We start from the raw sequence: 57671 nt of genomic DNA, 5'->3' as shown, positions 1-57671 counted from the left end.
TTACCCAAATAACGCTGTCTGCTGTAGTATCTAACGTAAAATCGGCCCTAAAAAGTGTATCGGCATAAGCCACAACTATAGGTCCGCTCATAGATTCCTTAGCACTCATAATAGCATGAGCAGTACCAAGTGGTTGTTCCTGATAGTAAATAGTACCTTTAGCACCCAGTTTTTCGGCAATGGCAACAAGGTCTTTCTCTACCTGAATGCCAAAATCCTTATGTATTATAAAAGCAATCTCTTCTATTTCCTGATTTATCACTCCTGCAATATCTTCAACCAGCCTGTGTACAATAGGTTTTCCTGCAATAGGTATTAATGGTTTTGGTACAGTAAGTGTGTGTGGGCGTAGGCGTGAACCTCTTCCCGCCATAGGAACAATTATTTTCATTCTTATTCTGTTATTTCTGTATTGTCTGGTTTATGAGTGTAGTATACTTAGTGGTATCCTCAAAACTTCCGGACAAAGTTGGTTTTATGATTTGATTTTTACTTATTATTTTACACCTGTACTACCAAAACCTCCGGCTCCACGGCTCGTTTCGGTTAGTACTTCTGCCTCCAGCCATTCGGCACGCTCATGCTTAGCTATAACCAACTGAGCCACCCTTTCTCCGTTTTCTATAGTTACCGGTTCGTTAGACAGGTTTACCAATATAACCCCAATTTCTCCGCGATAGTCAGCATCAATAGTACCCGGGCTATTAAGCACGGTAATCCCTTTTTTAGCTGCCAGTCCGCTTCGTGGCCTTACCTGTGCCTCATAACCTATAGGCAATTCCATAAACAATCCTGTTTTTATTATAGCCCTTCCCAGTGGGCTCAACACTACAGGTTCATCTATATTAGCCCTAAGGTCCATACCTGCAGAGGCTTCTGTTTCATAATTAGGTAAAGCGTGATTGGATTTATTGATAATTTTTATTGTCATTACGGTAAATATTTATATTTCAAATATATCAAAAATAGCGGGTAAAAGTGCTGTTTTTATGGTGTATTATTTCCGTTTTAGCACTCTGTTAAGGGTTTCTTTTTCGTTTTGGTAAATAAACAGGCTGTAAACAATTATAACAGCTGCACCAACGTAGTAATTTTCCCTAAAATAATAAAAGTAAACCAGGGACATGGATATGGATAACCCCAGGTAACCTCCTATTTTTTTAAGGTCGTAAGGAATAGGGTAGTACTTGTTTCCCAAAAAGTATGAAATAATCATCATGGTACCATAGGCCGAAATGGTTGCTATAGCCGATCCCATATAATCGTATTTTTCAATTAACAGGAAGTTTAGCCCTAAAGTAACCAATGCACCTACGATAGATATGTAAGCGCCCATTTTGGTTTTATCGGTAAGTTTGTACCATACCGAAAGATTGTGGTAAATACCCAAAAAGAAATTAGCCAGGATAATAAGCGGAACTACTTTCATCGCTTCCCAGTACTCCGGACTTTTTATTAGAAGCACCTTTATAACATCGGCAAAAACAACTACACCAACCAATATAAGGCTACCAAAAATTATAAAGTATTTGGTTATCATGGCATATGTTTTTGGTGCCGATTCGTTTTTAGCATAACTGAAAAAGAAAGGTTCAATTCCCAGTCTGAAAGCTGTGGCATATAGCGTCATGAAAAGCGCTATTTTATAGCAGGCAGAGTATTGCCCTACTTTGGCCTTCGCAATATCTTCGGGTAATAGGTTTTCCAATAATATCCTGTCAAACGATTCGTTAATGGCAAATGCAATACCGGCGACTAAAACCGGAAGGCTGTAACGCATCATTTTTTTCCAGAGTACCTTATCAAAACTCCAGTTTATTTTAAAATAATGCGGAGCCAATACTAAAAGCGTAAGGAAGCTTGCTATAAGATTAGAGACGAAAATATAGCCTATCTGGAAATTATCTATATATATCATTCCCCAAAAACTACTTGGCTTTGCCGCAGCCCATGCCGGTAGTAAAGATATAAACACCACATTAAGTCCAAGATTTACAACTACATTACCTACCTTAATGGCGGTATAATACAAAGGCCTGCCCTGTGCCCGTAATTTAGAAAAAGGAATAATTACCAAGGCATCCAGCACCAGTATCCATATGGTATAAGTAATATACTGCTCTTCAATACCCGACCAGTTGGCAAGGTAAGTTCTGCCTAAAAGAGCCAGAAACAAAAAACCAATAGATGACCAGAAAAGTGATATGGTTGAAGTACTCTCTACCTCCCGTGAATTATCTGTACTGTAAAACCTGAAAAAAGAGGTTTCCATACCATATGCAAGTATCACATTGAACAGTACAATCCACGAAAAAATTACGTTTACATCACCATACTCATCATCCGGAAGGTACTTGGTATACAATCCTACCAAAAGGAAACTAAGCATCCTTGGCACTACCGTTGCCAGTCCGTAAATAGCAGTTTGCTTGAAAAGATTTTTAAAAAGGCTCAAAAGCTTATTGGTTTAGTAATACAAAAATAGCTATATAATGAAGTTATGAAAGTACTATAGCTCGTCTTTCTTTAAATAACGTGTGGTTAATGTCCTTGCCTAATAACGGGGCACATTATGTTCCTGTTGTAAATAAGCTACCACCTCATTAGACTTTTTCTCTCCTGCATTAAACGTTTCAAGAAGCTGCATCCAGTCATCAATCTTCTTTCCGGTTTTTTCAATAACCTGTTCATCACTAACGTTCCAATAATCGGTTTTCACAATTTTATATCTATTTTTTTACTAAGGTAATAAAAAAGAGCCACGCAATGCGTGGCTCTTTATATAGTTGTGTGCTGTGTTCAGTATTATTAATTGTTCAAAGCTTCTGCACCACCTACAATCTCTAAGATCTCTCCTGTAATTGCAGCCTGACGTGCTTTGTTGTAAGTTAATTTTAACTGGTTTCTAAGTTCAGTAGCATTATCGGTTGCTTTATGCATTGCTGTCATACGTGCACCGTGCTCTGAAGCAAAAGAATCGCGAACTGCTTTATAAAGCTGAGTTTTTAACGAAAGCGGTATAAGGCTTAATACGATTTCTTCTTTAGAAGGTTCAAAAATATAATCAGTACTGTTGCTGTTTACTTCCTCTGTAGCCTGAGCAGGAACTAAAGGCAAAAACTGTTCTGCCATTACAATCTGAGTAGCTGCATTTTTAAAGTGGTTGTAAACTAACTCGATTTTGTCATATTCACCAGCTGCAAACTTATCCATAAGTGTTTGTGCAACCTCTGCTACGTTTTCAAACGTAAGGTCGTCAAACAACGAACTTTGGTTTGCTATAATGTTACAGCTTTTTTGTAAGGCATCATTACCTTTTTTACCAATGGTTAAAACATCAACCGTTTTACCGGCATACTGGGTAAGTAGGTTTTTTGTTTGTTTAAGCACATTAGCATTAAAGGCACCACACAAACCTCTGTTAGAAGTAACTACAACAAGAAGTACTTTGTTTACTTCACGCTGTTCTGCAAACGCACCTCCTGTATCTCCTTCCAGAGTAGCGCTAAGGTTTTGTAATAGCTCTGTAAGCTTCTCAGAATAAGGTCTCATAGCCGTAATAGCATCCTGAGCTTTTTTAAGCTTAGCAGCAGAAACCATTTTCATCGCACTAGTAATTTGCATAGTGGATGAAACCGAAGCAATCCTGTTACGTATTTCCTTTAAGTTAGCCATTGTTATTTATATAGTTTGAGTATTGAGAGTTGAGGCTTTACCAGCTCAGCTCTCAATACTTAAGTCTAAAATCTAATTAGTATTTTGCAGCAATTTCAGCAGCAGCTTTCTCTAAAACGTCTGTAAGCTCATCGGTAAATTTACCGGCTTTAAGAGCGTCAAGAGTATCTCTGTGCTTAGCGTTTAAGTACTCGATATAATCTTTCTCGAATTCTTTAACTTTAGATACCGGTACGTTTTTAAGTAGGTTTTTAGTACCTGCATAAATAATCGCAACCTGATTCTCTACAGTGAAAGGATCGTTTACTGCCTGCTTAAGGATTTCAACGTTTCTTCTACCTTTTTCAATTACATTTAAAGTAGCAGCATCAAGGTCAGAACCAAACTTAGCGAAAGCCTCAAGCTCACGGAACTGTGCCTGGTCTAACTTAAGAGTACCCGATACTTTTTTCATTGATTTGATCTGAGCGTTACCACCAACACGTGATACAGAGATACCTACGTTAATTGCAGGACGTACACCCGAGTTGAATAAATCTGACTCAAGGAATATCTGACCGTCTGTAATCGAAATTACGTTTGTTGGGATATAAGCAGAAACGTCACCTGCCTGAGTTTCGATAATAGGAAGAGCCGTTAACGAACCACCACCTTTAACGATTGGTTTTAATGACTCAGGTAAGTCATTCATATTTTTAGCGATATCATCATCTGCAATTACTTTTGCAGCACGCTCAAGTAGTCTTGAGTGAAGGTAGAAAACGTCACCAGGGTAAGCCTCACGTCCCGGTGGTCTTCTAAGTAGAAGAGACACCTCACGGTAAGCTACCGCTTGTTTAGATAAATCATCATAGATGATAAGTGCAGGACGACCTGTATCACGGAAGTACTCACCTATCGCAGCACCTGCAAATGGTGCATATACCTGCATCGGAGCAGGGTCAGAAGCATTAGCAGCAACGATAACTGTATAAGCCATTGCGCCTTTTTCTTCTAATGTTTTTGCAATACCTGCTACAGTAGAAGCTTTTTGTCCTACAGCAACATATATACAGAATACAGGCTTACCTGCATCATAAAATTCTTTTTGGTTAAGAATGGTGTCAATACAAACTGTAGTTTTACCAGTTTGACGGTCACCAATTACAAGCTCACGCTGTCCACGACCTACAGGGATCATGGCATCAACAGCTTTAATACCTGTTTGTAGCGGCTCTGTTACCGGCTGACGGAAGATAACTCCGGGAGCTTTACGCTCAAGAGGCATCTCATAAAGATCACCACCAATAGGACCTTTACCATCAATTGGGTTACCTAGTGTATCAACTACACGACCTACCATTTGCTCACCTACTTTAAGTGAAGCGATACGCTGTAGTCTTTTTACAGTTGATCCCTCTTTAATTCCGGTAGAAGGGCCAAGCAATACTACGCCCACATTGTCTTCTTCAAGGTTTAATACAATACCCTCTAACCCGTTATCAAACTGTACTAACTCACCATATTGAGCGTTAGACAATCCGTATACACGGGCAATACCATCACCTACCTGAAGAACAGTTCCTACTTCTTCTAATGTAGCACCCGATTCAAAACCGGACAATTGTTTCTTTAATATTGCTGAAATTTCAGCAGGTTTAATTTCTGCCATCTTACTTTATAATTTAGACACTTTTGTGTGATAAATACTTAATTACTTAATTCTCTTTTTAGGGTTAGCAGCCTGTTTGCTACAGATGCATTGAACTGCTTATCACCTACCCTTAGGATAAACCCTCCTATTATAGATGGGTCAACCACATTTTTAATGGTGATTTTTTTATCTGAAAACTCTTTTATTTTCGCCAGTACCTTAGCTTCAAGCTCGGCAGTTATAGGGAAAGCTGTAGTTACAGTTGCCTGCTCTACACCAATTGCTTCGTCATACTGTTTTGCATACTGTACAGCAACACTACCAAGAATTTCAAATCTTTTATTTTCTAATAAAAGACGGAATAAACCTTTAGTGATGTTTTGTGCAGAAGCAAACACTTCGTTTAAAGCACTCTCCTTAACCTCTGCCTTAATGGTAGGGCTATCAATAAAGCTGTTAAGCTCGCTATTTTCTTTAATTGTAGATGCTATAAGAGCCATATCCCCGTTTACCTGCTCGGCTACGTTAGAAGCCTGAGCCATTTCAAGGATTGCCTTTGCATATCTTACTGCAGCTCTTGAACCTGTCATAAGATTAGTTTAATTTTACGTCATCTAACATTTTCTCAACTAAAGTAGTCTGAGCAGCGTCGTTAGATAATTCTTGTTTAAGTATCTTCTCTGCAATTTCAAGCGATAGGCCAGAAACCTGAGCTTTAAGTTCTGCCATAGCAGCGTTTTTCTCGCTGTTAATAGTAGCCTTAGCCTGCTCAATCATTTTCTCACCCTGAACCTGAGCTTCAGTTTTAGCATCAGCGATCATTTTTTCTTTGATCTCTCTTGCCTCTTTCATCATAGCATCTCTTTCAGCTCTTGCTTCCTGAAGAATTCTTTCGTTATCTGCCTGTAAGTTTTGCATTTCTTTACGTGCAGCTTCAGCAGCAGCTAAAGCGTTAGAAATACCTTCTTCTCTTGCAGTGATAGAATCCATAATAGGTTTCCAGGCAAATTTAACAAGTAGTACAATTAATACTAATAAAATGATTGCCTGCCAAAAGAACAAACCAAATGAAAAATCGTTTACTAATTTATCCATCTTTATATGTTATATATAAATTACTTAAAGTCAAATTTTAATTTAAAACAACACCTGTAGCCAACCGCTACAGGTATTGTTAAGCTTATCTTTATTATTTTCCAAGGATTAAAGCAGCGAATGCTAAACCTTCTAATAAAGCTGCGATAATAATCATCGCAGTTTGGATTTTTCCAGCAGCCTCAGGCTGACGAGCGATAGCGTCCATTGCAGATCCACCGATTTTACCTAAACCAAGGCCTGCACCTATTACTACTAAACCTGCTCCTACTAAAGTTGGTATTGTACCCATGACTATATAATATAAAAATTAAACTTCTAAATAATTAAATGATAATCGGCTCTTCTTCTGTATGAGGATCATGATCCTCAGCATGATGATGCTCCTGTACCGCCATACCAATAAATAATGACGAAAGCATTGTAAAGATAAACGCCTGTAAGAACGCTACCAGTATCTCAATTACAGAGATAAATAATGTAAGACCTATAGAGATTGGCATATCTGCCGCAAGGTTTTGACCCACAAACATCATCGCTATAAGACTCATAATTACAACGTGACCTGCTGTAATGTTTGCAAATAAACGAATTAATAACGCAAATGGCTTTGTAAGTGTACCTAATATCTCAATTGGCATTAATATAATTTTCATAGCTACAGGAACGTCCGGCATCCAGAAAATGTGTTTCCAGTAATCTTTGTTTGCACTAAACTGAGTAATGAAATAAGTGAACAATGCTAAACATACCGTTACAGAGATGTTACCCGTTACGTTAATACCTATAGGAGTCATACCTAAAAGGTTAAGAATCCAGATAAAGAAAAATACAGTAAGCAAGAAGCCCATATATTTTCTGTATTTCTTTTCTCCGATATTAGGGATAGCAATTTCTTCTCTTACGAAAATGATAAGCGGCTCAAGTATTCTTCCGAATCCTGTTGGTATAGGTCCTTTTTTGTAAGACTTAGCCATACTAACAAACATGAAGAACATTAATCCGGCTACAACCAGCATTGATAAAACATTCTTAGTGATTGAAAAATCAAGAGGCTTTACATTTGTTGGGTGATGATGCTCATCAAAATTTAAAGTACCCTGAGCATCTGTTTTGTATATTTTACCGTGGTGTAATGCATAGTAGTTACCATCTACCTCTGCAATCTCTTCACCGTGGTGGAATTTTGAAGATGAGAAAATTTTCAGTCCGTTATCGAAAAGGATAACAGGAAGCGGAAAACCATAGTGTTTACCTTCTGCTTTGTCAGAGAAGAAAACAAAATCATGAGCATCCTGTAAGTGATGATCAATAAATGCAGCTACTTCGTCTTTTTTTGATGCTGGCTCATGCGATTCTGTCGCATGATGTTCAACTGCATGAGCAGCCTCCTGATTATGAGCCTGTAAGGAATCCTGTACAGAATTAGCCATGGCCATGAACGGAACTACAGCAAATAGGGTCGCTAACGCGATTTTAAGTGATTTTACGGAAAACACCATCTTATTAAAAATCTTAATTTTACGGTCCTTAAATTTTGTGCAAAGGTACATTTTTAATTAATATTCCAATGTTATTGGGCAAAAAAATTTACCGTAATTTCAGATTATAGGGTTTATTATTATTTTTTGTTTAATAAACGTGCTGTATAATAGGCCTCTATTGACAAAAACAAAATGAAAATCACAAAAAAATTGATTTTTTCAGGACTATTTCCTTCTACCCCATTAATGACCGGTGAACCAAAGGCATAAGCTATGGCGGCCTTTGCTGCGGTTAAAAAAAGGAACACGTACCCTAACTGTTCTTTACTTTTATGGGAAACAAATACCAGCACGGCAAGTATAGCTATAGAGCAGCCATAAAAAAACAGGTAGGTTACCGGCATTGGGTATACATAATTTGAAACAGATACCCCTACACCCGGAATTAAGTAGAATAGTGAGTTTAAAACAAGTAGTATAACGGCAAACACCGTTAATAAAAGAAAGGCTGAAATGTAGTCTTTTTTCATTATTTATTTAACTGGTTAACCTGCCTTATAACATTATATAAGGCAATTGCAACACCTATTAGTGTAAACAGCATAGTGTTTGGGTTTGAGGTATTGCCATATTTTTCGTCCAGCCAGTTACCAAACCAGCCAAACAAAAAAATAATTATCCCCATTTGTATGGGGATATTAATAAGTGCGATCCATTTGGTTCGGTTATTTCTATCCGGCCTGTTGCTGCTCATTTTTTTTAGACAATGGCTTTACCGAATTTTTCATGGTACAGGTTGCAGTAAACTCTGCTCCCGGTTCTACCGAAAGTTTATTTACATTTACCTCTCCGGTAATTTGTGCCTTTGATTTTACGTTAAGTAGTTCGGCAACTTCAATTTTACCTTCAAAACGACCTTCAATGTCGGCATTAGTACATTTAATGTCTCCTGTTACACTTCCGGATGGGCCAATTACAATTTTGCCCTGGCTTGTAAAGTTTCCTATTAATTCGCCGTCCAAGCGAAAGTCGGTTTTCGAAATGATATCCCCCTTAATTATTGTGCCCTCTACAATCCTATTCGTTTTACCTAAATCTGTGGTTGGTTTTTGAGATTTGTCAAACATGCTTATTCAATTGCTAAAAATTGTGTGAAATTCTTTTTGATTTGTATTACCTTATAATCTTCGCTCGATATTATGTATGGTGTTTGGGTAATTTTATATTCTTTGTAATCTTTTAGTATACTCACGGCATCTACTGCAGCCTCTTTACTGTTAAGCCCGTGCATAACAATAAAATCTTCGTTCATGGTATATACATCTCTTGAAAGGGTTAAGCTCCTGTTGTAGCTTTCCTCTATAAACTTTTTCAGTTTATCGTTTAATTCTTTTGCTTTAGCATCATCTGGATTACTATCAAATTTGAATATTATTTTCCAGCTTACCGCAGGGCGTCCAAAATCGATTTTCTCCAATGTAGGAACGTTTGTTTTAAGCATTGCCTCTGCCGATTTACCCTCTTCACTGTTAGGGTAGTTTAATGCCACGTAGTTTAATGCATTTTTGTATTCTTCAAGACCTTTAAGCCTGGCAACTATATTTGCCTTAAGAAGCTCAAATTTTGAAGCAATCTCTTCCCCGGTATAAGTATCTATAGCTTCTTCAACTAACGGATATACTTCACGCAGTTTACCGTCTTCATATTGTTTGAACAGATTTGCATAAACCGCTTCCGGACTCTGATTGTTATTTTGTTCTGCACCGGGGTTCCTGATAATCTCAGCATAACGACTGTCAGGATACTCATTAAGTATTTGGTTTTTGTATAGCTCTGCCCTCTCTGGGTTAATAATCTGGTATATTTTATACAGGTTATATTTAGACGGCAATATCAGCCTCTCTTCCGGACTGTTGGTTAACAGTTTCTCCAGCTTATCGGCAGCTCTTTGGTATTCCTTAAACTTCTCCTTATATATAGTACCTAACTGGTAGTATGCAAAATTTCTTTCTTTCGCCAGGCTATCCAGTACAACCTGTGAGGTTGGTAACTGCCCTATATAAAACTCAGGACTGTATCTTGGATTAAATTCATCTTCATTTGAAGCTACAGCGGTACTGTCATTAATGGTTTCCCCTTCATCATTTCGTGAGCTACGCTGCTCAGAAGACCATCTCCAGTTATCAGCAAGTTTTCTGCCTCCCCATTTTCTCTGAAATTCAAGTTTTCCATAAGAAACGATTGAATTGTTATAGAAATAAAATGTTCCTCCTCCATACTGCTGTTGTGTATTGCCGGAAGTAGTATTGTTACCTGTTGATTTTCCAGATACTCTTTGAACCATACTATAATCCTGTTGTCCTGCAAGTTTATTAGTGTTAGTTCCCATATTATTAACAGTGCCGCCTTTTAGGTTTCCACTATTAGTTAACATCGACTGAGGATTTTGGCCTCGGTTCATATTCTCGGCTATCTGTGCTTCTCTTTCAAGTCTTTCTTTTTCTTTTTCGTCGGCATCCTTAAGCTTTACAATATATTCTTCAAAATAAGCTACTCTTTGATCGTTTGTCATAGCTGCCAGACTAAGAATACTGTCATTTGTTTGTGCTATACCCTCATACTTAATAACATCGTCCAGGTTATCTCGTTTCTTTTTTATAGCCCTGTACTCTCGTGTTCTCTGATTAAGGAAAACTAAAGTACTATCATAATATTTACCTGCTGTAGGATATTTTGCATTCTCAAAATTAATCTCGGCTATATTCCTGTGGTTAGATGCTGCTAAATATTTATCCTTTGGATTTTGTCGTAATGATTTATTGTAATATTCAACCGCTTTATCATCAAGATCCTGTTTATCATAAAATAATCCTACCTGATGATTAATTACATCCAGATAGGGCCTGTTTTCCCTGTCTTTTAAAAGCTTCCTGTACTTTTCCATAAAAACAAGTGTGTCTCCGTTTTTATAATCAAACTGAGCCGCCTGCCTTGCATGTGCCTGTATGGTATACATTCTTGGTGATTTTCTTTTCATATCTATCACCGTTTGGAATTCTGCATAAGCACTGTCAGGATATTCCAGACTTTCGTATAACTGACCTAATATAAAATGGTATCGGGCTTCTTCTTCTCTTTGCTTTGTAAATTCGGCTGCATTTTTAAGTACAACAACAGCACTGTCTTTAGACCCTATTGCTATATATGCCTGAGCTAGCATAGCATTTGCATCAGCAAAAATTTGCGGTTCTATCTTTTCTTTTTCCTCTAAAAGCTTTTTAAGGTTTTTTATAGCAATGGCTTCATTCTCTAACCTAAGGTTGGTTTTTTCTCTCCACACCTTGGCTTCAAATATTTTATCGCTTGACGGATACTTATACAGTATATAGTTAAAAGCCTCAAGTGCCGGTATAAATCTGTTTTCATAATACCTTGCCTTCCCTAATAAAAGGTGAGCTTCGTCCATTTGCGGATTCCTTTCGGTACCGCCTATATACATAGAGTGTTTTTGGATAGCTTTTGTAGCTTTTTCTTCAGCCCTGTCAAAGTTTGGGTTCTTTTGTTTTTCTTCTTTATCGGCAGCTTTACCTCTACCCGCCGCTGGTTTTTGTTCCTCCTCCTGCTGTGCAACAGGCTGCATTCTTTCTACAGGTAAAAGCTCCCAAAAATTATCGCTATAGGTGGTTTTTAATTCCTCCACTCCATTAACAAGAGCAATGTTACCGTTATACAGCACATTATATTCTGTAGTTACAGCATGATAATTACGGTTAACAAAGCTGTCTTTTTTGGTAGAGCAGGCTATCAAAAAAGCAAAGGTTCCTGTTAGGAGTATATATTTATAAGTACTGGTTTTCAAGGCAAAACATGTTTTTATCCTTAACTTTTAAATTGATGTTTTAGTATTAAGGAGTCGTAAAAATACGTTTCTTTTTTTATTTTATGCAAAAAAAATCCCCCGAAGCTTCGGGGGATTTGTAATAAAGTTAAACCGCAAAAAAAGCTTCAAGCTCCTGGAGCGTTTCCTGTGATGTTTTAATATCTTTTACTATTTCGCCTTTATGTAGGGCTACTATACGATTACTAACTTCGGTAGTATGTGCCAAATCGTGACTGGAAACAAGCACTGTGGTATTACCATCTTCTGCCAGTTCCTTAATAATACGCTTTAGCCTTATTTGTGTTGTAGGGTCAAGGTTTGCAAAAGGTTCGTCTAGTATAACAACCTCAGGGTTTCCTATAAGGGCTGCAATGATACCTACTTTCTTTTGGTTTCCTTTTGACAAATCCCTTAAGTACTTTTTTCTTTTAAGTATCTCTCCGTTAAAAAAGTCTTCATGCTTTTCTAAAAGAGCATCAACGTCGGCTTTATTCCAGCCACGAAGCTCTCCTATAAAATAAAAGTACTCTTCGGGCGTAAGGTAGCCTATCAAAAAACTATCATCTATAAAGGCCGATGTAAAAGGTTTCCAGCCTTCACTCTCGTCTACCCTTATATTGTTTGATGTAATATTCCCTTCTGTGGGTCTTATTAAATCCAGTAATAAACTAAAAAATGTGGTTTTACCTGCACCGTTGTTTCCTACCAGTCCGAAACTTTCTCCTTTTGGAATTTCAAGCTCTGGTATATTAAGTACTGTTGTATTGTTATATGTTTTTTGAAGATTACTTACTTTGATCATGATATATAATTTTTTGATTGGATGATTAGTTTACTTGTTTGTATGCCGCAAGCGTATCATACTTTTCAGATTTATACAGCCTGGCTATTTGGTTAAAAACAAAATTCCTGAATAAAAGACCTATTACTCCTGTCCCTGCAATTAGGAGATAGGCAATGGTATCATTAAAAATATAATGACCTACAGCATACAACACTATTGGAATAATAAGTTTAGACAATCCTAAAAGCATCATTTTAGGGTTAAAGGATTTTTGACCTCCCATTGCCTGCCTGGCTTTGGTTAAATCGACCGGTGTTTTTACAAAAGCTCCGCTTAAAAGTACCATATAAGCATTGATACCTATATTATATACCGCACAGGCAAGAATCATAAGGTATACATCAATACCGAAATAAAGGTAAAAAGAAGCCAATACTGTAGTTATAACCGTGGCAATTACCATAAGCCACCATTTTGAGGCGATATATTCCCTGTATGGTATGTTTTGGCTCATCATAAGCGGATAGTAAGAACTGTCCCAGCTTGGTACAAACTGCCCAAAAGTGAACATAAAACCACTTGTAAGCATTATGGCAGCAAACATTTTCCACGTTGGTGTATTATATACTTCAATACTATTACTAAAAAACAATAGTCCGTAAAACAAAAATAATACACTCGATATTACCGTCATTTTTGCCCTTTTATTCCTAAGTATAAGTTTTAAATCATTTTTAAGGTAGGTACTCATGGAACCAAACTGATCCAGCCAAGCATAATTCTCAGTACGTGCTTCCTCTTCTTTGGTTTTCAAACCGGCATCCAAAAACATGTATTCGTAAAAGAACTTAAATGTTGCTCTCCATACAATAACAAGCAGGGCAACAGGTAGCAACGCCATAAAATAAGTACTGTATAATGAGGTAAAGAAAACTTCTGTATATGTTGTGATATCAAAATAGCCATAATACTGTAAGCCTCCAAAGGTTGCCAGTAAAACAATGAAAATGGCAAAAAGCCAATTCTTACCCTCCAGTAATATGTTTAAAAAGTTATTACTGTATAATAATGCCATAATACCTACATGCCACAGTATAACATTTACAGGATTATATCCTTTAACTAATAAAACAATGGAGAAGGGTATAAAAAAGAAAGCATGTAATATATTAAAAATAGTAGCCATGCTTTTTCCTATAGTAAAATTCACTATGGTTTTCTTTTTAATATTGAGGGTTAATAATGGTTTTATATTACTAACCGGAATATTTTGAAAAACAATCCTAATCCCTAAATCTACTACTATATAATAAATAAGGTATTTGTTTACCCAAAGCATTGGGTCACTAGTACCTGCTTTTTTTAGTATAAAAAAGGCTCCTGTTCCCAGTAAAAGGAGAAAGAAAGCCATCATTATGGCATATAGTAAAACGATTATCTTAACAACAAGATTAGTACTAAAAGCTGCCGATCTGGTAAATGCCTTCCATTCGAGCTTTATAAATTTTTTAAACATCGTATTTTGGTTTGGTTTACCTGATTAGTAGTATAAATTGTAAAAACGTTACAATTTACTATTGCTTTAACAGCTTATACTCAGGATATGTTTGCTCTAAATGCACTTCTGCCCTGTTTATTATTACATATAAAATTATGTATTGATATATAGCAAACAGCACCACTCCTGCTGCCAGGATCCATTGCCCTACTGCCGAATATTCTTTATCATACACATACTCTATTACCTGATAGGGTATGAATATAAATACGGGTACACTCCCACAACGGAATATTATTTCTTCAAGCATCCAGCGATAGCCTGTTTGTCTTACTTTTTTCCTGTACCTATAGTTAAGCACAAAAAAACGAAACAAACTGAAAATTAATATCGAAAATAATAGTACCGGAGCTATAACCGCATGAATATGCTGTATTGACTTTGCTACAAGCACGGTTAATATTATAGTAAGCAGTATTTTAGGCAATTTGAAGTATTCCTTAAAATAACCCCAAAGTAATTTTCGGTATTTTTTGGTCAATGCCAACTGCCTTCTTTCCACAACATCCATAAAACCGAAAACACCAAACTTTTTAAATTCCTGTTTCAGAACATCATCAAATGAAAGATCCGGTTGTTGTTGCCATTTCTCTTCAATAGCATTAGCCAGATGATCTACCAGTTCGGTTTGCAGGTCGTAGTATTCTACAAAATGCTTACGGGTAAAGGCATAAAGCTGTTTTACTTCTTCATCGGTTATTTTTCTTTCCTTATTCATTAAATCTTAGCTTGTACATTTTTTTAAGCTTTAGGTATGAGCTTATTATCATAACTACAAAACTGATGATTACAGCATAATATAAAAACAGGTAAATATCATCTGTAAAAATGGTTTGAGGCTTTACCGCCAAAAACAATATATATACTGTTAATGCTGCTGCATAATGAAACCTGTTTACGCCAGACCATTCGGGTTTTTTATTTATTACAACCATATGGACATAACTACTGAATATTACACCACACAGCAGAAAATATAAAATGGTAAAACCTGTAAATACAGCATCATTATAACCCCTTTGGTTTAACAGTAAGGCTACTGTAAACAAAATCGTAGCAACAATATAGAACTGAGGCTTAACTAAGCCCTTAACCAGCATTTTGAACGCCCTAATTGTTGCTGCTTTTGAAAATTTCTTAGCAGAACTTAATAGTTCTGCTTTATTTTTAACCATATATGCCTGAAATTCATCATAAAAAACACCTTCTTTTTCTTCAAGTGCCGTTGCTATATGATCGGTCATTTCATAACGTATGTCCAAATACTTTATCCCTGAATTCTCAAGATATTGGTCTATAAATTTTAATTGATTGTCTGTTACTTGCATGTTTAAAATTGTAAGTCGGGATTTATTTTGGGTTAACCAGTGTTTGCAGGTCGTAGTATTCTACAAAATGTTTACGGGTAAAAGCATAAAGCCGTTTTACCTCTTCATCAGATATTCTTTTTATCTTATCATCCTTCATATCTCAGTTTGTATTTTTTCATCAGTTGCCTTGACGTAACTATTGTCATAACAATAATAGAAACTATAACACATTGATATAAAATAAAATAAAAATTATCTCCTGTCTCTTTAGGAGCTTTAAAAGTATTTGTCCCAAAAATCATTACCCCGTTTAATATAAAACTCACCACCTCCATCAATTTATGTGTACCCGACCAAAGTTTCTCCTTTTTTGTCCGTTTATGATAAATATTAAATCCTGATATTACCAGTAGTAAAACAAAATATGTTAGATAAAAAACGTAAACTAATTTTTCAAAATTCATATGATTAAGCCCTAAAAATGATAATCCGAACAAACTCCCTGTAATAAGTAAACCTTTAACACTTAACAAATTACCAAACAGTAGTTTAATGGCTTTGTTTCTGGCAATTTTTGAAAATTTATTGTTAGACTCTAAAAGCTCTTTTTTATGTAAAACCATATAGGCCTTAAACTCATCATAAAAATCTCCTTCCTTTTCTTCAAGAACTGTTGCTACATGGTCAGTCATTTCATAACGTATGTCCAAATATTTGACCCCTGAATTCTCAAGATATTGGTCAATAAATTTTATTTGATTGTCTGTTACCTGCATGTTTAAAATTGTAAATCGGGATTAATTTTTGGGTTAACCAGTGTTTGCATATTCTTGATAAATTCTTCCAGTTCCGCCAGTCGGTTTACCGTTTCTTTTTGTCCGTCTTCTGTTAGTTTGTAGTATTTGCGCAGTCTGTTACCCACTTTCTCTACCTCTACATCCAGCAAGCCTTCGCCCTCCAGTTTGTGTAGTGCCGGGTATAGGGCACCTTCGGTAATATTAAGTTCGCCTTTGGTTATACTCTTTACCTTTTGGGTAATCTCATAACCATACATGCGTCCGTTTTCTTCCAGCAGTTTCATAATAATGGTGGTAAGGCTGCCTTTATATAATTGGGAGTTTTTCATTTTAAGAATTTTGTACTGCAAACATACATAAAATTCTTATGCATAATAATTTTATGTATGTTTTATTTGTTTAATGTTGTTTTATACCGTTAAAGGATTGCTTATTTTTGCATTGAAAAACACAAAATATGTCAACATTTCACTCACTTACAATAAAGGATATAAGGAGAGAAACGCCTAATGCGGTTTCTATTGCCTTTGAGATTCCGGAAAATCTGAAAAACGAATATAAATTTATTGCCGGTCAGTATATTAACATTAAAAGTGTATACAACGGTGAAGAATACCGCAAAGCTTACTCTATATGCTCAAGCCCTAACAGTAACGAGCTAAGGGTTGCCATAAAAGCAGTTAAAAACGGAGGCTTTTCTGTATTTGCTAATGAGCAACTTGCTGTTGGCGATACTGTTGAAGTAGGTGTCCCTGAAGGTAAATTTACTTTTGAACCTAAAACCGACCGCCAGAGAAACTATGCGGCCTTTGCGGCAGGTAGCGGTATTACACCGGTACTTTCCATCATACATTCGGTATTGGAAAATGAGCCTGAAAGTACGTTTGTACTGGTATATGGTAACAAAACACCGGAAGACACTATTTTTCACCAATACCTGCACGACCTGCAACAAAAATATGTAGGCCGTTTGTTTATCCAAATGGTATACAGCCAGGCAAGGGCAGAAGATTCTCTTTTTGGACGAATAGAGCGCTCTACCGTAAACTTTGTACTTAAAAACAAACACAAGGAAAAAGAATTCTCTAAGTTTTACCTGTGCGGACCGGAAGAAATGATTAAAACGGTAAGCGAGATACTTAAAGAAAATAATGTTCCAGAAAAGAGCATCAAATTTGAGCTTTTCACCACTCCGGTTGAAGATAACAAAATTGACGAAAATCTTGAAGGGCAAACCAAAGTTACTGTATTGGTAGATGATGAGGAAACTACTTTTGTGATGTCTCAAAAAATGACCATTCTTGATGCAGCATTAAAAGAAGGACTGGATGCTCCTTACTCCTGCCAGGGTGGTATTTGCAGTAGCTGTATGGCTCGAATTACAGGTGGTACAGCAGAGATGAGAAAAAATGCCATACTTACAGACGGCGAAATAGCCGAAGGCCTTATACTTACCTGCCAGGCACACCCAACTTCTGCCGAGATTCATGTAGATTATGATGACGTTTAATAACGCTCATAAAACCATAAAAAAAGGATGCTTAGGCATCCTTTTTTAGTATATCGTTAATTCTGTTTACAACTGTTTGCGGCTTTATGGTACGCATGGCGTCCTCATAGCCTTCTACTTTTTTATTACCATAAATAGATGTTGGCAGTAACGGATATTTATCTCTGCCGGAAACCAACAGGTTTTCCTGCGGTTGATGGTAAGGAGCAAAGCCTGCATAAGGGTGTGTAGCTCCCCATAGTGTTACGGTTGCCACTCCCTGCATGGCTGCCATGTGGGCATTACCACTATCCATACTCAGCATAACATCAAGGTTACTAATAAGTTGTAGTTCCTGCTGTAATTTTAATTTCCCTGCAACTACTATTGTGTTGCTAATATTATTAGCAAAATAATTTAGTACTTCTATCTCTTTTGCTCCTCCGCCAAAAAGGAACAGTTTATACGATTTATTGTCAGCTAAACCGTTTATCACTTCCTGCATTAAATCCTGTGGATATACCTTACCTTCATGCTGGGCAAAAGGCGCTATACCTATCCACTGTCCTGATTTTTCTCCCGTTACTGTTAGTACATCGGGTGTCAGTTCGTGTTTCTCAGGGAAAACAGGCACACTAATATCTATAGGGAAGCCCAGTTGGGCAAACGTTTGTGCATGTCTTTCCACAATTGGGGTAAGCTGTTTAAATATTTTGTTTTCGGCACGGGTTAGGGCTTTTTTCTCTTTCCTAACCTTATCAGTAGTAGCCGTTTTTATTCCGCTAAAAGCAAACAGTCTGGTTACTGTTTTAGAGCGCAGTACGTTGTGTAAATCGGCAACGGCATCAATATTTAGCTTTTTAAGCTCACGGTATAGCTTTAGCAGTCCGCCAAAACCTTTATGCCTGCCTTTTACATCGGCTTCATAAAAACCTACATTGGGAATACCGTCAAAAAAGGGTTTGAAAAAGCCTCTGGACAATACCGTGAATTTAACCTCTGGGTATTGTAAAGCTAAGGCTCTCAGCACCGGTACTGTCATAGCGACATCACCCATTGCAGAGAGCCTTATTACAAGTATATGTTTTATACCCGCCATATTATGCAGGTTTTACTTTTTGTTTTGGTATAAAACAGGGTTTAATTCTTCGTCGTTGTACATTTTCATTTGTTTGTACACTTTCATGAATTTATCTCCGCTTTCAATATCGGCTAAAAGCTCATCAATAGCAGTAGAAAGATCTGTTCTTTGTTCTAAAAGAACATTCAGTTTCTCCTGGCATTTTGCAATGTGCTCCGGCGAAGCGTCTGTACGGTTCACCTCTTCCTGCATGTGGTATATTTTAAGGGCAAGGATAGAAAGCCTGTCTATAGCCCATGCCGGACTCTCAGAGTTTGTTTTAGCGTTATCATTTACTGTAACATCCTGATATTTATTTAAAAAGTAGCTGTCAATATATTCTACCATATCAGTTCTGTCCTGGTTAGAGGCATCAATCCTTCTCTTTAATGCAAGTGCCGCTACAGGGTCAATTTGCGGATCACGGATAATATCCTCAAGGTGCCATTGTACAGTGTCAATCCAGTTTTTGGCATATAGTAAATGCTCTATCTGATCCTTGCTGTAAGGATTATTAACAGGCTGATCTACATTATCAAATTTGTGATAATCGTTTATACTTTGCTCAAAAATGGGAAATGCTATTTTAGAAAACATAGGGTTAAATTTTATTTTACAAATATAGTTTTAATACTTTTATCCTGCTAATACTAATTTACAGCACTATGCATATTCACTACCTTTCACAAAACAACAGTGTATTAAACCATTTTTTAGCACAAATACGCGATGTAAACGTTCAAAAAGATACTATGCGTTTTAGGAAGAATATAGAGCGTATAGGAGAAATTATGGCTTATGAAATAAGCAAAACACTTGAATATACCCCTGTTAGTATTACCACACCTCTTGGAAAAAAGGAAACCGAATTTGTAAAAAAGCCTGTAGTAGTTTGCTCCATATTAAGAGCGGGGCTTACCCTTCATAACGGACTACTTAATTTTTTTGATGATGCCGATAGCGGATTTGTGTCGGCTTATCGTTATCACCCTAATAATGACGATGAGTTTATAATACAAACTCAGTATCAGGCTGTGCCAAACCTTACAGGAAAAACATTACTGCTCGCCGACCCAATGCTGGCTACTGGGCTATCGTTAGAAGCTGTATTTAAAAACCTTATGGCAACAAATAAGTCCGAAGAAATTCATATTGCAGTAGTAATTGCAGCGCCCGAGGGCATAGCTCATTTACAACAAACCCTGCCGGATAATGTACATTTATGGGTTGCTGATAAAGATGAATACCTTAACTCCCACAAGTATATTGTTCCCGGGCTGGGAGATGCCGGAGATCTTGCTTACGGAGAGCGTTTATAACTGGGCAAAAAATAACCCTATCGATATTAAAACAATCAGTATTAGTATACTCTCCCTTATCCACTTTACCTTTTGGCTTTCTATAAAGTTAGCCCCCATTATGGCCAATGGTGCAAATGTAAATGCCAAAAAACTATTGTTTTTATTGGCCGAAAGTACATATATAGCCACACCTATTAAAAAAGAGAAAATCACTTTTTTGTAAGAGGAATGCAGGTTAATAGGTTTTGCCGAAAGCATAGCAACCTGTGCCACAACAAAAAACACCGCAATTGATGAAAACAGGGCAAGGGCTATATTCTGGTAAATATTTTCAAAATACGTAAAATCGAAGCTGGTTTGCATATCGGCATACAGGTTGTAAAACAGATCGTTACCAAACAGTAATACTGTTAAAACGTAAAGTGTAGTCGCCGAAAAAAAGGCTATAAAAGGTATTATCCAATTACGATAATCTCTTGATACGTGAAAAATTATTGAAATAAATACCAGCAGAATATAAATTATACACCAAAAATGAAAAAAACTTGCCACAAATATCCAAAAGGAAGCATCAAAGATTTTTTCCTTAGGGGTAATGAGTGACTGTAGTGATATAAGCCTCCTTAAAGCCAACAGTAAAAAGAAATTTGCCACTATGATTTTTGTGTTTACCAATATGGTAGGAAAGAGCACTAAAAACATGGTAAACAGGAACATAGAGTAAGTATTGTCCCGGCTTAATGAGTTCTTTCTGGTAATAAAATTTACAAGGAAAACCGAAAAGGCCAAAAGCAAATATAACCCCACTTTTTGTAGTATGAGTGAGAAATATTCCACCCAGTAAGTGTCTTTAAACAGGTATAAAAAATAGAATAAAGTTATTAGTATACCTATTAAAGCATAATTTATCGGCTTTGATTTATTAAAAACACTTGCCAGCATGTGAATATTTTATACTTTTGTGATTGTAAATATAATACTTGTTTAAAGATGAGAGCATTTTTTGAAGGAATAGATTATCTGTTTGTACACATACTATTTGCACCGCTTGACTTTATTAGAGCCCTGGAGCTTGAAAACTGGTGGGTAGCAAACATTATTACCTGGATTTTTATCCTTATCTGCTGCGGGGCAACCTGGTACTGGATTCAGCAACTGAAAATTTTCAAAGCGAATCACGAAGATGACCAGGATACCACAGCACACTCTTTCTTATCATAGATCGAAACCTATATCTTTTCTAAAATATATCTTATCAAAATTTAGCTTGTCTATATTTTGATAAGATTTTTTTATGGCTTCATTAAAGTCAGCACCATATGAGGTAACGGCAATTACACGTCCACCATTGGTCACCACGTTTCCGTTATCATCTTTTGTTCCCGCGTGGAAAACAAGAGAATCTTCTACCTTATCAAGTCCTGTTATAACTTTACCTTTTTCATAATCTTCAGGGTATCCGCCCGAAACCAGCATAATTGTAGCAGCACTTCTTTCATCAATTTCAAAAGCAGTTTCTGCAAGCGTACCATTATGTAGTGCTTTGAAAGCTTCAACAAGATCTGATTTTACCCTTGGCATTACCACCTCAGTTTCAGGGTCACCCATTCTTACATTATACTCAATAACATAAGGATCGTTACCTACTTTTATAAGACCAATGAAAACAAAACCTTTGTAATCAATGTTTTCATTTTTAAATCCTTGTATAGTTGGCTTAACAATACGTGTTTCAATTTTCTCAAGGAATTCGGCATCTGCAAACGGCACCGGTGAAACAGCTCCCATACCACCTGTATTAAGCCCTGTATCGCCTTCTCCAATACGTTTGTAATCTTTAGCCATTGGTAACAGCTTGTAGCTCTCTCCGTCTGTTAAAACGAAACAGCTAAGCTCTATACCGTCAAGAAACTCTTCGATAACTACCTTAGTACTCGCCTGACCGAATTTTGCATCTACAAGCATGTTTCTAAGCTCCTGTTGTGCTTCTGCAAGGTCACTTATAATAAGTACACCTTTACCAGCAGCAAGTCCGTCTGCTTTAAGTACGTATGGTGCTTTTAATGTAGTAAGGAATTCACACCCCTGCTCTACGGTTTCTTTTGTAAAACTCTCGTAAGCTGCTGTAGGAATATTGTTTTTTACAAGGAACTTTTTAGCAAACTCCTTACTTCCCTCAAGCTGTGCAGCATATTTTGACGGACCTATAACCGGAACGTTGCTAAGGTCACTGTCATTTTTAAAATAATCATATACGCCTTTTACCAGTGGGTCTTCCGGACCTACTACCACCATCCCTATGTTTTCCTGCTGTACCAGTTTTTTTACAGCTTCAAAATCAGTAGGGTTTATGTTTACATTATTTGCAATGGCCGATGTACCTGCGTTACCAGGTGCAACAAATAATTTAGAACACTGCGGGCTTTGCAGCATTTTCCAGGCCAGCGCATGCTCTCTACCTCCAGATCCCAGTAATAAAATATTCATATGTTATTGCTTAATTATTGTGGTAAATACTAATAGGCTTTTTCTTCACCCTGAAAAATGTTTACCACCGTTTGTACTATAATTTTTAAATCCAGTAAAAGCGACCAGTTCTCTATATAAAAAACATCATACTTAATTCTGTTTATCATATCTTCATCTGTGCTTATTTCCCCTCTGTACCCCTTTACCTGTGCCAGGCCTGTAATACCCGGTTTAACATAAAGCCTTGTAAGGTATTTTTTTATACTCTTACTGTACAAATTATTTTGTGACCATAAATGAGGTCTTGGCCCCACTACACTCATTTCTCCAAAAAGTACATTTAAGAACTGCGGCATCTCATCAATACTCGTTTTTCTCATAAAACGTCCTATTCGGGTAACCCTGGGGTCATTTTTTATAACCGACTCTTCTGTTGTTTTGTTCAGCTTCATTGACCTGAACTTATAACAAAAAAATTCTCTTTCATTTATTCCCGGTCTTCCCTGTTTAAAGAATATGGGACCCGGTGATTCAAGCTTAATTATTAATGCCAGTATGGGTGTTAACCATGTTAACACAAAAATTATAACAAATAACGAAAAAACAACATCAAACAACCTTTTAACGGCTTTTGCCACAGGCTCATGCAACGGGGTTTTTCTTAACGACAGTACCGGGAAAAACTCATAATAGTCTACCCTAAGGTTTTTAGTAAATATCTCCTTAGTATCGGGGATAAACTTTATAATCTTGTCATTAATATCGGCAAACTCAACCAGTCTTTTAATTTGGTAATTAGTAATTTCGTTAAGCGAACAGTAAATCTCGTCTACATTATTATCTATTGCAAAGGCTTCTACCTCGGCTATTTTTCCTTTTACTTGATCGTTTTGCTTCCTGTCTGAAAAGAAACCAAGAAACCTATATCCATATTCACCCTTTTGTTCAAAAAGCTCTTTTAGTCTTAAAGCATCTGGTGTGTATCCTATAATTACTGCCTTACGGTAATTACTGCCTGTAACTACCCTGTATCTCTTTAAGTAATAAAACAATACAAATTTAAACAGTATTATAATTATAAATGCAATAACAAGATATTTTGCTATTGCCTGACCGCTAAATATGGCTTGTTTTGAAAATGGGAAAAAGGCAATTACCACCAGTAAAAAAACTATTCCCTGCCTTACAATTTTTACAATTATATCTGTTAAGCTCGTAAATCGATAAATTTCATAAAAGCCAAATATATAAGCTATTATAAACCATGTAGCTACCTGATAGGTGCCAAAATAAAACTGGTTAATACCCAGTTCCCAAAAGAAATAAGGGAACAACAGGGTTAAGACCAATACATCAAATGCTATATTTATTGGTCTTATATATTTTGAATATCTCCTTTTTCCGGATGAAGTCATTAATTAGTATATATATCCTGAAAAATCTTTGTGTTCTTCCTTAAGCAGCTCGTCATGTGTTAACGACTTAAAGTATTCGTAGGTTATTTTCATACCTTCGGCACGACCTACTTTAGGTTCCCATCCCAAAAGTTCCTTAGCACGACTTATATCCGGCTGTCTTTGTAACGGATCGTTAATAGGTAATGGTTTGTATATAACTTTTTGTTTTGTGCCTGTAAGTTTAATTATCTCTTCGGCAAAGTCCCTTATAGTAATCTCATCTGGGTTCCCAATATTAACCGGATATACATAATCAGAATGCAATAACCTGAAAATACCTTCTACCTGATCATCTACATAACAAAACGATCTTGTTTGCATACCATCGCCAAAAACAGTTAGGTCTTCACCTCTTAGTGCCTGACCGATAAATGCCGGAATTACCCTTCCGTCATTTAATCTCATCCTTGGGCCATAGGTATTAAATATCCTTACAATTCTGGTTTCAACACCGTGAAAAGTATGATAAGCCATAGTTATAGATTCCTGAAAACGTTTTGCTTCATCATACACCCCTCTTGGCCCTATGGTGTTTACATTACCATAGTAATCTTCATTTTGCGGATGTACTAAAGGATCACCATATATCTCTGATGTTGAAGCAATAAGTATTCTTGCTTTTTTAACCCTTGCCAGTCCTAAAAGATTATGTGTTCCTAACGATCCTACTTTAAGCGTTTGGATAGGAATTTTTAAATAATCTATAGGGCTTGCCGGTGATGCAAAATGCAAAATATAATCCAGCTTATCGGGTATATTTACAAACTTTGTAATATCATGATGATAAAACTCAAAGTTAGGAAGTTTGAAAAGATGCTCTATGTTTTTAAGATGCCCGGTAATAAGATTATCCATACCAATTACATAATAGCCTTCCTTAACAAACCTGTCACATAGATGAGACCCTAAAAAACCGGCTGCTCCTGTAATAAGTATTCTTTTCATTTTTAACTTCTTTCTTTTTCTATAACACTGGAATACAACTCTTTATTAAACAGACAATACAAAACGGTAAAGAAAATAACGCCTCTTTGCCTCCATAAAAAAGATTCGGTCAAAAATAAGGCTATCATTAGAAATGCGAAAGCAATATGAACAAAATCTTTATTGCTTAAACCATTTTTTAAGTTAATTCCTAACATTACCATTAAAACCAAAAAACCTATTAAGCCCAAATCGGCAAAAATCTCAATATACTGATTATGAAAGTTAAGGGTATTATATCCCCTATGGGTTTCGTCGCCCTTATATACATTATGCTCATCTCCTTTTTCCTTAATCCTGTTAAGAGAAGCATTAAGCCCATAACCGGTAAGCAAAACAGGATCTTCACTCATCATTTCGGTAAAAATTCTTATTTGGTAAACCCTAAAAGAAGTTCCGTTAAAATAATCATTTTGACTAAAGGTTTCGTTATTCCATGCCTGAGCTATAGTAACGGCTCTTGTACCCATATCCTTAACTGCCTGCTCTGTATTTGGTTTAAGCTCAACCTCAACCCTTTCTTTTATTTTACCAAAGTACCCTGCTATTACTATAGCTACCGCAAATACTGTTGTAAATGTCCATTTCGCTTTTTTAGAAGCCGGAGACCAAAACAAAAAGTATAAAATAGTAAGTAAAATATCTGTAAGGAGTATGTTTTTAGAAGACAATAAAAAAATGAAAACAAAAAGAAATAACAGGGCTAAATAGTCAAACTTTCTTTTTCGCTTTTTGGCTACAAAATAAAACAGGGCAACCGACATGAAAACCGATACATAAATAGCGTTCACATCTTTTGTTACTAAATCATGATAAAAGAAAACATTACTGTCTCCTGTTTCAAAGTATTTTATAAACGCCCTTGCTATATAAAAAAGGGCATATATAAACATTCCCCAACTGTAAAATTTAAGCGTATCTCGTTGTTGCTTTGGCCAAAGTCTTATAATACAAAAAACAACGGGAATAATAAGCAACGGAATCTCTTTGGAAAGTGCCTTTAATGTACTTTTAAAATCTATAGTCCAAAGAAGTGAAGCCGCCATAAGCAAAAACAGGGCTACAGGCATAAATAGGGCTATGCTAAAACTAAAGTCCTGCTTTTTTGCGGTAAACAAAGCATAAAGGGTAAAAAGTATAAGTGTTATACTACCAAATGCATAGTTTAACGGAATAGTTAGCAATACAGCTACTGCTAAAAAAACCAGCGTTTTAGGATTTGTTACAGGCCTCTTACTTTTTGGTAAGGCATTTTTCGAAGAAGTGAAGATAGTCCCCATTAATTTTTTCCCAATTAAAGTCGTCTATTATTGCTTTATAGTTATTTTCGATGGCCTGCAAATTATCACTTTTTTTTAACGTATTGATAATATTTGCGACTTCTTGCAGATTTGAAAAATAAAAAGCATTGTTTTTAAGTACTCCTTTATTAAAATCGTTATTGTTTGCTATTATAAAGGCCTTAGATGCCATGGCTTCTAAAAGTGACGGATTAGTACCGCCAACAGAGTGCCCGTGAAAGTACAAATTGGAATAATACCTTAAGTTATCCAGGTGGTTTATATTGTATATACCTCCCATAAAACGAATATGGCTGTGAGCTCCAAACTTGTTTTTTAAATAGGCTCCATATTTTGTTTCATGCTTACCAATAACCAGTATAGGGGTTTTATTTCCGCTTTGCACTACCCCTTCAAGTACCATGTCAATATTGTTTTCGGGTTCAAAACGAGCCATCACCATATTGTAATTGCCTTTCTCTACATCATACTCTTTAATAACCCCTTCATCAGGGTTCTCAAAAGGATATGCGCCATAGGCAATATATTCTGACTCTTTGTTGTATCGGTTTTTTAGTGATTTCTGTATACCCAGGGAGTCAGCTACTAAATAATCACTACTTATGGCTGCCAGTCTTTCGGCAAACTTAAGGAACTGCCTTACAGGTGCCGAATATTTAGAACGCTTCCACTCCAGGCCATCCATATTACTTATTATTATGGATTTTTTAGGCAACAGGAAAAACCATATGGAACTACTGGTATACCCCAGTTGAAGTATAATATCAAAATTCCTTTTTCGGGAATCCATTATACAGTTATAGTCATATATAAACTGACCAAAGGTACCCATTTTGTACTCTGGATCATGTTTATGGATAATGTGTGCTCCCTTAAACATTTTTTCCTGATACGGATGATTATGTGAATTATACACATATACTTCGTGACCCTTATCTGCCAGATAGGCCGAAAAGTATTCTGCAAATTGTTCAAAACCACCGTAATAATTGGGAACCCCTCTTGTACCTAATATGGCTATTTTCATTGTGTGTTTTTAGGTGTGCAAATATAGGTGTTTTTAAAAACTTATCTTAAAAAGCAATAATAACACAACTAGCCCTGTAGTATACGGGATATATTTGCAATATATTTTTCGGGAGAAAATTCAGACAGAGCTCTTTCGTATCCGTTTTCTCCAAATTGGTTTCTAAGATCTTCATTATTGATAAGTTTAAGCAAAGCCTGGGCAAAATCACTTTCGTTTGATGGTTCTACAAGGAAACCTGTTTCATTATTTACCACTATCTCTGTTACTCCGCCATGATTAGATGCTACAACAGGCTTTTTTACGAGCATCGCCTCCAGAGCTACCAGCCCAAAAGATTCTGCCTCTGTAGATGGCATAACAGCAATATCGGTTACATTCCAAACCTGTTTAAGACTTTTAGTAAACGGTAAGACTGTCACTTTATTTTCTAAACCTTCGGCTTGCACTATTTCATAAACCTCGTCTTCATAAAACTCCTGCCCCGGTACGGGAGAACCAACCAAAAGTAGTTTTGCTCTCGTTTGTTGTAGGTAATTGCTAAATGTGTTTAAAAGCCATTTGTGACCTTTAAGCCTGCTTATTCTGCCTACAAGTGTAATAATAATATCTTCCTCCGAAAATCCAAAATCTGCTTTTGTTGCAGCTTCCGTTTGTGATTTTGATACAGCAGGACCATTATGTACTACAACCGTTTTTTTACCTAAAGATGGCTGCCTCTTTATAAGGTTACTTTCTGTAGCACGGGAATTACATATTACAACATCTGCTCTTTTAGCAAGCAATTTTGGGTAAGCTTCAGCAAATATCTTAGGGTGCACAATTATTTCATGTACATGCCAAACATGTTTTATTTTTCTTTTTCGCGCATATACCATTCCTAATAGCACTGCCAGAGTATTAGAATAAACAATATCAAATTTATATTGCTTATTGAGCTTATCTAAAATAGATACTCCTTTTTTTATATCCTTAAAAAACCTATTAAGGTTTTTTGGGGTAAACATGCTTCTGTACACCTTAAGCACCGGAGCCACAACTACTTTTATTTCTTGTTTTTCGAGCTCGGTTTTAAGCGGACCTTCCTGAGGCAATATCACTACAGGGAAAAATTTAGATTTATCTAGTCCGGTAACAGTAAGGTACAGCATTCTGTCTGACCCATACATTTCTGCTGCCTGATGTATTACAAGGATATTTTTCATTGTGTGCGGTTTGTTACAGCCCTGGCTATGTTTTCCCGGTGTCTTACCAAAAAACCGAAGATTACTGCCTTAGTATCTACCGTAAAGTAAAAGCCCATAAACACCCAATAAGACACTAACAGATATACTCCTGTACCTACTATTAAAAAATTAATATTGGTTATTATAAGGTTGTCAAAAGGTTTGTTTTTAAAGAGAAGGAGTATTGATATTAGTAATAATATTAATCCCGCCAATCCTGATTTTAAAAAAACGGTTGTAAACCCGTTATGTAAAAACGGAATAAAACGCATATAGCTACTTTGCAACCACATTTTTTTCTTTAAATCTGTGGTAGACCCTAATCCTTTACCAAAAGCAACTGCAGCAGGACCTTTATCTGTTACCTGCTTATATGTCATTATTGTTTCATAAGAGCGGTAGTTATCATTAAGGTCTTTCCAGTTATATTTGTTTACATGGGTTTTAAAAGCTTCCTTAGGTGAATTTTTAATTTTATAGAAAAAAGCCTCTATACCTCTTGTCCTGCTGGGGTTTGAATAATATATGGCTGTATACCCTCCTCCTAATATAAGTACAGAAAATGCAAGTATAGTAAGTGAGCGTTTGTTAGCTACAAAATATCCTTTCATTGCTACATACAAAATTGCAAACTGAATAAAGTTACTTCTAGCCAAATAAAGAATTGTGGAAAATATCAATAACGGAAGAAAAAGCTTAACCCTTTTATTTGATATTTCTAAACCAAGTTGTTTTCTAAAAATTAGTATAATTATAGTGTATACTTCAAAATCACTAAAATAACCGGTATGCATACGAAGTGTAGGCATATCCCTTATATGTAAAAATGTAAAGGCATAAGCCAGGTTAAACATATGGAAAACAGCAATAACCACTCCTGTTTTTACAATTATAATAAAAGGGTTGTCAAAATAGTCCTTACATACCTGGTAACCTATTAAAAGCCCTAATATGGGTTTAAGCATATAGGCAAAATCCCTTACAAAAGGATAGGGTTCGGGAAAATCAAAAATACTTACAGTTAGGGCAATAAGGAGTATCCCTATAAAACAGGCTAGCTGTTTTATCATAGTAAGACTGTATTTTTTTCTTAGAGTTATTAAAGCAGTTAGGCTCCATATAAAAAAAGTAGCCTCATATGTATTAAAATAAGGCACCACGATACAGGCCATAAATAATAGCTCATAAATACGCTGTTTCTTTATCTTAAGCCCCATATCTTATTCTATAGTCTTTATAATTTTTGCCGGTATTCCGCCAATTACACAATTATCAGGAAAAACACCGTTTACAACTGCTCCGGCTGCTACCACACAATGGTTACCAACTATGCATCCGTCTAAAAAGGTAACCTTTGCACCTACCCATACATTACTGCCTATTTTAATACCTTTTGAGGTAACGCCCTGTTCCCTTATCAGTTTTGTTGTATCGGTAAAATTGTGATTTTCAGAATGAAAACTTACATAAGATCCCATTATAACGTCATTGCCTATTTCGATTCCTCCGGCAGCTCCAAACTCGGTAAAACGACCCATCGCCGAATTACTTCCTATCGTTAATCCTTTCCCATATTTTGACGGGTGACTGGTACAGCTAACAAGCGAATAGGATCCAATACTGCTTCCGTTTCCTATAGAAAGCCTATTACTGGCATATCCGTCTATTTTTGTATTATGGGCAATGGTTACATTATGCCCAAAGTCTATATTGCTTTTATTAGTAATACTACAACCTGAGCCTATATACACTTTTTTACCCAGCTTTAAATAACCTCTTAAGAGCATTATAATTCTTTGGGATAATATCTTTCGGAAAAAACCATTAGGTATAGCAGGATCTACGGTGTAGTTTTTACCCGATTTATGCAAAAGTTTCTGAAATAGTTTTTTCGTCATTTCTAATGCTGATATGGTCTCAAAAGTACAATAGTTTTTCTAATACACATGTTTGAGCCTGTTTTTAATAACGCTTAAAAATAATAGACCCGTTACAAACTCGGTAACTATAAACGTTACTAAAACTCCCTGTAATTTATAAAAAGGCATTACTGCTATTATACCTGTAAGATTTACTACAACCATAATCATGGTTATACGGGTATATTGCCTGTTATAATTCCATCCTAAAATGAGCTGTTTTAATGGTGCAGATAATGCAAATGTTAATGGGATTGCAGTTCCAAGTCGAAGCAAATCTGAAATTTCATTTACTGATTCGGCTTTAAAATAAGTAACCACCGGTATCGACAAAACAAACAGCAATAACATTGCTATTGCTATAAATATAAAGTTGGCTCCGTTAAACAGCTTCCAAAAACGTATTGCCTTCTTAGCATTGGTATCCAGCAAATAACACACTCTTGGGAAAACATAGTTAAAAAACAGTAGTATATAGGTCCTGAACATTACCACTATTCTTTCTACAATGGCATACATACCTGCAGCTGCATCTCCCATAAAGAGTTTTACCAATATTACAGGGCTGTACATTTGCAGTGACAACACAGCCTGAGAACTGAAAATGGAAAAATTATCTTTTAAATACTCCTTAACTTCATTAAAAGAAGTGGCTTTAAAACTTATTTCATAATGGTTTTTAAGATATAAAAATGCTATGGTATTAGCTATTATCATCCCTAAGCCCCACCACAGGTTAGCATAAATATAATCGTTAGAGGTTTTAATAAAACAAAACACGCCTGCAACGTAAATTACTTTTGAAAGAATATTAAGTATGGTAATCCATTTAAAATTTTCGACTCCCTGAAAAACCCATGTAGGGTTTATAAACTGACCTACTAAGATAGGAAGAGCCAAAAGGTATAATTCTTTCTCCTTACTAAAATATGGTATTGTAAGATAAAGGATGCTCATAAAAGCTAAAACTACGGTAACCAATAATGCCTTAGCTATATAAGCCGTACCTACTGTTTTTTCAAGTTTTTGTTTGTTTTCCCTATTTACGGCAACCTCCTTTACTCCTGTTATGTCGCTACCGTAGTCAATAATAACAATTAACAGAAATGAAATGGCCAGTCCGGTACTGATTTTACCAAAACCATCCTCTCCGCAAACAGATATAAGGTAAGGAGCTACCAATAAAGGAGTAACAAGGTTAAAACCCTGCCCAATACCATAAACCATGAAGTTGGTTATTGATTTTTCCTTAAGTACTTTAAGTACTCCCATTTTATTCCTTTTTTTCTATCTGAACAGAATATATTACAAGATTCCTGTCTTTGCCTTCTGCAAAAGTATCATTATCAAAAATAAACCGGGCTTCTGTTTCAGCATTGTTATTTATCTCAAAAGCCAGTTTCATTTCATTATTACTTTCATCCCCATTTAAATAGTAATCTCCTATTTTTTCATTTCCTATTTTTACCTGCAAGTGTGCATGTTCACCCTTTATCGGATCTTTAGGGAGACTGTTTGCTTTTATAATAAGGTTATATTGTCCTTTTTCCAGTTTAAAACTTTCTGATGTTAGTTCTCCGTTTTCAAACATATAAAAGTTTTTATGTTTGAAATTATCCTTTTCCTTTCCCGGCATTATTACAGAAATTTTAGGAGCGCTTTTTACTATATAGTGCCTTGCCCAGGCATCATACAATTCAATATTTTCACTAACGGTAAAGTTTTCATTTAAAAATGCCTCTTCTTCCTGTGTAAGGTCATAAGGTCTTGAATTACCGTCAAGGTACCAAAATGATACTTCTTGTTCGGTACCTTCTTTCATTGCATTTACATAATCACGCAATTTCATTTCTAAAACCGGTTCCCCTGTAGGTTTAAAGAAATAACTCATGAGCCACCCCCATGAGGAAACTACTTTATCTCCCTGCGGATTGTTATTCATTATTTCGGTTGTCAGTTCCCTGTATTGTGATTTGGAAAGTTTATAATAATAGTCTTTTACTATAAAAATATCGGTTAAAGAAAGTATAACTATCATTGCTACAATAAGTACCTGTGAAATCCTGTTACGCATTTGTTCTATGGCAATAGCAAATAGTAATGCCAATGCCGGAAGCATATGTATAAAATACCTTGACAGGATCATGGGTTCGTCCATATAAGACTTGATTATGGACAACGGTATGGCAAAAAATATCCAACAAAAAAAGATGAGTGCCGAGAATATAATATTATTAGAAAGCAGGCTATGTGCCAATAGACTGTTATCCTTTTGTTTAAAAAGATTTACAAAGTAAAATATGGTCAAAAGCAGAAACAGAAACCATAATAGCTCTGTATCTCCGGTTATTGCTTTTACTATTTTCGAAAAACCATCGGGCCCCGGTAAAGTAAGCCATCCCGACTTATACTTTGATACTTTTAATATTAAACTGTATCCGGGAAGCAAAAGTAAAAATAGAGTCGTACCTGCTACAACACACTTTTTGAAAAAAGCTTTTCTTTCTTCTTTTGGCTGAGTATATAGTATAAAAAGTATAAGCAACACCTGTCCAAACAGGGTAAGGGCAGACACTATATGGGCATGAAACATAAGGGCAGCAAACACCCCATACCATATAGCATTTTTAACCGATGGCCTTTTAAGGAAAACGGCCAGCTTATAAAAAGCCAATGTACAAAACAAAACTAAAAGAATGTACGATCTTGCCTCCTGTGAATATGTTATATGGTACAAATTTACCGTTAAAAGTAATGCTGCTATAAGCCCTGTTCTTTTATTGAATAGTTCTTTCCCCAGCAAATAAATTGCATATATACTCGCTATTCCTGTAAATGCCGAAAATAACCTTGCCGTTAAAGTTGAGTATCCAAATATTGCATTAAGCCCCTTAACTATTAAAAAATACATGTGGCCTATACCTTCTCTTAAAAGAATGATATGATTCATTTCCCGAAAAGTCATGGAAGGGTCTGATTCAATCATGGTATGGATCTCATCAATCCAAATACTTTGATAGTCTACATGAAACAAACGTAAAATTGATGCTAATAACAGTATTATTAATAGCCAGTAGTTTTGTTGAATATATGCTGTAATTTTTTTCATCTTTAATGAGTGGTTTGTTTTTTTAGAAAAACAATTAATCTTCTAAAAAATCAAGATATTTTTTAGTGTTAGGCGCATCAGTATTTTTTCTCGAACTAAGCTGTAAAAGCAATACTATAAGTGTAACCGAGAACAACTGAAGTATAATACCCATTATTATCATTATAAGGCTTGATGCCCAGCCGGGTATAGCTTTTTCGGTAAAAAACTTTTGAAACAATATATAAAAGACCCCTGTAAAACACAGGGCAATACCATAAAAGCAGAACTTTAATATTCTTACCGAAATTGAATCAAAATAAACCGAAATTGAGCTAAGTCCATGTAATACCAAACTGGTAAAGTTCATTTTAGACTGTCCTGAGTATCTTTTACCCCTGTTCAATAAAACCTTATTGTAAGGCAAACGGGAATGCATAACAGCTCCCGAATAGTGATTCCATATATTGCTTAATGCCACAACTTTTTTTAGCTGATTAACAGGCATAGCACTAAAATTACCAAAGCTTATTTTTTTACCTGTAAGTGTATTAAAAATAAGCTTATAAAACCAATATCCGGTTTTAAACATCAGGGATTCTTCCCTTTTGTTTCTTTCGGCAAAAACAATAGTTTGGGTTTTAAGACTCTTTTCAAGCAGTAAGGGTATATCTTCAGGCCTGTCTTCACCATCGCTGTCTAAAACCACTACAACATCACAATCATTAACTTCATTATGCACGTATTGTAACCCTACAGCTATTGCCCTTTGATGACCAACATTAACCTTAAGATTTAGTATTTTTATGTTTTCTGACCAAAAAATATCTTCTTCCAGCAATATTACAGACCCATCATTAACAATAACCATGTAAAACATAAATTCATTATGCTTTTTTTCCAACTGCATAATCTTATCTACTAAAACTGCACAGCTGGTCCAATCATTATAAAGAGGTGTAACACAGTAAACTTTTTGCATAGGTTAGTTATAAGGTTGTAAGGAATCCTGCCAGTTATTTATCTGTATATCAAATGTATCTTTTATTTTATTTTTATCCAAAACACTATATTGCGGTCGTTTTGCCGGAGTAGGATATGCCGATGTTGGTATAGGTTTTATGTCTATACTCACTTTGTTAATTTCAAAAATCTGTTTGGCAAAGCCATACCAGCTTGTTTCGCCTTCATTACTGTAGTGGTAAATGCCATATGCCGCTTTATTACTTTCTATAATTTTCAGTACAGCATGAGCTAAATCAACAGCATTAGTAGGAGTTCCCTTTTGGTCATCAATAACTCCAAGCGAGTCTCTTTCGGCAGCCAGCCTTAACATGGTTTTCATAAAGTTATTGGCAAACTGGGAGTACAACCATGAAGTTCTTACAATGTAATGCTCTTTGAGTGCTCGTTCTATTTCCTGTTCACCCTGTCTTTTTGTAAGACCGTATACCCCCAGCGGGTTTGTACTATCCTCTTCGGTATAGGGTATTGACTTTATTCCGTCAAAAACAAAATCGGTCGATATATGTATCAATCTAACTCCTTGATTATTACAAATCTCAGCAAGGTTTTTAGCTCCGGTAACATTAACGGCATAAGCCTGTTCCTTATCGGTTTCAGCTTTATCTACAGCAGTGTAAGCTGCTGCATTAATACAATAATCAGGTTTTACTTCTTTAAACAGCTTTTCAAGCATTGCTTTATTTGTAATATCGCCTTCTTTACTATCGGCATAATAAAAAGAAAGCGAACTATGACTAGCCGCTATATGCTTAATACTTTGTCCTAACTGACCCGATGCTCCTGTTACTAATACTACCATATTGGTCTTGCATTTTTAAGGTTAGGAAGTACCTTGTCCTTGTCTGATATAATCAGGTTTTCTGTAGGCAGTTGCCAGTCTATATTCAGTTCGGGATCATTAAACAGTATTCCCCCTTCTGATTCCTTATTATAAAAATTATCGCATTTGTAGAAAAACGAAGCCGTTTCGCTCAAAACTATAAAACCATGGGCAAAACCTCTGGGAACAAAAAGCTGTTTTTTATTTTCGGCGGTTAATAATACCGCTACATGCTCACCATAGGTAACCGAACCCGGCCTAACATCTACAGCTACATCCAGCACCTCTCCTTCCAGTACCCTTACCAGTTTAGCCTGTGCATGTTCGCCTGTTTGGTAATGCAGTCCTCTTAGTACTCCCTTTGTTGAGTGCGACTGATTGTCTTGTACAAAGTGTACCTTTTGCCCGGTTTGCTCCTCAAAACGCGCTTCATTATAACTTTCCATAAAATAGCCCCTTTCGTCATAAAAAACATTAGGTTCTATTATAAAACATCCTTCAAGTTTTGTAGGTATTGCAGTCATTTATTTAATCTAGTATGCTTAATAAGTGTGTACCATAACCACTTTTTAAAAGTGGTTCGGCGAGTTTAGTTAATTGCTCTTTATTAATAAAGCCCATCTTGTAAGCAGCCTCCTCTATGGCGCCAATTTTAAGTCCCTGACGTTCCTCTATTACCTGTACAAACTGCCCTGCCTGCATAAGGGAGTTAAAAGTCCCTGTATCCAGCCATGCCGTCCCTCTGTCCAGTATACTTACCTTTAGCTTACCTCGTTTTAGGTATTCCTTATTCACATCGGTAATTTCCAGTTCGCCTCGGGTACTTGGTTTTATGTTTGCCGCTATTTCAACTACATCATTATCATAAAAATATATACCCGGTACCGCATAATGTGACTTAGGATTTTGAGGTTTTTCCTCTATAGACAGTACATTACCGTGTGCATCAAAATCTACTACGCCATAACGTTCGGGATCGTGCACATGGTAGGCATAAATAATACCTCCATCAGGATCATTATTGGCCTGAAGCAAATCAGACAGGCCTGTACCATAAAATATATTATCGCCCAGTATAAGGGCAACTTTATCATTACCTATAAATTTTTCACCTATTATAAAGGCTTCTGCCAGTCCGTTAGGATGCTCCTGTATGGCATATTCAAACTTACAGCCAAGACTCGATCCGTCGCCCAAAAGCTGCCTGAATAATGGCAAATCATGCGGAGTGGAAATAATCAGTATTTCCCTTATGCCCGACCATATAAGTGTTGATAAGGGATAGTATATCATCGGCTTATCATAAATAGGCATAAGCTGCTTACTTACCGCTAAGGTTAACGGATGCAGCCTGGTTCCCGATCCGCCGGCTAATATTATTCCTTTCATAGTTGTTTATTTTGTGAGTTTATGTAAATACCATTCTATGGTCTTTACAATACCTGTTTCAAAATTCTCATCAGCTTTCCAGCCCAGTTCGATCTCAATTTTTGTTGCATCAATAGCATAACGCATATCATGCCCCGGCCTGTCTTTTACAAAAGTTATAAGATCATTGTATTTACCCAATTCACGCGGATGCATAGTATCAAGTAAATCACATATCTTATTAGCTATATACAAATTGTTTCTTTCGTTTCTTCCACCAATATTATAGGTTTCCCCGGCTACACCTTTTTTGTAAACCAGTTCTATCCCTTTACAATGATCCAGTACATAAAGCCAGTCCCTTACATTCTCACCAGTACCATAAATAGGAATATTTTCACCGGAAATGGCTTTTCTTATAATCGTTGGTATAAGTTTTTCCTGGTGTTGTTTCGGTCCGTAATTGTTAGAACAGTTAGTCGTAACAACATTCATCCCATAGGTATGGAAATAACTTCTCACCACCATATCGCTGGATGCTTTTGATGCACTGTACGGACTATTTGGTGCATACGGAGTTTCTTCGGTAAATAAACCTTCCTTACCCAGTGTACCATATACCTCATCAGTAGAGATGTGATGGAAACGACAATCTTTATATTCTGCCTTATACTGATTTGGAGCGTCCATCCAGTGTTTCCTGGCAACATCAATCAAAACAAAGGTTCCCATAACATTGGTTTGTATAAATGCCTCTGGTCCCGATATGGAATTGTCTACGTGTGATTCGGCAGCAAAATGAATTACCCCTCTAAAATCATACTCCTTAAACAGTTGCTCTATAAGCCCCCTGTCACAAATATCCCCCTGTACAAACGTGTAATTGGGATTGTTTTCTGCCTCAGCAAGATTAGTTAAATCACCTGCATAGGTAAGTTTGTCAAGATTAACTAATAAAACATCTTTATTGGCCTGTAAAAAATATTCAACAAAATTAGCACCTATAAATCCGGCGCCACCTGTTACTAATATCGCTTTATTCATTATCTGTTATTACAATCTTTCTTTTGTTTACCTGTCTTTTATAAAACGATAAAAATCGTACTAACAGTACAAATACTGCTATAAGCAAAACAGGGTAAATTATTTTCATCTTTCCTCTTAAAAATGTTGGCTCATTAATATTAAGCACCACACTCCCGTCTTTAATTATCTTAGAGTAGTTAACAAGATCTACACGGTTTCTTGCTTGTTCATCTACCAGTTTTTGCTTTTCTTTTAAAACCTCATCAAGAGCTTTTTCCTCGTTAAATACAACAGAATTGCCCGACATTTTTTTAGCATAACTGTCCAGAATACCATCTATTTGTTTTAACAATGTATCGTTTGCAGCAATTTTTATCTCCATATTTTTAGTCCATTCTTTTTGCATGGATTCTAAAAACGGATCGTTGTTTAAAAACTTCATTATCCCATCAACTGTTTGTTGATTTGACCACTCAGAAGAAAAATAGTTTATAACATGAAACTTATAGTTTTTACCGGTAACCTCTTCTTCCATTATCTTATTAATATCACCGTTATCGGCCATAAGCTTAAGTATCTGGAATTTTGTATTTTCATCTTCTCTTACAAAATCATAAATATCAACAACAGGTTCTACTTCTACTTTTCTAATTTGTTTTTTACTGTTGATACCCAGTTTACTAAAGAAAACAGAATCATCCACTCTTGAATTAAGAAAATCTGCCTGAGAATATAAATAATCTACACTCTTAAAATTAGGGATCACAAAAATTTGATTTTTGTAATAAGGTCCTTTTTTAAGGTCTTTATAATAACCAAAACCTGCTCCTACTATAAATAATAGAACAAGAACAATAATATTACGCTTTACAAACTGTACAGCATTAAAAAAAGAATCTCCGGTTTTAGCAAAATATCCCTTCATTTTCCCGGAAACATAATTAAAATCTAATTCCTTATCGTAAGGATTATTTGTGTTTTCTGCCATAATTTATAAGACATTAAATATTTGTTCTAAAATTTTAATTGTAATTAAATAAGTAGGTTTTACTCCCGTTGTACCTAACCCTCCCGAAGCAAGTGTACTACCTGTTTCCAGCGGATTATCTGATGCATAGTAGGCATACCTTACCTTTACATCAGGGTTAATACTCCTGCGTATTTTTGAGGCCGACTGTATTGCTTTTTGATAATAAGCTCCTTCCATTTCCAGACCTATAACACCCCAGGTAGACTCGTTAAAGAACTTAAGTAAATCCCTGTTTTGTAGTGATGTACCTAAAACGGTTACCATAGCCCCGGTATACACAGGTATGCCATGCCCTTCCAGTAACTCTGGCTTTAACTCGTTTTCAAACGGATAATTATCTCCTGTACCTTCGTTTATATGTGCCGAAGGAATCATAATATCGCCCTTGTTACCCTCCAGTATACCGGCTTTACCCATTATGGAAACCGATTCTACATCGAGAAAGGTTTTTGATTTATACTCTTTAAACGGTTTTAATAACTCGTCGATAGTTTCGTAGGCCTGCTCGCCAAAAGCATAATCCATTACTATTAATACCGGCTTTACTTCACCCTGAACACCATTTTTAAACGGTGTGCCTTCAAAATTAATGGCTGCCGTATCAAATAGCTGTACGTCTATATTAGTGCCCGATGTATCAGGGATAAATATCATTCCGTTTTTAAGAGCCTCTTCTTCAATTCTTGCTCTTTGTTCTCCGTTACCGGTTTTACTTAACTCTTCATAAATAAAGTAATCAGGCTTACCTTTAAACTCTTTACTCAATACCTTTTCGGCAAAAATAGAGTTCATCACACTGTGCATATTAGCACTTATAATGTGAATAGGCCTTTCTAAAAGTCCGTTTTGTTTAAGGATGGTTTTTATGTTATTAGCCCAAATCTCACCATGAATATGATGCCCTAACCGCTCCCTTAAAATAGGACTAAAAGTTATAGTCCTTTTTGCACCGCCCATAGCCTCATCAATAGCCAGTTTACCCAACCAGTATATTATATGCAAAAACCTGTCGGGCATTTCTGCCGAACCAAAAGCATCATAAATATCCAATACTTCCGAAAATGTTCTTCCCAACACCGAAGACACGTGCGAAATGGCTTTTTCCCTTTCTTCCAGTGTAAGCTTCTTTTTTTTCTGAAGCACTATCTGTTCCAGTCTAAACCAGTCGTGGGTAATTTCGCCGTTATCGTCTATAAGTACCCTGTCTTTTATTTTATGCGATTCTATAAAAATAAAAGTAAGGTGGGTAAGTATATCATATATATCCGATCTGCCCCGGGTAATTTCCACATTCATCTGCTCGTCATCAATACGATAGCAGTTTCTTCTCCTTTTAGGCGGCACTATGGCCTTAAAATGTGATTTGGAATATCCTTCATCTGATGTAAGGCTGATAAAGCGGCATTGTTCTATACCTATAGGCAAACGCTCTATAACATATAACAGTCCGTTAAGTTCGGCCTTCTCCTCTGCTATCGATCCGTAAATTTCGGGTCTTAAAAGCAAAAGAGCTTCCCTGAGCGTATCGCCCGATACTCCCATGGGTTTATAAAAACCACGGTTTAAAAGATGGCGCATTGTAATATACAAACGCTCAATTGCCGCAGAAGATTCCTGCGCCTTGGATCGGGATGTATTCTTAATGCCCTGCATAATCTTTTAGTGTTTTAAGGCAAATGTAGGATTTTATTTTTTACTTATGTTAAAGCCTGTATATCCTGTTAATTAACAAACGGGTTTACAGCGCATCTGCAATTTTTCTGTCGTTAGAGAGTCTTGGCAGTTTATTTTGCCCTCCCAGCTTACCTATCGATTTCATGTACTCCTGAAAACCGTTTTTGCCCACTTTAGTAATTACCACTGTACGCAGTATATTACCCGATATCAAATCGTCATAATACACATTTTGTTTTCGCATGGCCTTATCAATAGCCAAAGAAAAAGCATTCATATCTGTAGGCTCTTTTTCAAATTCAATAAACCATTCATGGTAGGGTAAACCACTATCCGGATTAATTTGCGGAGCTACAGTAAATTCATTTACACGTACATCTGTACCTTCCATTGCTTCCTTAAGGGCACTTTCCACTTCCTTGCCTATAACATGTTCTCCAAAGGCCGATATATAATGCTTAATCCTTCCGCTAACAATAACCCTGTATGGTTTTGTAGATGTAAACTGTATTGTATCACCTATATTATAACCCCATAAACCGGCATTAGTAGAAATAATCATTACATAGTTAATACCCAGTTCTACTTCACCTATGGTATAACGTTTAGGATGCTCACTAAAAAACTCATCTGCTTTTATAAACTCATAAAAAATACCTGAGTTAAGCAACAGCAACATTCCTTTTGCATTTTGTTTATCCTGATAGGCAAAAAAACCTTCTGAAGCCGGGAACAGTTCAATACTGTCTACCTTTCTCCCAATAAGGTTTTCAAACTTAGCCCTGTAGGGTTCGTAATTTACCCCACCATATATAAACAGGCTGAAATTTTTAAATATCTCGCCTACCTTTTTATGTCCTTTTTTCTCCAGCCTTTCAAAATACATTTGTACCCACGACGGTATTCCCGAAATAACCGACATATCCTCATTATAGGTCTCCTCCACTATGGCATCTACCTTTTGCTCCCAGTCGTCAATACAGTTGGTTTCCCAGCTTGGCATGCGGTTACGTTGCAGGTAAGCCGGTACAAAGTGTGCTACTATACCCGAAAGGCGGCCAAATTTAATCCCTTTTTTCTCTTCCAGCTCAGGGCTTCCCTGCAGGAATATCATTTTACCATCTACAAATTCAGCTTTACCGGTTTCATGAACGTAATGCAGTATGGCGTTTCGGGCTGCCTCAATATGATATGGCATAGACTCTTTTGTAAGCGGAATATATTTTGCACCCGATGTAGTCCCCGATGTTTTGGCAAAATACAGTGGTTTACCCGGCCAAAGCACATCTTCCTGTCCTTTAACCACCTTTTCCACATACGGTTTTAAGTCCTCATAATCTCTTACAGGTACATGTTTTGCAAAATCAGCGTGCGATCGTATGCCTTCAAAATGATGATCTTTCCCAAAATTGGTTTGTGCTGCTTTTGCTACGAGCATTTCTAAAACCTTTTGTTGGGTTTCCACAGGTTTTTGAGCCCATTTTTGGGTATCGTTGTATATTTTTTTAGCAAACAGTTTTGCTGCAAACGATTTTATAGACATAAGTTCTTATTCAAAATCAATAAACTGGGTTGGGTTAATAGGATAACCGTCCTTCCATAATTCAAACTGTAGGTGCGCTCCTTTATCGGCATCTTCCGATGTTCCTGCCATAGCTATTACCTCACCCGATTTTACTACATCACCCTGTACTTTTGTTAGAGATGAAGCTTTTTTATATGCCGAGATAATACCGTCGTTATGGCGAATGATAATCACATTACCCTGTATAGGAGTCCAATCTGAAAATAATACTGTTCCTGCCGCTACCGATTTTACCGGTGTATTAGCCGCAAGCATAATATCTACAGAAAAATGCTTGTCTTTAGCATTATAGTTCTCGGTAATATGTCCTTTTGCCGGGGCGAATAATACCAGGTTCACTTTTGGCTGTGCCTTTTCAAACAGGTTATACTTGTCTTCCAGTGCTACCTGTTCCCTTAATTTAAGTTCTGCCTCTTTTGGTGTCAGGTCTACATTAGCGTCATTATGTTCGGCAGCTATTATAGAATCCCTGTTAAGGGCAGCATGTTCAATATCTCCGGTTAGTACTTTTCTTATCGAAGCCAGATAAATGTTATTCTCATCTAATACTTTTTGAAGCGAGTCTGACTTTATCGCATTATCAATAGCATCTTTCTTCAATTTGGAAGACGAATAACCCGGTATATACTCCCTTAAAGGAGTAAATGCAATTATATAGGTTGTAAGGGCTATCATAACGATACTTATTAGCGTTAGCCCCACAAAAACATTCATTAAGTTAAGCTTTAAGGAAAATATTTCCTCAAACGAATCTTCATTTAATATTACAAGGCGGTTTTTTGTAAAGAGTTTCTTTCTGAGTACCTGCCTTTTACGCTTTTTACCCGACATATTTCCTGTTTAATTCACAAATATACTAATACCATAGCCTCCTGCAATACGGTATTTTAGCTAAAAATCTTTAAATTTCTAAACTTTAACGCAAACCAATACTAAATATTTGCCGTAAATAGTTATTGTAAATTATTTTATATTTAACTTTGTCGAAATAATCATTTTATTTATTGTAATTATGAACATGTTAGCAATTTTTTTAGGAGCAGTTGGCCCGTGGCAAATAGCAATTGTTGTGGTATTAATCGTGCTATTGTTTGGCGGAAAGAAAATTCCTGAATTAATGAGAGGCCTTGGATCTGGTATTAAAGAATTTAAAGATGCAGCGAAGGAAGACCAGCCGGCAAACTCAAAAAATGAGCAATCTCAAAAAGAAGAAAATAAATTATAATATTTATTTCTATACATAAAAAACCCTCTAAGCAGTGCTTAGAGGGTTTTTTATTTTTTTACAATACCATGGTAAGCTGTATTCTTTTTCTGGTCTCATCGACCTCAAGTACCTTAACTTCAACATGCTGATGTAGTTTTACCACCTCATTCACATCACTCACAAAACCGTCCTTTAACTGAGAAATATGTACGAGTCCGCTTTCTTTGATTCCTATATCCACAAAACAGCCAAAATTGGTAATGTTATTCACAATTCCCGGTAAAATCATCCCGGTGCGCAGGTCGTTAATAGACCTCACGTTAGGATCAAACTCAAATACCTTGGCCGACTTCCTAGGGTCCAGTCCCGGTTTTTCAAGCTCCTTTAAAATATCTTTAAGTCCCAGTACCCCAACATCTCCGGTTACGTAATTGTTTACCGGAATTTTGGCAATTGCTTCCTTATTAGAAACCAAATCAGCAGTTTTAAGCTTCATGTCCTTAGCCATTTTTTCCACTATACTGTAAGCCTCAGGGTGAACAGCCGAATTATCCAGTGGGTTTTTAGCATTTGGAATCCTTACGAAAGCAGCCGCCTGCTGATAGGCTTTATCCCCCAGCCTTGGCACTTTTTTAAGTTGTTTCCTGTCTTCAAACGGACCGTTCTCACTACGGTAGTTTACTATATTTTCGGCAAGTTTCTCGCCTATACCCGATACATATCCTAGCAGTGATTTACTCGCCGTATTGATATTTACACCAACCGAGTTCACGCAGCGCATAACCACTGTGTCCAGTTCGTCTTTAAGCTTACCCTGATCCACATCGTGCTGGTACTGCCCTACACCAATGGCTTTAGGCTCTATTTTAACCAGTTCGGCAAGCGGATCACTCAGCCTGCGGCCTATAGATACTGCTCCCCTAACGGTTACATCATAATTAGGAAATTCGTCTCTTGCTATTTTTGATGCCGAATATACCGATGCTCCTGCTTCGCTCACTACAAATACCTGTACCGGCTTATCAAAAGCTATTTTTTTAATGAAATGTTCGGTTTCGCGCGATGCCGTACCGTTACCTATGGAAATAGCATCAACCTTATAGGCATTGACCATAGAACGTACTTTTTTCATGGCAACGGCAGTCTCTTTTTGAGGTGCATGTGGAAATATGGTTTCGTTATACAACAAATCACCTTTCTCGTCAAGACATACTACCTTACAGCCTGTACGAAATCCCGGATCTATAGCCAATATGCGTTTTTCACCTAGTGGCGGAGCTAACAGCAGCTGACCCAAATTTCCTGCAAAAACGCCAATAGCAGTAGCATCGGCTTTGGCTTTGGCTTCCTGCAATACCTCGTTTGAAATAGCAGGTGCCAGCAGGCGCTTGTAACTGTCCTTTACTGCCAGCTTTAGCTGGCCGGCGGTTTCGCGGTTGTTTTTGATAACCGACTGCTCCATAAAATCGATAGCCTCATCACTGTCTATATCTACCTTAAACTTAATAATACCCTCATTTTCGGCACGTAGTATTGCCAGTACCCTGTGTGATGGCGCTTTAGCCAGGTTTTCACTCCAGTCCAGGTACTGCTCAAATTTTTTAGCCTTTTCCTCATCGGCACCCTTAACCTTTTTAGTGGTTATCTCTGCCTTGCGGTTGTACATCCTCCTTAGGTTTTTACGGATATACAGATTTTCGTTTACCCATTCGGCAATAATGTCGCGGGCACCCTGTAGTGCGTCGTCTTCATTTGCCACTTTATCGTTAAGGTATTTTGATGCTATATAATCAATATCATCACTGTTTTGAGCCATGATGATTTTTGCCAGAGGTTCCAGTCCGTTTTCGCGGGCGGTGTCGGCTTTTGTCTTTTTGCGTTTTTTGAACGGAAGGTAAAAATCCTCCAGTTCGGTCATATCAAAGCTGGCATCGATTTTCTGCCTTAAATCGGGCATTAGCCCGTTTTGCTCCTCAATACTCTTTAAAATCGCTTCTTTTCGCTTTACAATCGCTTCATAGGCCTGGTTTAGCTTGGCTATCTGTTCTATTACTACCTCATCAAGGTTGCCCGTTCTGTCTTTACGATAACGTGCAATAAAGGGAATGGTACAGTCTTCACTTAGCAGTTGTAATGTATTTTCTATGCTTTTTACAGGGGCGGTAACCTGCCCCGAAATGAATTGGATGTTTGTCATTATTCAAAAATATGAACTACAAACATAGTATTCTTATTTCATAAATTTAATTGGTGCCGGCCAGAAGTTTTTAACCTCTCCCTTACTTACCCTAATGGCAGCATATACCGGATACAGGAAATTAAAAATCCCTATGGCTACCATAAGTCCCACAAAAAGAAAGGCGTTAAATGGAAGGTGCATTATTTTGAAAAATACAAACGTGAACAATAGTATATAGAAACAAACCGTCCATACGATCTGGAAGTTAATTATGTTTTTACCCTGTGCCGATACCGAAACAATCCTGTCCTTTTTATTGAGCCATAAAATAAGCGGCAGGATTATATTACCCAATGGTATGAATACCGAACTCATTACCGAAAGATGCATGTATACCAAATAAGTTCTGTCTTCGGTTTTACCATAATCTACCAGATCTTCAATATTAATTTCCAGTGCTTCGCATATCCCTTTAAGGCTGTTACCGCGAGGTTCGGTTTCTTCTTTTTCAATACGCTGTAGTGTGCGTAAATTTATCTTAGCGCTCTCGGCTACCTCTTCCTGAGTTAAGCCTTTTTGCTTTCTTATTTCGGCAATTCTTTTTCCAATGGTTTCCATAATTTTTTGATTTAAAGTTATGGGACAAAATTATTGACCAAGGTAGGTATTTGATAGCGGTTTTACTACGGCATTTTTACGGCATTTGTGTCAAAGGGTTGAAAAATAAGGGGTTTTATATATTTATGAATTTTGTATGTTTATAAAAATTTACCTTACCATGAAAAATAAAATAATAACTGACTACTTAGAATATTTTGTTAATCTGGAAAAACCAGGTTATGCAGTACTTTTAAAAGGTAAATGGGGATCTGGTAAAACTCATTTTATACAAAATTTATTGGAAAATTGGAATGAACCTGAAGATGATAAAGCTAAAATTCAAATCAATCCAATTTATATTAGTCTTAATGGAATTAGTAATACAAAAACTGTAACTGATAAACTCAAAGCTAAATTAAGTCCTATACTCTATTCTAAAGCTGTAAAAGTTGGTAAAAAAGTTCTTGAAGGTATCCTTAAAACCACTTTAAAAATTGATTTAGATATAAATAACGATGGTGAATCAGATTCAAACATAAGTGGTACAATAGATTTACTATCTCTTTTAGACTCTGAATCAAAAAATATTACCGGAAAGAAAATATTAATATTTGATGATTTAGAAAGATGTAAAATTCCTATAGATGAAATTTTTGGTTACATAAACAATTTTGTTGAACATACTAATTGTAAAATAATTTTAGTTGCTGAAGAAGATATTATACATGAAAAATATGAAAAGTCTGAAGGAATATGTTATAAAGATTTTAAAGAAAAATTAATAGGTAGAACTTTTGAAATAGAATCTGACACTACAACCGCTATTAAATCTTTTACTAAAAATTCAAATGGTTTTTTTAAACAAAATGAAGAATTAATTGAAGAAATCTTCATAGCATCTAAAACACACAATCTTAGAATTTTAAAACACTCCCTTTTAGATTACAAAAGACTTATTGATGAAACTGAAAAAGAATATAAAAATCATCCTAATTTTAAAATTTTCAGTAAAAATCTTCTATGTTATTTTTTAATTACTTCTCTCGAATATAAAAGTGGAAATACAAATATTAAACATTATCAATCAATTTCTTCTTTTTTTAATGACTATAGTACAAAATCTAATTCAGAATTTGATAAGAAATATGATAGTTTGATAAAAAAGTATTCTATTAAAAATTCTTCTTTTTCTCTTGAAATTGAAGAACTTTTAAATTATTTAAAGACAGGCTCAGTAAGTAAATATTTAAAGGTCATTGAAAATAATGTTTTTTTTAGAAAGTCTGAAGAAAAAGATTGGGAAAAACTATGGCTATGGTATTTTATAGATGATATAGAATTTAATAGATTAAAAAAATCTGTTTGGAATGACTTTATAAATAATAAAATAAATTCGACTTTTGAAATACTACATGTTTCTGGTATTTATTTAAGTCTTTTAAAAAATGATTTATCAAATAAACAACCTTATCTCATAATTAAAAATGCTAAGAAACAATTAAGGAGAACTGTTAAAAATGAAAATATTACAATTCTCGAATCAAAAGGACGAGGCTATTTTAATAGTTCTTATGGAAAACAATATCAATCAAAAGATTCAAAAGAATTTAATGAAATATTAGATTTTACAATCAGCCTTATTAAGAATAACCAAAATAACAATTCCAAGACCTTCTTAAGTGATATATTTCATCACTTAAGTGATGAAAATGTAAACTTTATACCAGAATTATTAAGTAAAACTTATCCTGATTCGAAAACAAATTATGATAGAACTCCTATATTTAAGTATATAAACGCTAAAAAAGTAAATACTAAAATTAAGAATTTAAATAATGATAATATTGATTCATTTACTAACTTTTTACATAACAGATATCACCCAGAAGAAACTTATACTAATTTAACCCTTAAGAAATATCATGAAGATGACATTCCATTTTTAAAAGAACTTTTAAGTACTGTTTCAATTACAAAATTCAAAAATAGACCAATCAAAACTTTTCAATATTTGAAGCTTGAAAATGAGCTTAAAAGAATAATACACAAACTAGATTCTTTTGATTTTGAAGGTCAAGATGCTCAATATTATTAATCTTGCACAATAAAATCCTTAGGATCTTCCTTTTTAAATTCAGGTTGTGTGTTAACTATAGTTCTCAGTAAATTTTAGTAATTTTGATATAAATTAACTACGTTATGGATTTGCAAACCAGAAAAATAGAATTTGTACAGGAATTTTTAAAACTTCAAAGCGAGGAAGTTATTTCCATGCTCGAAAATTTACTTAAACAAAATACTGGTGGTACAAATAAAATGACTTCGGCAGAGCTTAACAGCAGGATTGACAAATCAGAAGAAGACTTTAAAAACGGTCGTTATAAAACAAGCAACGAACTTTTATCTAAGTACAAATAATGGCTTACACTATTATCTGGTCTGATTTTGCAGAAACAGAGCTCGATAAGATTTTTACATATTACTGCGAAAATGCCGGAATTGATGTAGCAAAAAAGATACTGGCTAAAATTATTACTGAACCCGAAAAATTACTTAAATCTCCCGAAATAGGTCAGCTTGAAGAATTATTATTAAATCGTGATAATGACTATCGTTACTTAATTTGCGATAATTATAAAATAATATACAGTGTTGATGAAAAAAATCAGTTAATAAAAGTTGCTGATGTTTTTGATACAAGGCAGGATTCGTTTAAGCTTAAACGTACCAAATAATAACCTAATCCTGCACAATAAAATCCTTAGGATCTTCCTTTTTAAATTCGGGTTGTATGTTCACGTGGTTAATCCCAAATTTTTCATACAACACATCCTCAATATCCTGTAACAGCAGGTTAAACTGCGATAGTGTAATATCGTGCGTACAGTCTAAATGCGCTTCCAGGTGCAGTTCCTCCTCATTTAAGTGCCAAACGTGAATATGGTGCAGTTTATTAACACCCTCAATTTTGTGCACTTCCCTAACTATTGCTTTAATGTCTATAAACTCGGGTGTGAACAGCATCAGCATTTTGGTCGACTTTATTAACAGGTCTACCCCTACCACCACCAGATAAATGGCAATAATAAGTGTAAGTACGGCATCTACCCAGTACATTTCGAAATAATGCATCATGAGTCCGCCTACGAGCACGGCTACCGATGCCATCATGTCTGTTAATAAGTGCAGGTAAGCCGATTTCATATTCAGGTTATGGTTGGCATCCTTTTTTAACAGCAGTACCGAGAGTCCGTTTGCCACAATACCCAGTATGGAGAACCAAATTACAAGCCCCGGCTTAATAATTACCGGATCAAAAAAACGTGTAATAGCCTCATAAATAAGGTAAAAAGCAACAATAACAAGGGTAAGCGAATTGACAAAAGCCGCAACCAGTTCTGATCGTTTTAACCCAAAGGTTTGGGATATGGTGGCTTTTTTACGGGAAAGTTTGTGTGCCACATAACTAATTACCAGCGAAAGGACATCGCTAAAGTTATGCAGCGCATCTGAAAGTAAAGCCAGGCTGCCGGAAATTATCCCTCCCACAACCTGGGCTATTGTTATTAGTGTATTGAGCAGTATGGAAAAAAGCAGATTTTTCCCTTCAATTTCATGTTTATGTATTCTATGATTATGATGGTGCCCGCTCACTACAACTTTATGTTATTAACAAGGTATTTTGTTTACTCTGTTTTGGTGTCTGCCGCCTTCAAATTCGGTATTTAAAAAAGTATCTACCATTTCAACAGCCTGCTGTATAGAGGTATAACGTGCCGGTATACTAATAATGTTAGCATCGTTATGTTGGCGCGCCAGCGCCGCAATTTCTTTAATCCAGCAAAGTGCCGCTCTAATTTTCTGGTGTTTGTTAACACTCATGGCAACACCGTTACCGCTACCACATATAATAATACCAAAATCGGCAGTACCGTTTTCAACATCATTGGCAACCGGGTGTACAAAATCAGGATAGTCTACACTGTCAAAAGTGTCTGTACCATGGTTAATAACTTCTATACCTTTCTCTTCTAGGTGCTTTACAATAGCTTTTTTGTAATCAGGACCCGCGTGGTCGTTACCTATTGAAATTTTCATACTTTAAAATGTATTTATAAATAAACTTATTGCTGCAAAGTTACCAAGATTTAAGCATCTGTAATATTATTAAAAGGGTTTTTATGTTTTATGCCTGATTTTCAGTATAGTTACGTTTTATAAATATGTTAAAATATTGCATTGTTAATAGAATATGTAAGTGTACTGAAAACTAAGTAGTTAAATTTTAACAGTTATTGTTAATAAGTTAACAACAGAAAAAAGAAAGTTTTTTAAAAGTGTAACGATAAATTTTGTAATCAAAAACCTAACTTTTAAAACCAAATTTATTTCTTAGAATTTCTTTGAAAGTTATGAAAAGGTTAACAAGGGTTATTAACAGCAATTAACAGGGTAAGTTTTCAAACAAAACAATAAAAAAACAGAAATTAACCATTGTTAATAACCTATACCCTATTTTCAGGAAAACCTTTATTACTAATTATTTACAATTTCTTAACTTTGTTAATACCTTTGTATAAAATTGTATAACTCGCTGAAAAAACAAATTAGCCAAAAGTTATCCCTACTATTAACAAGCAATAATAACCATCATTAAATTTTTAAAATTTTAAAAAAGCTTTTATTGTTTTTAATGTATGTTGAAAACCTTGATAACTTTTACGCTATACAATTTTGAGATTATTTGAGTCTTCTAAGTTTTTGAGTATCTCTTTTACGGTATCTAAGTCGTTGGTGTGAACTTTGAGTTTGATTCCGCCCAGGGCATGAGAGTAAAGCGGAGCTATGGCTGTAATGGTTTCGTTCTCGAAATAGAAGTTTATTCCGGCTTCTGTTAATAAGTGCCTCAGGATGGCTATTTCGTGCGGATAGCTAAACACGGCGGCTGTGATAAAGTCCTTCATACGTAAATGAGATTCAGTATTCTCCGTATAAATTTAGTGAGTAAATAGTTATTATTTCATTAATTGTACTAACTATTCTATAAGTAATTTGTAATTTTCAGCAATATTTAAACTATATATGAGTAAAAAAAGAAACGGAAAACCGTCTGTGAAAAGAGAAAAAGACTTTTCCAGGAAAATTTTTAAAATACTCTCTAAAGATCCAAATAAACTATTTAACTACAAGCAGATAGCTGCTGCACTGGAACTAAAAGATACCAAAAGCAGAAACGAGATTATTAAAGAGTTGAAATTTCTTGCCTCTAAAGAAACGATTGAAGAAGTAGAGAGAGGCAAATACAGAGTCGTATCTAAAAACGATTACATTGAAGGTGTGATAGATATGACCAGCAGAAAGACTGCCTACTTTGTGAGTGACGAACTTGAAGATGATGTATTTATACCTACCGGAAACCTTAATAAAGCCCTAGACGGCGATAAGGTTAAGGTATATATTTATAACCGTAGGAGAGGACGAAGACCTGAAGGTGAGGTAGTTGAGATTATTGAAAGAGCAAGAGTTGAATTTGTGGGTGTTATAGACATACAAAAGAACTTTGCCTTTGTAAGTACAGCAAACCCTAAAATGTATACCGATATTTTTATCCCTAAAAACAAACTGGGCAATGCTCAGGACGGTGATGTGGTATTGGTAAAGATAGACGACTGGCCTGCGAAGGCAGACAGCCCTTTTGGAGAGGTTTTAAGAGTACTTGGACGACCGGGTGAACACAATACCGAGATACACGCTATTTTGGCCGAATACGGGCTTCCTTATGATTTCCCTGTAGATGTTGAGGCCTATGCCCAAAAAATTGATACTTCTATCAAGGAAGAGGAAATTGCCAACAGGAGGGATATGAGAAAGGTATTAACCTTTACCATTGACCCTAAGGATGCTAAGGATTTTGATGATGCACTATCGTTCCAGGTACTTGAAAACGGTAACTATGAGGTAGGTATCCATATTGCCGATGTATCCTACTATCTTGAAGAAGGAACCTTACTGGATGAAGAGGCTTTTAACAGGGCAACATCGGTATATCTGGTAGATAGGGTAGTACCTATGTTACCCGAGGTACTGTCTAACTTTGCGTGTTCACTACGACCTCATGAGGAGAAATATACGTTCTCTGCAGTGTTTGAAATTAATGAGAAAGCAGAGGTTGTTAACCAATGGTTTGGTCGTACGGCTATTTATTCTGATCAGCGTTTTGCTTATGAGGAAGCTCAGCATATTATTGAAACCAAAGGAAATACCATCCCTCAGGAAATATCATTAACAGGGGAGGAGTACCAAATAAACGGTGATATACAGCATGCTGTTATTAAGCTTGATGAGCTGGCTAAAATATTACGCAGTAAACGTATGCAGCATGGTGCAATTTCGTTTGATAAGGTAGAGGTGAAATTCCATTTAAATGAAGCTGCTGAACCTACCGGTGTGTACTTTAAAGTAGCTAAGGATGCTAATCACCTTATTGAGGAATTTATGCTATTGGCCAACAGGAAAGTGGCAGAATTTATTGGTAAGCAACAGCCTAAAAAGACTTTTGTATACCGTATTCATGATGAACCGGATGAAGATAAGCTGTTTAACTTACAGTCGGTTATATCAAAATTCGGTTATAATATCAACTTCAGGTCAAAAGATTCGGTATCAAAATCACTTAATAATCTTTTAGCTGAAGTTCAGGGTAAAAAAGAACAAAACCTTGTGGATACACTGGCTATTCGTAGTATGAGTAAAGCAAGATATTCTACTGATAACATAGGTCATTACGGACTGGCGTTTGATTATTATTCGCATTTTACCTCACCAATTCGTCGTTATCCTGATGTTATGGCACACAGATTGTTACAACATTATCTGGATGGAGGCAAATCTGTAGATGAGCAGGCGTATGAAGAAAAGTGCAAACATTCGTCTGACATGGAAAACCTTGCAGCTAATGCCGAACGTGACAGTATTAAGTATATGCAGGTTAAGTACATGCTGGATCATAAAGACGAGGAGTTTTTAGGTGTGATATCGGGTGTTACCGAATGGGGTATTTATGTTGAGATCGTTTCAAACAAATGTGAAGGCATGTGCCGCATAAGGGAAATAAACGATGATTATTACACTTTTGATGAAAAGCAATATGCTTTAGTAGGGCAGGTTTCCCACAATTTATTACAGCTGGGTGACGAGGTTTACGTTAAGGTAAAAAATGCCGATTTGGTTAAAAAGCAGCTTGATTTTCAGTACCTCGGTAAGAAAGAGTAATCAATCAAAAATTAATATATCATGAAAAAACTAATTGTGGCTTTATTGCTTTTTTCGGGTAGCCTGTTTGCTCAGGAAACCAGGAATCTGGGTGATTTTTCTACCGTAAAGGTATTTGACCAGATTCATGTTTTAATGGTGAAATCAAATGAGAATAAGATTGTTATATCAGGTCATGATTCTCAGGATGTGGAAGTGGTAAACAAGAAAGATGAAGTAAAAATAAGAATGAAGTTTTCTAAACTCCTTCAGGGTGATGATATATCGGTTACATTGTATTACAAATATGTAGACCAGGTGGAAGCCAGTGAAGGTGCTTATGTTTCATCTGAAGATACTTTTAAAGCAGTTGCCTTTGAGCTAAATGCTAAAGAGGGAGCTCAAATTAAACTGAATCTGGATGTTGATAAACTTAAAAGTAAAATCAAATCGGGTGCTATATTAACCATTAACGGTAAGGCTTCTAACCATGATGTTAGTATTAATTCGGGAGGTATACTAAACTCTAAAGATCTTAGTACAGCACAAACTTCTGTAAGTATAACAGCAGGAGGGGAGGCCGATGTTTTTGCTACTGATTTTGTAGATGCCAAAACTACTGCAGGTGGTGATATTGATATTTATGGTGATCCTAAGCAGGTAAATAAAACCAACAATGTAGGTGGTAATATCAATGTTATGTAACTAATTACCTGATTAAAAATAACATATCCTGATAAGCCGGTTAGGTTTATCAGGATTTTTTTTACCTTAACTGTAACAGTTTGACATACAAACCTGTCTTTATGTAAATGATCAACTAATTTTAAAGGACATGAAAAAGTTATTTTTAATTGCAGCTATTGCGGTATTTCAGTTTGCTGCTGCACAAAAAACAGTAGAAATTAAAAGTTTTGATAAGCTTGCCATAAGTGGAAATGTACAGGTTTATATGGTTGAATCTTCTGAAAACAAGCTAATTATTGGTGAAGGAGAAGATACATTACAGGTAAGTTCTGAAGAAGGTAATCTTGTTTTAAGTAATTCGGCTTCAACAGCCGAGATTATTATTCATTTTAACGGGCCTATTAATCAGATAGCTCTTTCGGGACCAATAGAAATGTTAGTAAAAGGTACTATTAATTCAAAGTACTTACAACTAAGTGTTGATAGTGGTACCGAACTGAACTGTTCTGTTTATGCCGAAAATATGAGTGTGGCAGCTTCTTCAGTATCTGAAATTATATTAAGCGGCGATGCTAAACAACTGGATATTCATGCGGCAAGTGGCTGTGAGCTTAATGCCAGTAAGCTTAAAACAGAAAACAGTACAGTTCATGTTGCATCGGGTGCCGAGGTTTCTGTTTATGCCACAGGTGTGGTAACTGCAGTAGTAGCATCGGGTGCCGAACTTGCCATTCACGGTAACCCTAAAAAGGTTAATGAAACTAAAGCCAGTACTGCCGAAATTACTATTGTAAAATAGTTAGTATCCCATTGATTTACATTTATCTTTAGTACGGTTGTTTTTATTTAAAAATTTAAAATACTAACTTGCATCACTATAATTATAGTTGATGTTACAGGATATTTTAAGCGCCGTATCTATAGGTTTCATTTTAAGTATTATGCCGGGAGCAGTTTTTTTTGTACTGCTTGAAACCAGTGTGATTAAAGGGTTTAGAGCTGCATTGGCATTTGATCTTGGTGCTATATTTTCAGACATTATTTTTATCCTTATAGCTTATTTCAGTAGTTATAAATTACTTCAAAATATTAAAGATGAGCCTGCCTTATTCACTTTTGGCGGGCTCATTATGATTACATACGGTATCATTTCATTTATAAAGATTAATAAATCGGCTAAAAATGAGATTATAGATGATGCATCCCGCGATATTATTAAGAAGAACTATTTCAGCCTGTTTGCAAAGGGTTTCCTGCTTAATTTTATCAATATAGGGGTATTGGGCTTCTGGCTGGCAATTATCATTACCTGGGGGCCGCAATTGGATTTAGATCCAACCAGAATATTTATATTCTTTACTGCTATTATATGTACTTATCTTTTAATAGATATTGGTAAAATTATGCTGGCTAAACAGCTAAGAAGTAAACTTACCATGAGTAACATTTCTAAAATAAAAAAAGCTATTAGTATTATCCTTATGATATTTGGACTTGCTTTATTGATACAGGGGTGGTTTCCGGCAGAAAAGAAACTAATGGATGAGGCTTTTGATAAGCTGGAGAATAAAAAGTAAGAGATTAAAAAACGATACAAAATAAAAAAAGCTATCATGAAAATGATAGCTTTTTTTTGTAGAGGCATCGAGCGGATTCGAACCGCTGTAGCAGGTTTTGCAGACCTGTGCCTAAGCCCCTCGGCCACGATGCCCTTTTGGTTATGGTTGGCAAATTTACATATATTTTGCAGTAACGCAAGAAAATTTACCAGTAAAATTAAACTTTATACAAAGTTATCGCAATATATAATGTTTTATTTTACTATAAGTTATTATTAATGAAAAGTTTAGGTACGGTACTCTTCAATTTGTACAGTTACTGCCTGTACATCCCCGCCAATAGGGGGATTGATCTTTGAAACTCCCACAACAATTCTTGAAACCGAAGGTATTTCATCAAAAACACGTTTTACAATTCTTTTAGCTACGTGTTCTAAAAGTTTAGATCGAATAGCCATTTCTTCAATAACTATTTTGTTAAGATGAACATAATCAACGGTATCGGCAAGTTCATCGGTCTCCATTGATTTTCTCAGGTCAGCTTTTATTTCAAGATCAACACTGTAGTCAGAACCTATTTTGCTTTCTTCCACCAAACAACCGTGGTAAGAAAAGGTACGTATATTGGTAAGTTTAATAATTCCCATTGCAAGTATAAAATATTGCTGTAAAAATACAATTTCTTAGTCTTTTATAGTGTTTTAAATATTCTAAAAAAACAGTCTTTTTTAATACCTTTGCAATCTTATTATTAACAGGATATGTCGACCAGAGAAAGATCATTAAATTTTATTGAGGAGATAATTGAGGAAGATTTGGCAAACGGAATGAACAGGGAATCCCTGCGTTTTCGTTTTCCGCCGGAACCAAACGGATATTTGCACGTAGGGCATGCCAGCTCTATATGCCTTAATTTCGGATTGGGATTGCGCTATAATGCACCGGTTAACCTTCGTTTTGACGATACTAACCCTGCCAAGGAAGAGCAGGAGTATGTAGACGCTATTAAGAAAGATGTGGAATGGCTTGGATACCAATGGGCCGAAGAGCGTTATGCATCTGATTATTTCCAGCAACTATATGATTGGGCCGTTGAACTTATTAAAAAAGGTTTGGCTTATGTTGACAGTCAGTCGTCTGAAGAGATGGCTAAACAAAAAGGAACACCATCTCAACCGGGTAGCGAAAGTCCATACAGAAACCGTTCTGTAGAGGAAAACCTGAAGCTTTTTGAGCAAATGAAAAATGGTGATTTCCCGGAAGGTACTCACGTTTTAAGAGCCAAAATAAACATGGCTTCTTCAAACATGCTAATGCGTGATCCTATTATGTACAGGATACTGCACAAGCATCACCACCGTACAGGAAGTGACTGGAAAATATATCCTATGTACGACTGGGCTCACGGTGAAAGTGATTATGTAGAATCTATTTCTCATTCACTTTGTACCCTTGAATTCCTTATGCACAGGGAGTTATACGACTGGTTCCTGGATCAGATTTATGATAACAAATCGATGCGTCCTAAACAGCGTGAGTTTGCCCGTAGAAACCTAAGCCATACTGTAGTTAGTAAACGTAAGTTATTACAACTGGTACAGGAAGGTCATGTTACCGGATGGGATGATCCAAGGATGTCTACAATATCAGGGATGAGAAGAAGAGGTTATACTCCTATGGCTATCAGGAACTTTGCCGATACTATTGGTATTGCAAAACGTACTAACCTTGTAGATGTTTCTGTGCTTGAGTTTTGTGTAAGGGAAGACCTTAATAAAACAGCACCAAGGGTTATGGCTGTATTAGATCCGGTTAAGCTTGTTATTACTAACTATCCTGAAGGACAGGAAGAGTGGCTTGATGCCGAAAATAATCCTGAAGACGAGAGTGCAGGTTTCAGAAAAGTTCCTTTTTCAAGAGAATTATATATTGAAAGAGAAGACTTTATGGAAGAAGCAAACAGAAAGTATTTCCGTTTAACGCTTGGTAAGGAAGTACGTCTTAAAAATGCCTATATCATTAAAGGTGAAAGTGTTGCAAAAGATGCTGATGGTAATATTAC

General features: G+C 35.9%; 60 protein-coding genes and 1 tRNA gene (2 of these 61 cut by a window edge). 12 read left to right on the top strand and 49 right to left on the bottom strand.

The window, feature by feature from the left end; genetic code table 11:
* From GN157_RS16330 to GN157_RS16235, 20 genes are all read right to left on the bottom strand, one after another.
* Window positions 1-391, bottom strand: partial view of a sugar phosphate nucleotidyltransferase gene (locus GN157_RS16330; protein WP_157484551.1) — the start only. It extends 620 nt beyond the left edge of the window; the window shows 391 of its 1011 coding nt (coding positions 1-391); it begins with the start codon at window positions 389-391; the stop codon falls past the left edge of the window.
* Window positions 392-496: 105 nt separating this feature from the next.
* Complete coding sequence (dut, locus tag GN157_RS16325; protein WP_035131628.1) at window positions 497-931, bottom strand: dUTP diphosphatase; 435 nt, start codon at window positions 929-931, stop codon at window positions 497-499.
* A 66-nt stretch (window positions 932-997) separates the two neighbouring features.
* A complete protein-coding gene (locus GN157_RS16320; RefSeq protein WP_157484550.1) occupies window positions 998-2455 on the bottom strand; it encodes a lipopolysaccharide biosynthesis protein in 1458 nt (485 codons plus the stop codon).
* Between the two features lie 99 nt (window positions 2456-2554).
* Window positions 2555-2719: a DUF4287 domain-containing protein gene (locus tag GN157_RS17975; protein ID WP_157484549.1), complete on the bottom strand. Its 165-nt coding sequence runs from the start codon at window positions 2717-2719 to the stop codon at window positions 2555-2557.
* Window positions 2720-2808: 89 nt separating this feature from the next.
* Window positions 2809-3675 (bottom strand): ATP synthase F1 subunit gamma, encoded by an 867-nt coding sequence (gene atpG, locus GN157_RS16310; RefSeq protein WP_157484548.1) that lies wholly within the window; start codon window positions 3673-3675, stop codon window positions 2809-2811.
* Between the two features lie 76 nt (window positions 3676-3751).
* Complete coding sequence (atpA, locus tag GN157_RS16305; protein ID WP_035131634.1) at window positions 3752-5326, bottom strand: F0F1 ATP synthase subunit alpha; 1575 nt, start codon at window positions 5324-5326, stop codon at window positions 3752-3754.
* A gap of 38 nt (window positions 5327-5364) precedes the next feature.
* Entirely contained in the window at window positions 5365-5898 is a 534-nt protein-coding gene (gene atpH, locus GN157_RS16300; RefSeq protein WP_157484547.1) for an ATP synthase F1 subunit delta, read from the bottom strand.
* Window positions 5899-5902: 4 nt separating this feature from the next.
* On the bottom strand, window positions 5903-6403 hold the full coding sequence (locus GN157_RS16295; protein ID WP_035131638.1) for a F0F1 ATP synthase subunit B: 501 nt from the start codon (window positions 6401-6403) through the stop codon (window positions 5903-5905).
* Between the two features lie 94 nt (window positions 6404-6497).
* Window positions 6498-6695, bottom strand: a complete 198-nt coding sequence (atpE, locus tag GN157_RS16290; RefSeq protein ID WP_008465835.1) for an ATP synthase F0 subunit C — start codon at window positions 6693-6695, stop codon at window positions 6498-6500.
* 34 nt (window positions 6696-6729) lie between these two features.
* Window positions 6730-7905, bottom strand: a complete 1176-nt coding sequence (gene atpB, locus GN157_RS16285) for a F0F1 ATP synthase subunit A (protein ID WP_157484546.1) — start codon at window positions 7903-7905, stop codon at window positions 6730-6732.
* Between the two features lie 119 nt (window positions 7906-8024).
* Window positions 8025-8417, bottom strand: a complete 393-nt coding sequence (locus GN157_RS16280; RefSeq protein ID WP_157484545.1) for a hypothetical protein — start codon at window positions 8415-8417, stop codon at window positions 8025-8027.
* Window positions 8417-8641: an AtpZ/AtpI family protein gene (locus tag GN157_RS16275; RefSeq protein ID WP_035131640.1), complete on the bottom strand. Its 225-nt coding sequence runs from the start codon at window positions 8639-8641 to the stop codon at window positions 8417-8419. Before GN157_RS16275 ends, GN157_RS16280 begins: the two co-directional genes overlap by 1 nt.
* Window positions 8619-9014 carry a bactofilin family protein gene (locus tag GN157_RS16270; protein WP_035131642.1) on the bottom strand — a complete coding sequence of 132 codons (396 nt, stop codon included), beginning with the start codon at window positions 9012-9014 and terminating at the stop codon, window positions 8619-8621. Before GN157_RS16270 ends, GN157_RS16275 begins: the two co-directional genes overlap by 23 nt.
* Window positions 9015-9016: 2 nt before the next feature.
* The gene (gene porW, locus GN157_RS16265) at window positions 9017-11746 is read right to left on the bottom strand and encodes a type IX secretion system periplasmic lipoprotein PorW/SprE (protein ID WP_157484544.1); all 2730 of its coding nucleotides are present in this window, start codon (window positions 11744-11746) and stop codon (window positions 9017-9019) included.
* 127 nt (window positions 11747-11873) lie between these two features.
* Complete coding sequence (locus GN157_RS16260) at window positions 11874-12569, bottom strand: ABC transporter ATP-binding protein (protein WP_157484543.1); 696 nt, start codon at window positions 12567-12569, stop codon at window positions 11874-11876.
* Between the two features lie 25 nt (window positions 12570-12594).
* Window positions 12595-14067: a DUF5687 family protein gene (locus tag GN157_RS16255; RefSeq protein ID WP_157484542.1), complete on the bottom strand. Its 1473-nt coding sequence runs from the start codon at window positions 14065-14067 to the stop codon at window positions 12595-12597.
* A gap of 58 nt (window positions 14068-14125) precedes the next feature.
* Window positions 14126-14827, bottom strand: a complete 702-nt coding sequence (locus tag GN157_RS16250; protein ID WP_157484541.1) for a hypothetical protein — start codon at window positions 14825-14827, stop codon at window positions 14126-14128.
* Complete coding sequence (locus GN157_RS16245) at window positions 14820-15437, bottom strand: hypothetical protein (protein WP_157484540.1); 618 nt, start codon at window positions 15435-15437, stop codon at window positions 14820-14822. Before GN157_RS16245 ends, GN157_RS16250 begins: the two co-directional genes overlap by 8 nt.
* Before the next feature lie 128 nt (window positions 15438-15565).
* Entirely contained in the window at window positions 15566-16195 is a 630-nt protein-coding gene (locus GN157_RS16240; RefSeq protein ID WP_157484539.1) for a hypothetical protein, read from the bottom strand.
* A 2-nt stretch (window positions 16196-16197) separates the two neighbouring features.
* Window positions 16198-16545 carry a PadR family transcriptional regulator gene (locus GN157_RS16235; protein WP_035131652.1) on the bottom strand — a complete coding sequence of 116 codons (348 nt, stop codon included), beginning with the start codon at window positions 16543-16545 and terminating at the stop codon, window positions 16198-16200.
* A 128-nt stretch (window positions 16546-16673) separates the two neighbouring features.
* Here GN157_RS16235 and GN157_RS16230 point away from each other — a divergent pair, with 128 nt between their 5' ends.
* A complete protein-coding gene (locus GN157_RS16230; protein WP_157484538.1) occupies window positions 16674-17726 on the top strand; it encodes a ferredoxin--NADP reductase in 1053 nt (350 codons plus the stop codon).
* A 31-nt stretch (window positions 17727-17757) separates the two neighbouring features.
* Here the strand turns inward: GN157_RS16230 and GN157_RS16225 are convergent, their stop codons facing one another.
* Together GN157_RS16225 and GN157_RS16220 are read right to left on the bottom strand one after the other, a co-directional pair.
* The gene (locus GN157_RS16225) at window positions 17758-18804 is read right to left on the bottom strand and encodes a glycosyltransferase family 9 protein (protein ID WP_157484537.1); all 1047 of its coding nucleotides are present in this window, start codon (window positions 18802-18804) and stop codon (window positions 17758-17760) included.
* 12 nt (window positions 18805-18816) lie between these two features.
* On the bottom strand, window positions 18817-19422 hold the full coding sequence (locus GN157_RS16220; RefSeq protein WP_157484536.1) for a DUF4254 domain-containing protein: 606 nt from the start codon (window positions 19420-19422) through the stop codon (window positions 18817-18819).
* 68 nt (window positions 19423-19490) lie between these two features.
* Here GN157_RS16220 and upp point away from each other — a divergent pair, with 68 nt between their 5' ends.
* A complete protein-coding gene (gene upp / locus GN157_RS16215; RefSeq protein ID WP_157484535.1) occupies window positions 19491-20144 on the top strand; it encodes a uracil phosphoribosyltransferase in 654 nt (217 codons plus the stop codon).
* Here the strand turns inward: upp and GN157_RS16210 are convergent.
* Window positions 20139-21068, bottom strand: a complete 930-nt coding sequence (locus GN157_RS16210) for a DUF6427 family protein (protein ID WP_157484534.1) — start codon at window positions 21066-21068, stop codon at window positions 20139-20141. The genes upp and GN157_RS16210 overlap by 6 nt on opposite strands.
* Before the next feature lie 48 nt (window positions 21069-21116).
* On the opposite strand from GN157_RS16210, the gene GN157_RS16205 reads away from it, so the two are divergent.
* Complete coding sequence (locus GN157_RS16205; protein WP_035131664.1) at window positions 21117-21347, top strand: DUF6341 family protein; 231 nt, start codon at window positions 21117-21119, stop codon at window positions 21345-21347.
* On the opposite strand, the gene purD is transcribed toward GN157_RS16205, so the two are convergent.
* The 19 genes from purD to GN157_RS16110 all read right to left on the bottom strand — a co-directional run bounded on the left by purD (window position 21342) and on the right by GN157_RS16110 (window position 42957).
* Window positions 21342-22613: a phosphoribosylamine--glycine ligase gene (gene purD, locus GN157_RS16200; protein ID WP_157484533.1), complete on the bottom strand. Its 1272-nt coding sequence runs from the start codon at window positions 22611-22613 to the stop codon at window positions 21342-21344. The genes GN157_RS16205 and purD overlap by 6 nt on opposite strands.
* Window positions 22614-22642: 29 nt before the next feature.
* The gene (locus GN157_RS16195; RefSeq protein WP_157484532.1) at window positions 22643-24010 is read right to left on the bottom strand and encodes an undecaprenyl-phosphate glucose phosphotransferase; all 1368 of its coding nucleotides are present in this window, start codon (window positions 24008-24010) and stop codon (window positions 22643-22645) included.
* Window positions 24011-24013: 3 nt separating this feature from the next.
* On the bottom strand, window positions 24014-24997 hold the full coding sequence (locus GN157_RS16190) for a UDP-glucuronic acid decarboxylase family protein (protein WP_157484531.1): 984 nt from the start codon (window positions 24995-24997) through the stop codon (window positions 24014-24016).
* 2 nt (window positions 24998-24999) lie between these two features.
* Window positions 25000-26316 carry an O-antigen ligase family protein gene (locus GN157_RS16185; protein ID WP_157484530.1) on the bottom strand — a complete coding sequence of 439 codons (1317 nt, stop codon included), beginning with the start codon at window positions 26314-26316 and terminating at the stop codon, window positions 25000-25002.
* Complete coding sequence (locus GN157_RS16180) at window positions 26270-27364, bottom strand: DUF1972 domain-containing protein (protein WP_157484529.1); 1095 nt, start codon at window positions 27362-27364, stop codon at window positions 26270-26272. Before GN157_RS16180 ends, GN157_RS16185 begins: the two co-directional genes overlap by 47 nt.
* A gap of 68 nt (window positions 27365-27432) precedes the next feature.
* Window positions 27433-28569 (bottom strand): glycosyltransferase family 4 protein, encoded by a 1137-nt coding sequence (locus GN157_RS16175; RefSeq protein ID WP_157484528.1) that lies wholly within the window; start codon window positions 28567-28569, stop codon window positions 27433-27435.
* Window positions 28566-29807, bottom strand: coding sequence for a hypothetical protein (locus GN157_RS16170; RefSeq protein ID WP_157484527.1), 1242 nt, complete (start codon window positions 29805-29807; stop codon window positions 28566-28568). Before GN157_RS16170 ends, GN157_RS16175 begins: the two co-directional genes overlap by 4 nt.
* Window positions 29808-29810: 3 nt before the next feature.
* A complete protein-coding gene (locus tag GN157_RS16165) occupies window positions 29811-30488 on the bottom strand; it encodes an acyltransferase (protein ID WP_157484526.1) in 678 nt (225 codons plus the stop codon).
* Between the two features lie 39 nt (window positions 30489-30527).
* Window positions 30528-31781 (bottom strand): oligosaccharide flippase family protein, encoded by a 1254-nt coding sequence (locus tag GN157_RS16160; RefSeq protein WP_157484525.1) that lies wholly within the window; start codon window positions 31779-31781, stop codon window positions 30528-30530.
* 1 nt (window position 31782) lies between these two features.
* A complete protein-coding gene (locus GN157_RS16155) occupies window positions 31783-33618 on the bottom strand; it encodes a glycosyltransferase family 39 protein (RefSeq protein ID WP_157484524.1) in 1836 nt (611 codons plus the stop codon).
* 34 nt (window positions 33619-33652) lie between these two features.
* Window positions 33653-34579, bottom strand: a complete 927-nt coding sequence (locus GN157_RS16150) for a glycosyltransferase (RefSeq protein WP_157484523.1) — start codon at window positions 34577-34579, stop codon at window positions 33653-33655.
* A 3-nt stretch (window positions 34580-34582) separates the two neighbouring features.
* Window positions 34583-35422, bottom strand: a complete 840-nt coding sequence (gene rfbD, locus GN157_RS16145) for a dTDP-4-dehydrorhamnose reductase (RefSeq protein ID WP_157484522.1) — start codon at window positions 35420-35422, stop codon at window positions 34583-34585.
* Window positions 35416-35967, bottom strand: coding sequence for a dTDP-4-dehydrorhamnose 3,5-epimerase (gene rfbC / locus GN157_RS16140; RefSeq protein WP_157484521.1), 552 nt, complete (start codon window positions 35965-35967; stop codon window positions 35416-35418). Before rfbC ends, rfbD begins: the two co-directional genes overlap by 7 nt.
* 4 nt (window positions 35968-35971) lie before the next feature.
* Complete coding sequence (gene rfbA, locus GN157_RS16135) at window positions 35972-36832, bottom strand: glucose-1-phosphate thymidylyltransferase RfbA (RefSeq protein WP_157484520.1); 861 nt, start codon at window positions 36830-36832, stop codon at window positions 35972-35974.
* Between the two features lie 6 nt (window positions 36833-36838).
* The gene (rfbB, locus tag GN157_RS16130) at window positions 36839-37855 is read right to left on the bottom strand and encodes a dTDP-glucose 4,6-dehydratase (protein WP_157484519.1); all 1017 of its coding nucleotides are present in this window, start codon (window positions 37853-37855) and stop codon (window positions 36839-36841) included.
* Window positions 37848-38825: a hypothetical protein gene (locus tag GN157_RS16125; protein WP_157484518.1), complete on the bottom strand. Its 978-nt coding sequence runs from the start codon at window positions 38823-38825 to the stop codon at window positions 37848-37850. Before GN157_RS16125 ends, rfbB begins: the two co-directional genes overlap by 8 nt.
* A gap of 3 nt (window positions 38826-38828) precedes the next feature.
* Window positions 38829-40520: a DUF6909 family protein gene (locus GN157_RS16120; protein ID WP_157484517.1), complete on the bottom strand. Its 1692-nt coding sequence runs from the start codon at window positions 40518-40520 to the stop codon at window positions 38829-38831.
* An 85-nt stretch (window positions 40521-40605) separates the two neighbouring features.
* A complete protein-coding gene (locus GN157_RS16115) occupies window positions 40606-42084 on the bottom strand; it encodes a GH3 family domain-containing protein (RefSeq protein WP_157484516.1) in 1479 nt (492 codons plus the stop codon).
* A 6-nt stretch (window positions 42085-42090) separates the two neighbouring features.
* A complete protein-coding gene (locus tag GN157_RS16110) occupies window positions 42091-42957 on the bottom strand; it encodes a M23 family metallopeptidase (protein WP_157484515.1) in 867 nt (288 codons plus the stop codon).
* Window positions 42958-43144: 187 nt separating this feature from the next.
* On the opposite strand from GN157_RS16110, the gene tatA reads away from it, so the two are divergent.
* The gene (gene tatA, locus GN157_RS16105; RefSeq protein WP_197429483.1) at window positions 43145-43351 is read left to right on the top strand and encodes a twin-arginine translocase TatA/TatE family subunit; all 207 of its coding nucleotides are present in this window, start codon (window positions 43145-43147) and stop codon (window positions 43349-43351) included.
* A gap of 58 nt (window positions 43352-43409) precedes the next feature.
* On the opposite strand, the gene GN157_RS16100 is transcribed toward tatA, so the two are convergent.
* The gene (locus tag GN157_RS16100) at window positions 43410-45530 is read right to left on the bottom strand and encodes a Tex family protein (RefSeq protein ID WP_157484513.1); all 2121 of its coding nucleotides are present in this window, start codon (window positions 45528-45530) and stop codon (window positions 43410-43412) included.
* Window positions 45531-45563: 33 nt separating this feature from the next.
* Window positions 45564-46130, bottom strand: coding sequence for a helix-turn-helix domain-containing protein (locus tag GN157_RS16095; RefSeq protein WP_157484512.1), 567 nt, complete (start codon window positions 46128-46130; stop codon window positions 45564-45566).
* 160 nt (window positions 46131-46290) lie between these two features.
* Between GN157_RS16095 and GN157_RS16090 the strand changes: the two genes are divergently transcribed.
* The 3 genes from GN157_RS16090 (at window position 46291) to GN157_RS16080 (ending at window position 48847) form a co-directional block, all read left to right on the top strand.
* Complete coding sequence (locus tag GN157_RS16090; RefSeq protein ID WP_197429479.1) at window positions 46291-48207, top strand: P-loop NTPase fold protein; 1917 nt, start codon at window positions 46291-46293, stop codon at window positions 48205-48207.
* Window positions 48208-48311: 104 nt separating this feature from the next.
* Window positions 48312-48530 (top strand): hypothetical protein, encoded by a 219-nt coding sequence (locus tag GN157_RS16085; RefSeq protein WP_157484510.1) that lies wholly within the window; start codon window positions 48312-48314, stop codon window positions 48528-48530.
* Complete coding sequence (locus GN157_RS16080) at window positions 48530-48847, top strand: type II toxin-antitoxin system RelE/ParE family toxin (protein ID WP_157484509.1); 318 nt, start codon at window positions 48530-48532, stop codon at window positions 48845-48847. The genes GN157_RS16085 and GN157_RS16080 overlap by 1 nt, the downstream gene beginning before the upstream one ends.
* 4 nt (window positions 48848-48851) lie before the next feature.
* On the opposite strand, the gene GN157_RS16075 is transcribed toward GN157_RS16080, so the two are convergent.
* From GN157_RS16075 to GN157_RS16065, 3 genes are all read right to left on the bottom strand, one after another.
* On the bottom strand, window positions 48852-49766 hold the full coding sequence (locus GN157_RS16075; protein ID WP_317163551.1) for a cation diffusion facilitator family transporter: 915 nt from the start codon (window positions 49764-49766) through the stop codon (window positions 48852-48854).
* Window positions 49767-49781: 15 nt separating this feature from the next.
* Window positions 49782-50210, bottom strand: coding sequence for a ribose 5-phosphate isomerase B (rpiB, locus tag GN157_RS16070; protein ID WP_035131708.1), 429 nt, complete (start codon window positions 50208-50210; stop codon window positions 49782-49784).
* Between the two features lie 626 nt (window positions 50211-50836).
* Entirely contained in the window at window positions 50837-51076 is a 240-nt protein-coding gene (locus GN157_RS16065; RefSeq protein WP_035131710.1) for a DUF2007 domain-containing protein, read from the bottom strand.
* 118 nt (window positions 51077-51194) lie between these two features.
* Between GN157_RS16065 and rnr the strand changes: the two genes are divergently transcribed.
* The 4 genes from rnr (at window position 51195) to GN157_RS16045 (ending at window position 55627) form a co-directional block, all read left to right on the top strand.
* Window positions 51195-53384, top strand: coding sequence for a ribonuclease R (gene rnr, locus GN157_RS16060; RefSeq protein ID WP_157484508.1), 2190 nt, complete (start codon window positions 51195-51197; stop codon window positions 53382-53384).
* Between the two features lie 21 nt (window positions 53385-53405).
* Complete coding sequence (locus GN157_RS16055; RefSeq protein ID WP_157484507.1) at window positions 53406-54068, top strand: head GIN domain-containing protein; 663 nt, start codon at window positions 53406-53408, stop codon at window positions 54066-54068.
* 130 nt (window positions 54069-54198) lie between these two features.
* Entirely contained in the window at window positions 54199-54849 is a 651-nt protein-coding gene (locus GN157_RS16050; protein WP_157484506.1) for a GIN domain-containing protein, read from the top strand.
* 91 nt (window positions 54850-54940) lie between these two features.
* Window positions 54941-55627 (top strand): LysE family translocator, encoded by a 687-nt coding sequence (locus tag GN157_RS16045; RefSeq protein ID WP_157484505.1) that lies wholly within the window; start codon window positions 54941-54943, stop codon window positions 55625-55627.
* Window positions 55628-55689: 62 nt separating this feature from the next.
* Here GN157_RS16045 and GN157_RS16040 read toward each other — a convergent pair.
* Both GN157_RS16040 and folB read right to left on the bottom strand, forming a co-directional pair.
* Window positions 55690-55761 (bottom strand) — tRNA-Cys (locus tag GN157_RS16040).
* Window positions 55762-55896: 135 nt separating this feature from the next.
* On the bottom strand, window positions 55897-56256 hold the full coding sequence (folB, locus tag GN157_RS16035) for a dihydroneopterin aldolase (RefSeq protein WP_157484504.1): 360 nt from the start codon (window positions 56254-56256) through the stop codon (window positions 55897-55899).
* A gap of 114 nt (window positions 56257-56370) precedes the next feature.
* On the opposite strand from folB, the gene GN157_RS16030 reads away from it, so the two are divergent.
* Window positions 56371-57671, top strand: the 5' portion of a protein-coding gene (locus GN157_RS16030) for a glutamine--tRNA ligase/YqeY domain fusion protein (RefSeq protein WP_157484503.1). Its footprint extends 385 nt past the window's final position; only the first 1301 of its 1686 coding nucleotides appear in the window; it begins with the start codon at window positions 56371-56373; its stop codon lies beyond the right edge, outside the window.

This window comes from Flavobacterium rakeshii (assembly GCF_009741375.1).
GTDB lineage: Bacteria > Bacteroidota > Bacteroidia > Flavobacteriales > Flavobacteriaceae > Flavobacterium > Flavobacterium rakeshii.
This window is presented reverse-complemented; position numbering and strand designations above follow the sequence as displayed.

Bases quoted from the DNA above. Each gene is read 5' to 3' on its own strand.
- GN157_RS16095 (WP_157484512.1), bottom strand. From the start codon at position 46,130: ATGGAAACCATTGGAAAAAGAATTGCCGAAATAAGAAAGCAAAAAGGC.
- atpA (WP_035131634.1), bottom strand. From the start codon at position 5,326: ATGGCAGAAATTAAACCTGCTGAAATTTCAGCAATATTAAAGAAACAA.
- GN157_RS16235 (WP_035131652.1), bottom strand. From the start codon at position 16,545: ATGAAAAACTCCCAATTATATAAAGGCAGCCTTACCACCATTATTATG.
- rnr (WP_157484508.1), top strand. From the start codon at position 51,195: ATGAGTAAAAAAAGAAACGGAAAACCGTCTGTGAAAAGAGAAAAAGAC.
- folB (WP_157484504.1), bottom strand. From the start codon at position 56,256: ATGGGAATTATTAAACTTACCAATATACGTACCTTTTCTTACCACGGT.
- rpiB (WP_035131708.1), bottom strand. From the start codon at position 50,210: ATGAAAATTTCAATAGGTAACGACCACGCGGGTCCTGATTACAAAAAA.
- GN157_RS16270 (WP_035131642.1), bottom strand. From the start codon at position 9,014: ATGTTTGACAAATCTCAAAAACCAACCACAGATTTAGGTAAAACGAAT.
- GN157_RS16220 (WP_157484536.1), bottom strand. From the start codon at position 19,422: ATGTTTTCTAAAATAGCATTTCCCATTTTTGAGCAAAGTATAAACGAT.
- GN157_RS16255 (WP_157484542.1), bottom strand. From the start codon at position 14,067: ATGTTTAAAAAATTTATAAAGCTCGAATGGAAGGCATTTACCAGATCG.
- GN157_RS16195 (WP_157484532.1), bottom strand. From the start codon at position 24,010: ATGACTTCATCCGGAAAAAGGAGATATTCAAAATATATAAGACCAATA.
- atpB (WP_157484546.1), bottom strand. From the start codon at position 7,905: ATGGTGTTTTCCGTAAAATCACTTAAAATCGCGTTAGCGACCCTATTT.
- GN157_RS16240 (WP_157484539.1), bottom strand. From the start codon at position 16,195: ATGCAGGTAACAGACAATCAAATAAAATTTATTGACCAATATCTTGAG.
- GN157_RS16260 (WP_157484543.1), bottom strand. From the start codon at position 12,569: ATGATCAAAGTAAGTAATCTTCAAAAAACATATAACAATACAACAGTA.
- atpE (WP_008465835.1), bottom strand. From the start codon at position 6,695: ATGGGTACAATACCAACTTTAGTAGGAGCAGGTTTAGTAGTAATAGGT.
- GN157_RS16125 (WP_157484518.1), bottom strand. From the start codon at position 38,825: ATGGCAGAAAACACAAATAATCCTTACGATAAGGAATTAGATTTTAAT.
- GN157_RS16055 (WP_157484507.1), top strand. From the start codon at position 53,406: ATGAAAAAACTAATTGTGGCTTTATTGCTTTTTTCGGGTAGCCTGTTT.
- rfbC (WP_157484521.1), bottom strand. From the start codon at position 35,967: ATGACTGCAATACCTACAAAACTTGAAGGATGTTTTATAATAGAACCT.
- GN157_RS16180 (WP_157484529.1), bottom strand. From the start codon at position 27,364: ATGAAAATAGCCATATTAGGTACAAGAGGGGTTCCCAATTATTACGGT.
- rfbB (WP_157484519.1), bottom strand. From the start codon at position 37,855: ATGAATAAAGCGATATTAGTAACAGGTGGCGCCGGATTTATAGGTGCT.
- upp (WP_157484535.1), top strand. From the start codon at position 19,491: ATGCATATTCACTACCTTTCACAAAACAACAGTGTATTAAACCATTTT.
- GN157_RS16250 (WP_157484541.1), bottom strand. From the start codon at position 14,827: ATGAATAAGGAAAGAAAAATAACCGATGAAGAAGTAAAACAGCTTTAT.
- GN157_RS16280 (WP_157484545.1), bottom strand. From the start codon at position 8,417: ATGAAAAAAGACTACATTTCAGCCTTTCTTTTATTAACGGTGTTTGCC.
- purD (WP_157484533.1), bottom strand. From the start codon at position 22,613: ATGAATATTTTATTACTGGGATCTGGAGGTAGAGAGCATGCGCTGGCC.
- GN157_RS16100 (WP_157484513.1), bottom strand. From the start codon at position 45,530: ATGACAAACATCCAATTCATTTCGGGGCAGGTTACCGCCCCTGTAAAA.
- dut (WP_035131628.1), bottom strand. From the start codon at position 931: ATGACAATAAAAATTATCAATAAATCCAATCACGCTTTACCTAATTAT.
- GN157_RS16115 (WP_157484516.1), bottom strand. From the start codon at position 42,084: ATGTCTATAAAATCGTTTGCAGCAAAACTGTTTGCTAAAAAAATATAC.
- GN157_RS16050 (WP_157484506.1), top strand. From the start codon at position 54,199: ATGAAAAAGTTATTTTTAATTGCAGCTATTGCGGTATTTCAGTTTGCT.
- atpH (WP_157484547.1), bottom strand. From the start codon at position 5,898: ATGACAGGTTCAAGAGCTGCAGTAAGATATGCAAAGGCAATCCTTGAA.
- tatA (WP_197429483.1), top strand. From the start codon at position 43,145: ATGTTAGCAATTTTTTTAGGAGCAGTTGGCCCGTGGCAAATAGCAATT.
- GN157_RS16185 (WP_157484530.1), bottom strand. From the start codon at position 26,316: ATGGGGACTATCTTCACTTCTTCGAAAAATGCCTTACCAAAAAGTAAG.
- GN157_RS16120 (WP_157484517.1), bottom strand. From the start codon at position 40,520: ATGCAGGGCATTAAGAATACATCCCGATCCAAGGCGCAGGAATCTTCT.
- GN157_RS16045 (WP_157484505.1), top strand. From the start codon at position 54,941: ATGTTACAGGATATTTTAAGCGCCGTATCTATAGGTTTCATTTTAAGT.
- GN157_RS16085 (WP_157484510.1), top strand. From the start codon at position 48,312: ATGGATTTGCAAACCAGAAAAATAGAATTTGTACAGGAATTTTTAAAA.
- rfbD (WP_157484522.1), bottom strand. From the start codon at position 35,422: ATGGTAGTATTAGTAACAGGAGCATCGGGTCAGTTAGGACAAAGTATT.
- GN157_RS16160 (WP_157484525.1), bottom strand. From the start codon at position 31,781: ATGGGAGTACTTAAAGTACTTAAGGAAAAATCAATAACCAACTTCATG.
- GN157_RS16155 (WP_157484524.1), bottom strand. From the start codon at position 33,618: ATGAAAAAAATTACAGCATATATTCAACAAAACTACTGGCTATTAATA.
- GN157_RS16170 (WP_157484527.1), bottom strand. From the start codon at position 29,807: ATGGGGCTTAAGATAAAGAAACAGCGTATTTATGAGCTATTATTTATG.
- atpG (WP_157484548.1), bottom strand. From the start codon at position 3,675: ATGGCTAACTTAAAGGAAATACGTAACAGGATTGCTTCGGTTTCATCC.
- GN157_RS16225 (WP_157484537.1), bottom strand. From the start codon at position 18,804: ATGGCGGGTATAAAACATATACTTGTAATAAGGCTCTCTGCAATGGGT.
- GN157_RS16090 (WP_197429479.1), top strand. From the start codon at position 46,291: ATGAAAAATAAAATAATAACTGACTACTTAGAATATTTTGTTAATCTG.
- GN157_RS16205 (WP_035131664.1), top strand. From the start codon at position 21,117: ATGAGAGCATTTTTTGAAGGAATAGATTATCTGTTTGTACACATACTA.
- GN157_RS16080 (WP_157484509.1), top strand. From the start codon at position 48,530: ATGGCTTACACTATTATCTGGTCTGATTTTGCAGAAACAGAGCTCGAT.
- GN157_RS16230 (WP_157484538.1), top strand. From the start codon at position 16,674: ATGTCAACATTTCACTCACTTACAATAAAGGATATAAGGAGAGAAACG.
- GN157_RS16110 (WP_157484515.1), bottom strand. From the start codon at position 42,957: ATGTCGGGTAAAAAGCGTAAAAGGCAGGTACTCAGAAAGAAACTCTTT.
- GN157_RS16065 (WP_035131710.1), bottom strand. From the start codon at position 51,076: ATGAAGGACTTTATCACAGCCGCCGTGTTTAGCTATCCGCACGAAATA.
- GN157_RS16190 (WP_157484531.1), bottom strand. From the start codon at position 24,997: ATGAAAAGAATACTTATTACAGGAGCAGCCGGTTTTTTAGGGTCTCAT.
- GN157_RS16165 (WP_157484526.1), bottom strand. From the start codon at position 30,488: ATGACGAAAAAACTATTTCAGAAACTTTTGCATAAATCGGGTAAAAAC.
- GN157_RS16295 (WP_035131638.1), bottom strand. From the start codon at position 6,403: ATGGATAAATTAGTAAACGATTTTTCATTTGGTTTGTTCTTTTGGCAG.
- GN157_RS16245 (WP_157484540.1), bottom strand. From the start codon at position 15,437: ATGCAAGTAACAGACAATCAATTAAAATTTATAGACCAATATCTTGAG.
- GN157_RS16275 (WP_035131640.1), bottom strand. From the start codon at position 8,641: ATGAGCAGCAACAGGCCGGATAGAAATAACCGAACCAAATGGATCGCA.
- GN157_RS16175 (WP_157484528.1), bottom strand. From the start codon at position 28,569: ATGAAAAATATCCTTGTAATACATCAGGCAGCAGAAATGTATGGGTCA.
- GN157_RS16210 (WP_157484534.1), bottom strand. From the start codon at position 21,068: ATGCTGGCAAGTGTTTTTAATAAATCAAAGCCGATAAATTATGCTTTA.
- rfbA (WP_157484520.1), bottom strand. From the start codon at position 36,832: ATGAAAGGAATAATATTAGCCGGCGGATCGGGAACCAGGCTGCATCCG.
- GN157_RS16150 (WP_157484523.1), bottom strand. From the start codon at position 34,579: ATGCAAAAAGTTTACTGTGTTACACCTCTTTATAATGATTGGACCAGC.